The organism is Clostridium paraputrificum AGR2156 (assembly GCF_000424025.1).
GTDB classification, from domain to species: Bacteria; Bacillota; Clostridia; order Clostridiales; family Clostridiaceae; genus Clostridium; species Clostridium paraputrificum.
Map to the genome: position 1 here is coordinate 115,343 of NZ_AUJC01000008.1, position 57,671 is coordinate 173,013.

A 57,671-nucleotide genomic window follows, 5' to 3' on the forward strand; every position below is an offset into this window, starting at 1 on the left:
AGTTATCAGCATATAGCAGATATTATTTCAATTATAGGAGATTTACTCTCATATCTATCTACTATTGAAAGTATAAATTTAATTTATAGTAGATATACTAATGAAACTGAAAATGTTCCTAATCCAGATATACCTGCTGTTCAATCTCTTGAATTATTGGTAATTTCAAGATTTATATATACTCAACTTGGATTTATTCGTTTTGACCATTTAAAAGAAAGAAAGGCGAAAGGAGAAGTGGACTTTTCTCTTGAACCAGATATATATGTTAATATTTCAAATATACTTAGAACATCAGGCACATTATATGCTTTATTAGCTGCATATGGTATTTATGAAAGAGATTTATCCCAACCTATTATAGGTATATAAACTGTTAATTGATAAAGAAGCTGAATTTTTAGCTTCTTTATTTTTTTGTAACTTGGACTTGCGACGGAACGAGAAAAATAAATATCTGCTCCAAATTTTTTACAATTAAAAGATTATGTAACTCTTTTTAGTATTTTGAATAGTATATATTAAGTGCAATAAGTAAATAAATTTAGGGGTGTTAATAATGAAATGCATTAGAGAAAGATCCTACATGGGTCACAATTATTATAGAGGATGGAGTAAATCATCTTCCAAATCAGAAAGAGAATGTAAAAGATCAAGAAGGTCATTTAGTAAATCAAGAAGCAGATCATTTAGTAAATCAAGAAGTAGATCATTTAGTAGATCTTTTAGTAGGTCTAAGAGTAGATCTTTTAGTTGGTCAGCAAGTAGATCATTTAGTAAATCATTTAGTAGATCATTTAGAAAATCAAATTGCAGATCTAGATGGTCATGTAAAAGACCACGCAGAAGAAGCTATTAGAAGTAAATAGTTTTAAATAAGTATATTGCTATGGATAAGTTATATGAATTTGGAGAAAAAGTAAATGGGTACTCTATAATTAAACTATTAGGCGAAGGTAGATATGGAATTGTATATCTAGGAGAAAATGATAATCATGAAAAGGTCGTAATAAAACAATTAAAGTTGGATATGATTAAAAAAACAAAAAGAAAACTTATCTATGAAAAGAAAACATTAAAGATGTTAGATGATCCTAGGTTTCCAAAGTTTATATCTAACTTTAAAGATGAATATAGAGAAGGTTATATCCTTGAATATATTGAAGGAAAGGTAATAGAAGATCTATTACTTGAGGATAACCATAGGTTTTCAAAGGAAGAAATATATGAATATTGCAGTAAAATTATAGATATTATGGAAACTTTGCATAAGAATCATATAGTTCACCGAGATATTAGACTTCCTAATTTAATATTAAAGGATAACAATGAATTAGCTCTAATAGATTTCGGTCTTGCTAGGATAATAGACAATAGAAACTATGAAAGAGAATTAGACTATTGGTATTTAGGTGATTTTCTACTTCATCTTTACTATTCATCATATGAGCCTGAAAGTGAAGAAGAACTCCCATGGTATAAAGAGCTTGATTTAAATAACGAAGAGCGTATATTCTTAAAAAGGCTTATGGGTGTTAAAAAGTGCTATAGTAATATTAGAGAAATTAGAGAGCAACTTGATAAAATTAAAAGCTTAAGTATGTAATAAAAAAGGCCATGTGATTCATATATCACATGGCTGTTTTAATTATAATGAAGGTGAGGCTATGAATAATTCTATAGAAATTTTAGGTGTATATGAAGATAGTTTTAGAATTAATATCTATTCAATTAATTATTTTAGAATGATTGGACTTATAGATATAGATATAAAATATGATTATGGGATTGAGAGAGTAACCTTGGCATTTTATAGGTCATCAGGGACAAATAGTGGAAAGATTAATGGACTATGGTATCCTATAGTAGGTATAAAAATAGAGTCAGGAAGATTTAAAGAGTTTACAGAGTTAATTAATTATGTTTTAACTAAAACTACCAATGTAGATAAAGTTAAGAAAGGATGGTTAGCAAAGTCACCATTCTTTTATAATCAGCAGAAAGAGAATAAAAGAATAAAAGGCTTTTCTAGTGGAAAGCATTATAAAGGTCTTTTAAGGATTGGAGAAAAATTAAGAGATCTTTATGAAGAGTGGGAGTTTGATGATATGGAGTCTTTAACACCAAAGTTCTTAAATGATACAATAACTTCTTTAGAGATTTATCCTAATAATACACATAGTCAGAGAGATAATTTTGAAAGATTTATATGGGATATATGTAATGGGGGATAATTAAGTAATAATAAAAATGAAGAAACACTACTAGGGCTAGTGTTTCTTTTCTTTTATAAATAATTAGGTTTTATAGACAAAAGTACGTAAAATTAATTTTAATCTTATCTTTACATTTTATTACATTTACTTAATATGCATATAATAAAAGTTTTATATTCTTAAGTTGTCCAATTAAATTAAATTATAAGAGGAGAGTTTAAGATGAAAAGTAGGAAGTTGAAAAAGATAATATCAATGACATTGGTTTCTGCACTAGTTGTTGGAGTAGGAATTACTGCAAGAGCTGAAAATGGAGAAGCTGTTGATAATTCTATTGCACAGGTTAAGACAATTGAGAATGATAAGACTGTAATAAATAATGATACAAGTTGGAGATATTTAGATGATGGAACAGATCCAGCAGTAGGAACGTATTTATACGATAATTTTAAAATTAAATCCGCCTGGACCCTTCCTAAAAATATTGAATATGAAGGACAAAACGTTGGATTTGATGATACTTCATGGAAGATAGCAAAGGGGCCTTACGGAGCAAAAAATGGTGGAGGAATAGATGGAGCAAATACAGTATTACAGCATTATAATGGAAAAACTTCTTCTGGCAAGGACAGAGCAATTGAAACATATTTCTTTAGAACTGAATTTAATGTAGACAACTTAGAAGATGTAAAGAAAATAAAAGCTAGTTTTACTTTTGATGATTCAATAGTTGTATACATTAATGGTAGTGAAGTTAAAAGGTATTTAGTGCCAGAAGAAAAGCAAGAAAATAATATGTTTTATTCTGGAAATGGAAATGGAAGTCCAATAACAGAAGAATTTGAGCTAATAGATTTATCAATGCTTAAGGAAGGTAAAAATGTTATAGCTGTTGAGGTTCACCAAGATAGGGAGACAAGCTCTGATATATATTTTGGATGTAATTCACTTATTTTAAGCTCAGAAGAGATTGAAAAGGAAGAACCAAAAGTAAGTGATATTTCACTAACTGTAGGAGCAGATGAGTCAGAAGTAAATTTTACTTGGTATACAAACTTTGATGAAGAAACTGAGCTTCAAGTAGCTAAAAAATCAGATATGAATGGTGATATTTTCCCAGTAGAAAAAGCTAAAAGCTATAAGGGAGAAATTACTAAGATAGATGATATAAATAGAAGTAATAAGGCATCTGCAATAAACTTAGAAGAAAATACAGATTATGTTTATAGAATAGGAAAAGAAGGGGTATGGTCTGAAGTTAATAATTTATCGACTAAAGATAGGAATAAGTTTAATTTCTTATTAGCAGGTGACCCACAAATAGGCTCTGGTAGCATAGAATCTGATATTAATGGATGGACAGATACCTTAAACAAGGCTATCTCAAAGTTCCCTGATGCAAGTTTTCTTATTAGTGCTGGAGATCAAATTAACAAAGCAGGAAATGAAGCTGAATATGATGGATATTTAAGTCCTGAAGTATTAGAGTCATTACCAGTTGCAACTAATGTAGGTAATCATGATGTTGGAATTAACTATACACAACATTTTAATGTGCCGAATTTAAGTACTTTAGGAAGTAATGCAGCTGGAGGAGATTATTCCTTTAGATATGGAAATGCATTATTTATCTCATTAAACTCAAATAATACAAGTTCTGCTGAACATGAACAATTTATTCAAGAGACAATTGAAAAAAATAAGGATGCAAAGTGGAGAATAGTAACCTTCCATCACTCTATTTATAGTGTTGCTAGTCATTCTTTAGAGGACTCAATTTTAAGTAGAAGAGAAACCTTGGTGCCAATCTTTGATAAGAATGATATAGATGTTGTTTTAATGGGACATGATCATGTATATACAAGATCTTATCAAATGGAAGGCTTTAAAGAATTAAAGAATCAAACTTTAGACAATGAAGGTAATGTAGTAGACCCAGAGGGAACACTTTATTTAACAGCCAACTCTGCAAGTGGTAGTAAATATTATAACATTTTAGAAAATGAAGATTTTACTTATGCAGCGGTAAAAGACCAAAGTAAGGTTCCTACAATTTCAAATATTGAAATGACAGACAACTTATTTAAAGTTGTAACCTATAGAACTGATAATATGGAAGTTATTGATGAATACTCAATAGTAAAAGATGTTGAGGAAGATAACGATGGCAATGGAGAAACTCAAAATCCAGGAGATAATGAAACTACTAAACCAGAGTTGGATAAAAATGATGGAGATAAAAATGAAAGTTCTAATCCAGTGAAAACTGGTGATACAGTAGGAAATCCATTTGTATATATACCATTAATTGTGCTAGCTTCAGGTTCAATTCTTTATCTAGTATTAAAGAAAAAGAACTTACAAGAAAGTAAGAATTAGAAGATAAGGTATTAGTTTAGCTTTGTTTAAATGCAGGGCTAAACTTTCTATTTAGGAGAGAAATATGTTAAAAAAGTTAAGCAGAACTGATATTGTAATAACGTGGTTAATAGGTGCATTTATACTTTGTACAACATTATTAAATAATACATTTAAAGATGATTTTAAGAAGTATGATAATAGTACTTTAAGTTATGAAAAGGCAAGGGTAATAAGTGTTATAAAAGAAAATTTAGAGAAAGAGCAAATATCTAATAGGAGATATTCAGGTATTCAAGATTTAGAAGTAGAGCTTTTAACAGGGGAACTCAAAGGAGAAAAAGCAGAGGTAACAAATTATATAACTCAAAAGCATAATGTAGTTGCTAAAGAAGGAAAAGAAATTATGGTATGCGTAGATAGACCAAGTGAAGATTTTTATAAGGTTAGTATATATAATTACAGTAGAAATAATCATATATATATTATAGTTATTGTTTTCTTTGTAATTATGGTTTTAATAGGTAGGGGTAAGGGATTTAGATCTATGATAGGTCTATTATTTACTTTCTATTCAATCATATTCTTTATGATTCCTTTTATATATAGAGGATACTCCCCAATTATTTTATCAATAATAGTATCAATAATTTCTACAATTGTAACATTGTTTTTATTAAATGGATGGAGTAGAAAGACTATAGTAGCTACACTAGCAACCTGTGTAGGGGTAATAATTTCAGGTGTGATATTCTATCTTATATCAAATCTTTTAAACATATCCGGGTTTAATTTAGATGAGGCTGAATCTTTAATTCTTATAGCTCAAAATACAGGACTTAAAATTAGGGATATACTTTTTTCTGGAATATTAATTTCATCATTAGGAGCTGTAATGGATGTAGCAATGTCTATAGCATCTTCAATTTATGAAATAAATGAATTAAATAGCGATTTAGATATGAAAACTATTTTTAATTCTGGTATTAATATAGGAAGAGATATGATTGGGACAATGTCTAATACTCTAATTCTTGCATTTGCAGGCACTTCATTAAGTACTATGCTTGCTCTGTATTCCTATAATACTCAATTTAATCAATTAATGAGTTCTGATTTTATTGCAATAGAGTTTGCACAGAGTATATCAGGAAGTATTGGAATAATATTAGCGGTGCCAATTACATCAGTTATTTCAGCTTATGTTTACAAGAAGAAAATAAGATAATGAAGATAAAATTGATGGAAATGAAAATGTATTAAATTTTTATAGAAGTAAAACAATTTAGAAGAGAAATAATAAATTAGAGATACTGCATTGTTCATATATAGACATGCAGTATTTTTGAGTTAAGATGTAATATGTTATAATATTCCATATAAAAAATGTTTTTATATTGATATTGATTTAAATAAGATTTAGAAGATAGTGAGAGGAAAAATGGAAAGAATACAAACCTTAAAGGAAATCTATAAAATAATTATAATTTATTTTATTACAACCGTCCTTAGTATGATATCAGCAAAATTTATAGTGAAATATGAGTTTGTACAAGAAAATCTGAAAAATTATATATGGATTTTACTTATCTTTACACTAGTGTTTTTAATACTTGTAAAGTTATTTAAAGTAAGGTTTAAGTCCGTAGTAATCTTTCTTAGCATAATTATGGTTTTACTTAGTTATTTTACTTTAAAAGATAAATAGTTTTAATGAGGAGAAGTTATATGGAGATTATTACCGTTAATAAAGAAAATTTAGAGGAAGAGCATATTTGTTGTGCTATCTCTAGCAATAAGGATTGTCAAGTGGCTTCAAAAAAAGCTTGGCTTTTAAAAAGGTTTGATGATGGACTTGTTTTTAAAAAAGGTGATGTTAGAGGAAAGTGTTTTATAGAATATATTCCTGCTGAGAAGGCATGGTGTCCTATTAAGGCCGAAGGATATATGTATATTAATTGTTTTTGGGTATCTGGAAGATATAAGGGGCAAGGAAATTCAAATCTACTATTAGAAGAGTGTATTAAAGATAGTAAGGAAAAAGGTAAGAAAGGACTTGTAGTTTTATCTTCAAAGAAAAAGAAACCATACCTTTCTGATCCGGAATTTTTAAGGTATAAAGGTTTTAAATTGGCAGATACTTTAGAATCATATTTTGAACTTTTGTATCTACCTTTTGATGAAGATTCAATTAAACCTTCTTTTAATGATAATGTAAAGAGATCTACTGTAGAAAATGAAGGATTTGTACTTTATTATTCTCACCAATGCCCATTTACTGCAAAGTATGTACCTATAATTGAAGAGGTAGCTAACAGTAAAGGAATCAAGTTTAAAAGTGTATTGTTTGAAACATATGAAGAGGCTCAAAACTCTCCATGTCCATTTACAACATATGCTTTATTCTATAATGGTGATTTTGTAACCCATGAAATTTTAAATAAAAATAGGTTTGAAAAGATAGTTGATAAGTTAGTCCAACAGAGGAGTGAGGGCAATGTTTACTAGGAAGAGTGGTAAAATGAGAAAAAAGGTTTTTAGTATAGTTTTGATAATATTATCTTTTTGTTTTATGGGTTGCAGTAAATCAAATTCAAATATTGATGAATACCTAAATAGTGGTGAAGTTATTGATAACTTTGCAAAAAGTTTTATGCCAAGCATTGAGAAATTGCCTGAAAGCAAAAGTGTTGAGTACAGATATACTAATAATTCAATTATAATTTCTCAGTCAGATTCAATAGCTTTAGTTGTAAGCTATGATAATTTAACCTATGAAAAAGAAAAAGAAAAATTGAAGGAACAGTATACTTACTTAGATAAGCCTGTCTATGATTATGATATAGATAGTTTTCTTATTCCTGAAAATGAGTTTAAGGTAAATAGTTATACATTTAGAGTAGCTTCAGGAAATGAGAGTTACATAGCTGATTATCCAAAGTCTTTTGGTATGGTTGGGACATCAGATGATAAAAAGAGTATAGCTTATTTATATTTCTATGATTCTGATTTAGATTATATAAGTAAAAAAGATAATAGAACTTCTATGTTAGAATTTATTAAAGAACATTTTGATTATGATTTTTAGTTGGATATTCTAAAAATAATGCAATTTTAAATCATGTGGACCTTATCTAAATATCGTATTCCTAGTGATAGTATGCGATATTTTTTTGTTATATTAAATTAAGAAAAAACATATTCTATGCTTTAAATAGTAGTGGAGAAAATAGCAATGAATTTATAATATATGATATAATTACATATAATGGCAAACAGGGTGTAAAAATGATGAAAAAAGTAATTTTAATAATAAATATAAACTTAACTATATAATTTACTATGAAAGAAAAGTAAAAAAAGGGGATAGGGGATAATGAGTGGCAATGATTTTAAATTAGATAATCTTAATGAGGAAAGTATTATTAATGAACCTACAGATTCATATAGTAAATATGATACTAATATATGTAGTAATGCAATAAAAAAACATAGCATGGGGATTTGCTCTTACTTTAGCTACATTTAGTATATTTAAATTACAGTATATATTACCAACAATAGGTGTAGGACTTTTATATATTGGTTTACGCGATATACATAAGGAAAATAAGGCTCTTAATGTAGCATGGATTTTTTCTATAATAAATATTATAGTTCATATTTTTAATTTAATATGTACCAATACACCCTTAGGTGAAAGATTCAATAATATTACAATTGAAGTATTATTTGAAACTATATTTCAAGTAAGCTTTCTTTTAATATTTTGTAAAGGTTTAAAGCAAGTTTTTGAGAAAGCAGATATTAAACCAAGAAAAGATCCTATTTTAGGAGTAATTATTTGGAGGGTTATTATTGTAATTTGCATAGTATCTGGTTTAGGTAGCCTTTGGTGGATATTTATTATTTTAAATTTAAGTTATTTGTATTATTTCTGTTCTATTTACAAATTAGGTAATTATTTTAATACAATAAACTATAAGCCATCAGGAGTGAATAAAAAGATAAGTAATAGGAAATTTCTTTGTATATATTATATTGGATGTGTAGTTGCAGTGTCTATTTGTTGTTTATTGTCTAACCATATTAAATTAAATTCTATAGAGTTTGTTACTCCTCAAATTTCAGAAACTAGAGAAATACTTATAGATAAGGGATTTCCCAGGGATATTATTAAAGATATATCAGATGAGGAGATAGCTTTGTTAAAGGATGCAATAGTTATAAAATCATCTAATGAAGTGTTAATGTTTGATTATGAAGAGGAAACTATTGAAAATGATTTAGGAGTTCGTACGTATAATAAGATACCAGGTAAATATAATTTAGAGGCAACGACTATTTACGCTGAATTAAAGAATAATGAAATGTATGTAATTGAATATTTTAAGTGGAAAGATGGAAAATCATATTGGCATGATGGATTTTCAATTAGTAATACTCAGAAATTTGAGTTAATAAGTGGCAGATTATTATTTGAAAAAAAGGGTATAAACTATTCTGCTGAAATACCAAGACTAAAGAACAAAAATGTTATAGAAAATGATTGGCTTGGTGATGAATTTGCTTATGATAAAATTAGTGGAGCTGTAAACTATCCTTTTGGATCTGATAAACAAAGAGGATATGTATTTTATAGACTAGATATTGATGAAGGTATGTTTAATGGATCAAATATAGTTAATTATATACACTATAAAGGTCCATTTAGAATTCCTTATGTTGAAACAGAACAACAAAATTTAATGTTCAATGATAGACTAAGACAGCATTGTACAAATTTTAAAACTCACTTTTTTAGATAATTGCTTAATCTTGATTGTAGTTTATAGTTATAAATTGTAAGAATTATTTAATAAACTTATAGGAGAGAAATATGGAATACATGGGAAACGAAAGTTATTGGGATAAAAAGTTTGAAAATAGGGGAGGAAATCCTTTAAAACCAGAAGAAGCTTTAGTTAAGAACATAAGGTATCTTAAAAGTGGAACTGTTCTTGACTTAGCTTGTGGAGATGGTAGGAATAGTTTGTTTTTATTACAGGAAGGATTTAATGTTACTGGAGTAGATTTTAGTATTAAAGCACTTGAAAGACTACATAACTTTGCAGCAAGGAATAATTATAAAGTTAATACTAAGAAAGTAGATTTAAGTAAACCTGATGCTTTAGATAACATAGAGAAATTTGATAATATAATTATAAATCATTATAGATTAAGTAAGAAGCAATTAAGTAGTATACATAAACATCTTAGAATAGAAGGTATTTTATTCATTAATGGTTTTGGACAGAAACATGTACCAGATTCAAAGATAAGAGAAGAAGACTTAATACAGCCATCAGATTTTAATGGGTTAAATGAAAGCTTAGAATTGGTTAAGTATAATGAGACGATGGATGAGAGAGGATCCTTTGTTACATATATTTATAGAAAGCAGGGAGACTTAGATAATTAGAAATTGAATAGGTGATAGAAGTGAAAAAGAAGTTAATTATTGTAAATGGAGTTATGGGAGTTGGAAAAACTTCAGTTTGTAGAATGATTTATAAAGAATTAGATAATTCATTTTGGCTAGATGGAGATGATTGCTGGAGGATGAACCCCTTTACAGTAAATGAAGAAAATAAGACTATGGTTTTAGATAATATAATTCATATTCTAAATAATTATATAAGAAACTCTAGTAGCAAATATATAATATTTAACTGGGTCATTCATACAGATGAGATAATGGAGGAAATATTAAAAGGCCTTAATACTTCTAATGTAGAAATATATAAGATCACTTTAATGTGTCCTGCGGAATCATTAGTGTCAAGAATTAAAGGAGATATTAGTAAAGGTTTAAGAGATGAAGATAATATAAGAAGGAGCCTTGAAAGGTTAGTATTATATGAGAAAATGAATACAATTAAGGTTGATACAACAAATAAAGAATTAAAGGAAGTTGTTAGAGAAATAAATGAGGTTATAAAAAAGCAGTAAATTTAGTTTTACTGCTTTTACTATTATAGTAGTAATATTTTAACCTATAAGAATTTAATGTATAATTGTGATATTGAATAATAAAGGGGGAGATATAGTGGATTATGCTATAATAGGATTTCTTTGTGGTGTAAGTATAGTGTTAATGATGAATGTTAGTAATCAAAAAGATCAAATTAAAATCCTAAATAACAAATTAAATAAGATAATAAATCATTTAGAAATAGAAGATGATGAGCTTAATAAGATAAATGATGAATTAAATAAATTAATAATAGAAGGGAAGAAAGTAAAGGCAGTTAAGCTATATAGAATGACAACAGGAGCTGGTCTTAAAGAGTCAAAGGAATATATTGATGCTTTAGCAGACAAGTTATCTAATTAAAAGTAAATTAGTTCTATAATTGGAGGAGAATAAATGATATTATATTTTACTGGAACAGGAAATAGTCGTCATATTGCAAGGTTAATAAGTAAAGAAATAGATGATGAAATTATGTCAATTAATGAACTTATAAAGAGTGGTAGTAATAATGAAATAAAATCAGATAAACCTTTTGTCTTTATAGCTCCTACTTATGCATGGAGAATTCCTATGGTAGTAGAAAAGTTTATTAAGAATATAAAGCTTTCTGGAAATAGAAAGGTGTATTTTATTCTTACCTGCGGTGCTGATACAGGAGATGCCACTTCATTTTTAAAGTATATTTCTAAGGAAAAAGGACTTGAGTTTATGGGGCTAAGAGCTTTGGTTATGCCGGATAATTATATTGTTATGTATAGTACTCCAAGTGATGAAGAGAATGAAAGAAGAATTAAAAATGTAGAGGAAGAAGTTAATAAAATAGTAAAATATATAGTTAGTGGCAGAAAATTTGAGGAAAATAAAACTACTATTATTGATAGGATGAAAAGTAATTCTATAAATAAAATGTTTTATAAAATATATGTAAGTGCAAAGGGATTTCATACAACAGATAAGTGTATAAGTTGTGGTAAATGTGAAGGGTTATGTCCTTTAAATAATATTATACTAGTAGATGGGAAGCCAAAGTGGGGAGAGAATTGTACTCATTGCATGGCATGTATCTGTGGATGCCCAACATATGCTATTGAATATAAAAATAAAACTAAGAATAGAAGACGATATTATTTAAAATAATTATATTATCAAAAAAAGAATAGTGTTTAGCTATTCTTTTTCCATTTAAATTCTAATTTTGTAATTGGTTTTTGAACTTCATCCTTAAAAACCCTATGAACTGTAATTAATTCATCTTCATTATTTCTTATAATGTCTGTATTAAAGTGTAGAGTTGAACCCTCACTAGCTTCCTTTTTAAACAGAACTTTTATATCGGATATTTTATATTGGTCTAAAAGCTCATTAGGTAAAGTATCAACTGCCATTTCAATATACTTAACATTATTAACGTGATTGTTTGAATCAATATCGCTATGTCTAACAGTATAAGCTCTTGTAATGCTAGGAACTTCAAGTTTTATAAAATCATCTAATGGTATGATTTCATGCAATTCTTTTTGAATTCCGTAAATCTCTAATTGTTCAGGAGAAATCTTTGCTGGGCGTCTCTTTTCAATGTCAATTAGCATTGCAGTAGAAATCCCAGAAAGAATTACTTTACCAACTGAATTTTTTATAGTGCAACGTCTATAACCATATAGCTTTTTAATACCTATGGCTTCAGTTTCAACAGTTATTCTATCTCTAAACTTAGGATATTCTAGGATTTTTAAATCATATTTTAATAAAACCCACACACAATTATGTACAAGTCCATGTTTAGTTTCGCCTAAAGAATCAGTTTGAGATATTACAACATCCCATAAGTAATTCATTAAAGATGAATATTTACAATTCATATTAGAATCTACATCATATATGTTTATAGTATAATCTTTGGTAAATGTATTGCTCAAGTTTAATACTCCTTTCTAATTATAATTAGTATAAGTTAATTATATGTAAAGTTATTCCATAAAGCAAATAGCATTGAAATACTAATTTTCAATGCTATTTTTATAAAATTAATGTTTTTTGTTATCCAATAGTATTTTTAAGAATATATAATAACTCTTTTAAGATAAGTATAGTTCTTACTATATTTGTTATCAATGTAAAAGGTAAATATGATATAATCGAATGAGAAATTAGGTTAAATAGGAGAGAGTAATGTTTAAAGTAGCTATTTTTGATTTAGATGGTACATTGTTAAATACTATAGATGATTTATCAAATGCATGTAATTATGCTCTTAGTAAATTTTCATTTCCAACTCATGAGTCTGAAAAGTATAAAGCTTTTATTGGAAATGGATTATACAAGCTTGTGGAAAGAGCTCTTCCTCTTGAAAATAGGGATAGTGAAACAGTTAATATGGTATTAGATGTGTTTAATAAATACTATAATGATCACATGATGGATATGACTAGGTCTTATAATGGAATAATTGATCTTTTAGACCAACTAATAGATGAAGAAATTGGACTAGCTGTTGTATCTAATAAGAAACATGATTTTACATTGGAGATAATACATAAATATTTTTCTGATAGATTTAAATTAGTTTTAGGGTTAAGAGAAAACTATAAAGCTAAGCCTGATCCAACATCACTATTAGAAGTAATTAATGAATTTGGTATAAGTAAAGAGGAATGCATATATATTGGTGATTCAAATGTTGATATAAGAACTGCAAGAAATGCTGGAGTTAAATCTATAGGTGTTTCATGGGGATTTAGAGGAGGAGAAGAGTTACTTAAAGAAGGTGCAGACTATCTAGTAAATAATGTAGAGGAACTAAAAGAAATAATAATTAGTTAAAAGAAAGTAGGAATAGATATGGCAAAACTAAGGAAGATGTTAGGAAGCTTAGATGATCCCAATATAGTATCATTAATGAGTTTAATAGAAACACAAAGCAAAACAACATTAGCCAATTGGGCAATTACATATGCAGAGGACAATTTTCTTAATATATATGAAAAAAACTATAGTGATGATTTAAGACTTCGTAATATAGTATCAGCTTCAAAGGAATATTTAAATGGAACTAAAAAGTTAAATGAGGTTAAATCTCTTATAAAGGAAGGAAATGTAGTTGCAAGAAGTCTAGAAGAAAACCCTGTTGCTCAGGTAGCTTGTCGTGCTATAGTAACAGCTTGTGGAACAATTAATACACCAACAAATGCTCTTGGTTTTACTTTTTATGGAGCAGCAGCAATTGTTTATGATAAGTGTGGTTTATCAGAAAGTTCAAAAATATATGATGAATTAGCTAGTAAAGAATTAGAAAAAATGTTAGTGTCACTTGAAAAGGTTGCTATCTCTAACGAAGAAAACCCTGCGAAAATTAAGTGGAATTGCTGAATATACTAGTAATCTATAAAAATATTAAAATAGTATTTATATATAGGTAATTTCATAATTCTTTTTAAAAATAATTATAATAAAATTTATATTTTTTCAAATCATAAGTTAAATTATTAATACTTTATAATTAGAAGTTAAAGGTAAGACAAATTATGGTTTGTATTGTCAAAAAAAACATGATAATATTTATCATGTTTTTTTGTTTTATCTGACTAAAGTGATAAAACATGAGATGATTATTATATTAGCAAAAATGGATATACTAAATATAAATTTATAAATAAACAAAAGAAAAGGGGACAAAAGATGAAAAAGAAATTACCTAAAGAGGCCTATGGTGGTGTTCATGGTAAAGATTATGTTCCATACATAACTGACAAGTCTAAAAGTGGAACAAATCTTGCAGTAATCATAATAGGTTCAATTTTAGCTGCTGTGTTTGCAGCATCTACAGCTTATTCTGGAATGAAATCTGGATTAACTGTTGCAGCAGGGATTCCTGGTGCTATTATAGGTTCAATGCTTATTGGAGTTTTTGCTAAAAGTAAAGGTATCCTTGGGAAAAATATAACTCAAGGTATGTCAAGTGGTGGAGAATCTATAGCAAGTGGTATGATTTATGTTTTACCTGCAATTATTCTTATAGGCAGTGATATTACTCTTATAGAGGGAATTACTGTTGGAGTAGGAGGCACACTATTTGGTATAGGATGTCTTTCATTAGTTTATAAATTCTTAATAGTAGAGGAACATGGAACTCTTATGTATCCAGAATCAATGGCTATCTCTGAAACTTTAGTTGCATCTGAAGCAGGTGGAGATGCTATAAAATACATGGGTATTGGATTTGGAATAAGTGGTATTATTAATGTGTTGACAGGATCATTTTTGAATCTAATTAACAATACTATTACTTTTGTAGGCAGTAAGTTTTATAAATGGAAGTTCTCAACTGAAGTAAATCCACTTTTATTAGGTATTGGATTTATAGTTGGTCTTGAAGTATCTTTAATGATGTTTGCAGGTTCAGTTTTAGCTAACTTTGGTATTACTCCATTAATAGGTTACTTTACTGATTTTGCAGAACATGGTGCTCAATCATGGAATGATGCTTCTGTGTTACTTCATCAAATGGATGTAAATACAATAGCAGGAAGCTATGTTAAGTATATTGGTGCTGGAATGATGCTTTGTGGTGGTATTATTGGTGCAATTAAGCTTATACCAACAATTGTTGTTTCTCTTAAGGAAACATTTAAAGCAAAATCAAGCAAAGATGAAAGCAATGAAAAGAATTCAGGTGGAATTCTTATGCTATTTGGTGGAATTATAGTAGCCTTTGTTGCAGCCTTTATAATTTCTCAAAATATAAAGATGGCAATAATAGGTGCAATAGTTTCTATGATATTATCATTATTATTTGTTATAGTAGCAGGACGTTTAACTGGTACAATAGGTACATCAAACCTACCAGTATCAGGTATGACAATTGCATCTTTAGTAATATTAACTTTAGTTTTCGTTATAATGGGATGGACTTCTCCAGCTGATAATAAATCATTACTTTTATTTGCAGCCTTTATGGTAGTTGCAATAGCAGTAGCTGGTGGATATAGCCAATCTCAAAAGGTAAGTTACATAATAGGTGGTAGCAGAAGTGAAATGAGAAATTCATTTGCTATATCAAGTGTTATTGGTGTTATAGTAGTAACAGGAACAATCCTTGTTCTATCAAGCCAGTTAAGAATTACTGGAGCAGAAGCACCATTTGCACTTCCACAAGCTAATTTAATGTCAACCTTAACATCAGGTATAATGTCTGGCGATTTACCATGGCCAATGATTATAGTTGGTATTGTAATGGCACTTTTCTTATTCTTATTAGATTTACCTATAATGACTATTGCTATAGGGTTCTATTTACCTATATCAACAACTTCTATAATATTAGTAGGTGCTTTAATAAGAGTATTTGTAGAAAAAATGAGTAAAGATGAGCAGGAAAAAGAAGTAAAAGTTTCAAATGGAATAAGCCTTTCTTCAGGGCTTGTTGCTGGTGGCTCTATAATTGGACTATTAGGAATAATACTTCAGGTTACAGGAGTAATAACTCCAAAAACTCCTACTGGATTTGCAGCAAGTAATGGTATGGGAATAATACTATTAATAGCCTTAGTAGTAGCAACAACCATTCCTATAATGATGTCTAAAATAAAACTAAAAAATGAGTAGCTTAGGAAGAGGAATCGCAAATTATGGTTCCTCTTCTTTTATTTGTAAGTATTTTGCTTTACAATATATGTATGTAGAAAAGTGTGATTATAGATTTCTTGAAAATTATAATAGTTTACGGGGATATAAAAGGAGGGGGCAATGAAAGAAATAATTACAGATAGACTAATAATAAGACCTTGGAAATTAAGCGATAGCAGTGATTTGTATGAATATGCTCAAAGTGAATTAGTTGGGCCTAATGCAGGGTGGAGGCCACATAAATCAGAAGAAGAAAGCAAAGAAATAATAAATATGCTTATAAAGAGTAATGACTCCTATGCAATTGTTTTAAAGGAAGAAGATAAGGTTATTGGGGGAATAGGATTACATATAAGCAGACCAGATAGTTCATTAAAAGATTTAAAACAAAGGGAGATTGGATATGTGCTAAATCCAAAATATTGGGGAAGAGAATATATTCCTGAAGCTGTAAAAAGTTTAATAAATTATGGATTTAATGAAATGGATTTAGACTTAATCTGGTGTGGACATTTCCATTTTAATAATAGATCTAAAAGGGTAAATGAAAAGTGCGGTTTTAACTATAAGTTTAAAAGAGATGTAAAGTTAAAGTTCTTAGATGATAAAGAGGTTACAATTTTATACTATAATATTTCAAAAAAAGAATATGATGTGCAAGCATTATTAGATTAGGGGGAAGCTTGGGTAATAGCTATGATTATGAATTTGATTCATAGATCAAATATTTAATAGAAAGTTGAGAGCACAAGCTCTCAACTTTATTTCATAGCACTATTATAGTAAGAACATATAGCATCATCAATTATAGTGCTAATATAAATATTAAAGTCAGGATTATTAGCTTTAAGTTTATTAAGTTTTATTAAAGTAGACTTTCTAAAGCAATAGGTTCTAACAAATTCAAATTTTTCTCCGTCTACAGGAGGAGTTATACCATTAGGGTGTCCTTTACCTTTTTTATTTTGATGAGATTGGGGAGTAAACTTTGTTTCAGTGAAAGGTTTAGCTTCTTCTTTTCTATTATCAAAACTTAATTTTTCTTCTGTAGCTTCATCGGTAAAACAAAAACTAGCAACAGCATCTTTTGATGGTGGTACATAATCTGTAAAACATATTTCATCCATTGGTTCTTCGTAACATAAATCATCCTTAGATATTACAAATTCTTTTTTTCTTCTTGCCATAACAAACCTCCAATTTTATTTCTAAAAGTTATATATGCAAAAATAAAAAAATAAATATTGTTTTAAACATATAAATACATAAATATATAAATATGCATAATTATGAGCACCTGTAAATATGTTAAAATAAATTTAAGATTATAATTAAGAATATCAGAGAACAGAATGGAGCGTTATATGATTTATAAGCTAAAGGATACAGAAAAGGCTAAAGATTTATTTGGTAATTGGGAAGAAACAATTATATGGTCATGTCTTCAAAACATAATGGGAAGTATTTATGTAGATGATGAAGAGAATCCCAAATCTGCAATGGCTGTACTTGGAGACTTTTGTTTCTTCGGGGGAGTAGCTAATAAAGAGCTAGTAGAATATAAACCAGATTACTATAAAGAGAATTTTATAATAATGGTACCTCAAAGTAATGAGTGGTCAGTATTAATTAAAGAGTGTTACGGAAATAATGCAAAAAAAATTACTAGATATGCCATAAAAAAAGAAGAGCATATTTTTGGTAAGGATAAATTGATGGCTATTGTAAACTCTTTACCGAAAGAGTATGCACTAAGAATGATAGATGAAGAGATTTTTAATTTCTGTAGGTTAAATGATTGGAGTAAAAGTTTTGTAGCTCAATATTCTGATTATGAAATGTTTAAGAATCTAGGATTAGGCGTTGTTGTTATGAAAGATAATGAACCTATTTCAGGTGCAGCTGCTTATTCAAGGTATAGAGATGGAATTGAAGTAGAAATTGATACTAAAGAGCAATACAGAAGAAAAGGTCTTGCATATTGTTGTGGTGCAAAATTAATTTTAGAATGCCTTAAGAGAGGTTTATATCCAAGTTGGGATGCTCATAATAAAGCCTCTGTTGCATTAGCTGAAAAATTAGGTTATAACTATCATCATGGTTATTTAGCTTTTGAAGTGTGGGATTACTAATATTATAGGGAGTAGAAAGATGAAAAGAAAAAGAATTATATATATGGGGCTTGTGATCATAGTTATGATTTTAGGCATTGCTTCAAGAAGGTATGGAAGCTACTTACCCAATATAATAAGCAAATATGCAGGAGATACCTTGTGGGCTTTAATGGTGTATTTGGGATTTGGTTTTCTATTTAATAAAGCTAAAATAAGAAATGTGGCTTTGGCTTCAATGACATTTTCTTATTTAATAGAAATATCACAACTTTACCAAGGGGAATGGATAAATTCAATAAGAGATACAACCCTAGGAGCATTAATTTTAGGTCATAGATTTTTATTTAGTGACTTAATATGTTATACAATTGGTATTTTAATTGGAGTAGTTATTGAATATTTATATTTTTATAAAAAAGATTGTAGTTTATAGAAAAAAGCAATCTATTTTACTCTATATAGGGCTTAGGTAACTAATAAGCTAATTACATAATAAGGTATAATGAACTCATCAAATGTATTTGCTGCATGGAATGAAAGGGAGCTATTAGGTTTAGCTAGAATATTAGATGATAGTGAAATGGTTGCCTTTATTTATTATGTTTTAGTTAACCTAAAGAGATTCCAAAGCAAATTTGTAATGAAAGAAATAAAAATTATTATGGATGGTTAAAAATTTAATTCTCAATTTTCGTAAAATGAATGAAGCAATAACAATGTTTAAGAGGCTTAAAGAAATTTATTGCTCTAAGCATAATTATGATTTTGAGTTTATATGGATAATTATTTAATATGAAAAAGTTAGAAAATATAAGCATAATAGGTTATATTATATAAAAATGAGTGAGAAAGATAACAGCTTATTTGATTTAATAGTTTAATGAATATATTATAAAAAAGTAATTAAAATAAATATGAGATAAAGGAAAGTGAGGTATACATATGAATAAAATTATGAGTCAAGCAAAGTTAATATATGATGATTTAATTACTATTAGGAGGACTATTCATAGTAACCCTGAAGTTGGTGCAAAGTTACCTAAAACAAAAGCTTATGTAATTGATAAGTTAAAGGAATTTGGGTATGAACCACAAGAAATATGTGAAAGTGGTGTAGTTGCTACAATTAGTGGTAAAAATCCAGGCAAAACGTTTTTGTTAAGAGCTGATATGGATGCATTACCAGTAGTTGAGGCAACTGAATGTGATTTTAAGTCAACTAATGGGAGTATGCATGCATGTGGACATGATATGCACACTGCAATGCTATTAGGTGCAGCAAAACTACTTAGGGAAAATCAAGATGATATAGAAGGAACTGTTAAGTTAGTGTTTCAACCAGACGAAGAAGGCTTTACTGGAGCTAAAAAAATGTTAGCAGCAGGTGTATTAGAAAATCCGCATGTAGATGCTGCAATGGCTATGCATGTTCATTCAGGAACTCCTTCTAATATGGTATTATGCGGCTTAGGTACTAGTATAGCAGGATGTAATAGATTTAGAATAGTCGTAAAAGGAACTGGATGTCATGGAGCTATGCCAGAGCTTGGAGTAGATCCTATTAATATAGCAGCACATATATATATATCTTTACAAGAACTAATTGCTAGAGAAATACCAGCTACTAAAGCTGCAGTTGTAACTATTGGTAAGTTTGTAGGGGGAGAAGCTCCAAATATAATTCCTAGAGAAGTAATTATGGAGGGAACAATAAGAAGTTTAGATAAAGAAATAGGAGAATTCATATTTAATAGAATAAATGATATAACAGTAAATACTGCTAAAATGTTTAGAGGTGAAGCAGAATTAATAGAATTATCATCTGTACCACCATTAACTAATAATACTGATTTAGCTAAAGAAATTACATCATATGTAAAAGATTTGATCGGAGAGAATTTAGTTAATTTATTTGAAGGAGGAGGAATGGGATCGGAAGATTTTGCTTCCTATTCATATGAAGTTCCAAGTGTCTATATGATGTTAGGTGCTGGAACAAAGCAAGAAAATTTACTATATGGTGAACCAATGCATAACGAAAAAGTAGTATTTAATGAAGAAATATTAGCTACAGGTTCTGCTATACATGCATATAGTGCTATAATGTGGTTGAAAAATAACAAGGATAAAAATTAAGAATACTAAATAAAGTATATTAAGAAAGTTTGATTTAAAAATCCCTATATTTATAATTAAATATAGGGATTTTTGTTACTAATATGAATTACAAGTTAATCATATTTAATGTTATTGGTAAAGTATAGTTTGTTACATAGTGAATTTATCTATAAGGTTTCTATATAGAATAAAGTGGTATAATTGACTTGTAATATTGTTTGTACTTAATAATATAAAATCATGATATTTAAGTTATACATATAAACTAGGATAGTCACTTTTAATGGAACAGTTAATATTAGAAGTGGTAATGAAAAATTGGGGGGATTTTTATAGTAAAAGATTTTAATATTGTAATTAAAGCTATTTTAGTTGGCTATGTTGCAATGAATTCATTAAATAATATGGATAAGCCATGGCTAAATGTTTCTATCATTTTATCTATAATTATATTATCAATGTTAAGCTATTTACTTCCAAAAAGATTAAGAAAGAAGATATACTTTATAAATATAATCTTTTCAGCAGTAGTAACAATATATATAAATAAAATTATTATAATTCTATTTGCTTTTACATTAGCAGAGTATTTATCTATAGAAAAAAAGGTTTATTATAATTGCCTATTTATTATTCCAACAAGTATTCTGTTTACATATAAAAATAATCTATGTGTAGAATTAACCTCAATCATTGCACTTTCAGTATATGCATTAATTTACGGAAAAAAACAAGAAGAAAGATTAGAATTCTTAGAAAAAGAGTGGGATCAAAATAGAAGAATTAATTCAGAATTAAGTTTAAAAATGAAATCTAGGGAGAAGTTTATAGAGCAAGAAAAAATATCTGCAAAGTTACAAGAAAGAAATGAAATTTCTGGTGCTATGCATGATAAGATAGGACATACTTTAGCAGGAGCGTTACTTCAACTTGAAGCTTTAGGAATTATTTTGAAAAATGATGGAAATGAAAAAGCAGTAGGTATTATAAAAAATGTAACCAATTTGCTTAGAAATGGAATGGATGATATAAGAGCAACATTAAGAAGTATAAAACCTCCAATAGAAGAACTTGGAGTTAATAAAATTAAGCTGTTACTTCAAAATAAGTTAAAGGACACTTCATTTAAATACATACTAACAAGTGAAGGAAATCTAGATTTAATATCCAGGAGACAGTGGGAAATAATTATTGAAGGAATAAGAGAATTATCAACTAATTCTCTAAAATATTCTAAAGGTAATAAAATTAAGGTTAATATAGAGGTGTTAAATAAATATATAAAAGTGGAAGTTAGTGATGATGGTATTGGTTCTAACAAAATTATAAAAGGAATGGGATTACAATCATTAGAAGAAAGAATGCTAAATTTACAAGGAAATTTAATTCTAGATGGAAGTAGAGGGTTTACGGCAATTATGATATTTAAAGAAGAGGGGGAATTATAATGTGCATTAAAGTTGCTATTGTAGATGATGATGATTTAATTAGGGAGAGTTTAAAAATAATTGTTGGGTCTAATGAGGACATTGATGTTAAGGGAACATTTAAAAATGGACAAGAACTATTAAAATATTTAGAAGGAAACTACTTGGATGTAGTTCTTATGGATATAAGAATGCCAATTTTAAATGGTGTAGAGACATTGGCAGAAATAAGAAGAAGGGATTTGAAGACAAAGGTCATTGTGTTAACAACCTTTGATGAGGATGAATATATAGAAAAATCATTAAACCAAGGAGCAATTGGATATTTGTTAAAGAATACTACGCCAGATAAAATTATAGATACTATAAAAATGGTTTACAATGGTATATCAGTAATTCAGGAAGATATATTAAAGAGATATAAGGAGATTGGACAAAATACTCCTAAGGGGAAAATAGATAAATCACTTTTTACGGATAGAGAATATGAGGTGGTTGTAGGGATTTCCCAAGGGTTAAGTAATAAGGAAATAAGCAAAAAACTATTTATCTCAGAAGGAACAGTTAAAAACTATATTACCTCTATACTAAATAAAACAGGTTTAAAGCATAGAACTCAAATAGCTGTTTATTATTATACAGGAGAGAGGATATGACTTTTGTCATATAGAGAATATGACCTTTTCTACAGTTTGTAGAAGGTCTTTTTTTATATACTAAAATTAGAAAGTAAAGGGGGAAATAATAATGAAAGTAATAGAAATAGATAAGTTAGTTAAAAAATTTGATGATTTTGTTGCCATTGATAATATTTCATTATCCATAGATGAAGGAGAGATATATGGACTTCTTGGCCCAAATGGAGCTGGTAAAAGTACAACTATTAGCACTATATGCGGCTTAGTAAGACCTTATTCAGGTGATATAAAAATAATGGGAACTAGTATTAAGAAAAATGATGTAAATATCAAACGACAAATTGGACTAGTTCCGCAAAAAATAGCTATATATGAGGATTTTACTGCTAAAGAAAATATTAGTTTCTTTGGTGAACTATATGGACTAAGGGGAAAAGAATTGAAAGAGGCAGTAGAGAAGTCATTAGAATTTGTAGGGCTTAAAGAAGTTAAGAATAAAAAGGCCAAAGAGTATTCTGGTGGAATGCTTAGAAGGTTAAATATAGCTTGTGCTATTGTTCATAATCCCAAGATAATTATTATGGATGAACCCACTGTAGGAATAGATGCTCAATCTAGAAATCATATTTTAGATTCCATTAAGAAATTAAATGAAGGGGGTACTACAATAATTTATACTTCACATTATATGGAGGAGGTAGAGTCAATATGCACCAAAATAGCTATTATAGACCATGGTAAAGTTATAGTAGAGGGAACAAAGGATGAACTAAAAAGTATAGTAGATGATAAGAAAACCCTATCTCTTACCCTTAATTCCTATGAAGAAATTAATATTGAAGAAATTAAATCTATCAAAGGAGTTTTATCAGTATATCAAAATGATAATTTAGTAACTATAAACACTTCTAAGAATGTAAATAACCTAGATAAAATAATTAATTATTTTACAAGAAATGAAATTAGTATTGGTGATATTGGATATAGAGAAGTTACCTTAGAAACAGTTTTTCTGACATTAACCGGCAGAAGCTTGAGGGAGTAGGTGAGATTTTATGTTTCATGTTATTGTTGAAGGACTTAAGTTTAATCTTAGGCAAAGAAAATGGGTGATATTTAATGCATTATTTCCAATTTTTCTTATGGTACTCCTTGGAGTAATGTTATCTAATACTAACTCTATAAATAGTGAAAATGAAGTTATTAATATATGTTACTACAATGAATCAGGAAAAGAAGAAATTATAAATGAAATAAAAGATAATGTATTCAATTATGAGGATTTTAGTATAAAAGAAGTATCATCTGTTGAAGAAGGAAAGGCTAAGGTTGAAAATGAAAGAGAAATATTTCTTTTGCTTAAGGATGAATCTATAGAAACTTATTATTCGGAGAAAAAAGTCTCAGAAGGTGCAACTGTCCTATCTTATTTAAAATCATTTAGTGATACCTATGCAAGTATAAATGAATTATATATGGTGGATGTAGATAAGGCATCTGAAATTATTAGTAGTGAAGAATTTATGAATGATAGTATAGATGTAAAGTTTATTAAAGAAGAGGATGCTCCTAATTCTTATCAGTATTATGGAATAGTTGAAGTAACTATGATGATGCTTTATGTAACATTATTTCCAATAGGATTACTTGGATTAGAAAAATCATCTGGAATAAAGGATAGAATAATTTTAACAGGATTATCTGATTTCAAATATTTTGTTGGAAGAATTATTTCAAGTTTAATTCTAAGCATAATTATAATTACACCAGGATTTCTATTTTCACTCTTTAAATTAAAGTCAAATTGGGGAGACAATCCACTCATAACTTTTATGTATTTAATAGCTGCTGCTTTAATGATGGTTACCTTAGGAACTTTTGTTGGTTACGCAGTAAAGCAAAGAGATAGAGCAGCATTGTTCTTACAAGGACTTATTATTCCAGTCTTTTCTTTCCTAGGGGGATCTTATATATCACTGCCTCTTGAAATGGACGGAATATTCAATTTAGTAACAAATATTTCTCCTTTAAGATGGTTAAATAAGGGAATATTTAAAGCTGCCTATGAAGGAAGCTTTTATTGTCTAAATGTAAGCTTAGTAATAAGTATTACAGCAACTATAATTTTATTTTGTTGTCTTTATATATGTATTAGAAGGGAGAAGAGAGAAGTATGAGAAGTGTATATGCCTTAGTAAAGAATAATTTAAAGATAATGATATTAAAGAAACCTGCGTATACAATACTAACAGTAGTTTTTCCTTTGATTATATTTCTATTTGCCCCAAAGATTATAGATCAATCTATTACTGAAATAAATGTGGGAATATGTGATGAAAGTAAATCTTTTTCTTCTAATAAATTAGATGAGTATTTGTCTGATATTGATATGATTAATCTAGTTGAAGTTAATAGCGAAGATGATTTAAAACAAAAATTTAATACTAGAGATATTTATTTAGGTATAATGATTGAGAAAAATATTGAGGAAAAAATATTAAAGGGTGATAATTCAGGTGTGATTTTATATGGGATAGAAGGGGAAAGTCTTCATGAAATCTTAGATAAAGGACTATCTATTGAATTATCCAATATGATAAATTTAGCAAAAGTAAATGATGGTGACCTTGAAAAATATAAGTTGTCAGTTGAAAGAAAAGAAAAGGAAAAGATTGAAGTTTCATATAAAGATTTAAATGATGTAAAAAAGGACCATAGTGTAAGTCAAAGCTTAATAGGATTTATAATCATGTTTGCTTTTTATAGAGCTATGAGTGGATCGGGATTAATTAGCGAAGATAAGGAACAAAATATGTATACACGAATTCTTACGACTAGTGTAAGGCCATGGCAATATTATTTAAGCAATATTATTAGTACAACCATTTTGCTATCTATTTTATTTACAATAAGTGTTATAGAAATAAATTTTGTTTCAACCATAGAAATTGGAGTTAGTAACCTTATGCTTATAGTAATATTACTAATATTAGGAATAGTTTCAGTATCTGTAGGAACATTTTGTATGACCATAACTAATGATAGAGATTTATCAAGCATAATAAGTAACTTTGTTACAATATCATTTCTAGCACTGGGTGGGTGCTTTGTGCCTTTATCCTACTTAAGTGGTACAATAAATAAAATATCATATTTTACGCCTATAAGATGGGCAATGGAAGCTATTAATAATGCACAGCAAGGAGCAGATATAGGTGTAATTGTAATGAATTTATTAGTGTTGAGTTTATTTGGAGTTGTATTCTTTATTATTTCAGTTTATTGTATAAATAAGCGTGATAAGGTGGACAATGTAAGATAGATATTTAGCTGTAATTTTTAGGATTCAAGAATATAAAATAACAGAATTCAATTAGAGCTGTTGAGAAATATTTTTCAACAGCTTTTATTTTATAAACATATAAAATATAAATGTGTAAAAACTAACAATGAATTGTAATAAAACTATAAAAACAAAGGAGAAAAGATGGATAGAATTTTAAAAGATAAGACAATAAAGCTAGAAAATACATATATTAAATTACCAAGTAAATTTTTCACAACTCAATATCCTGAAAAGGTAAGAGAACCAAAGGTTGTTGCGCTAAATAAAACATTAGCCAAAAGCATAGGAATAGATGTAAGCTTCCTGGAAAGTGAAGAGGGAGCAAATTTTTTAAGTGGTAATAAAATTTTAGATGGGTCAACACCAATTGCGCAAGCCTATGCAGGACATCAGTTTGGATACTTTACTATTTTAGGTGATGGAAGAGCAGTACTTCTTGGGGAATACTTAACAAAAGATGGAGAAAGAGTAGATATACAGCTTAAAGGATCAGGTAGAACTCTTTATTCTAGAGGTGGAGATGGAAAGGCATCCTTAGGGCCAATGCTTAGAGAATACATCATAAGTGAAGGAATGTATGCTTTAGGGATACCAACTACCAGAAGTTTGGCTGTATTAACAACAGGAGAAGATATTTTTAGAGAGGATTTCTTACCTGGAGCAATACTGACAAGAATTGCAAAAAGTCATATACGTGTAGGAACATTTGAGTATGCTGCAAGACTTGGAGATAAAAAATATTTGAAGGAATTAGCAGATTATACTTTAAAGAGACATTTTGATGGCAATTATAATGGGAACCCTTATGAATATCTTTTAAATCAAGTTGTAAAAAAGCAAGCTGAATTAATTTCAAAGTGGCAACTTGTGGGGTTTATTCATGGAGTGATGAATACAGACAATATGTCTATAGCAGGAGAAACTATTGATTATGGTCCTTGTGCTTTTATGGATATATATGATCCAAGTACTGTATTTAGTTCAATAGATTTAAATGGTAGATATGCCTATGAAAATCAGCCTAGAATTGGTGGGTGGAATCTAGCAAGGTTTGCAGAAGCTATGTTACCATTATTAGATGATGATAAGGATAAAGCAATTGAGGTAGCAAATGGATCTTTAGATAAATATAACCAATTATATTTAAATAATTGGTATTTAGGCATGAGAAAAAAGCTTGGGCTATTTAATGAAGAGGAAGTAGATAAGGATTTAATAGAAGGGCTTCTAAGTATAATGCTAAAATATAAAGCAGACTATACAAATACTTTCTATAACTTAACTATTGGAAAGTTTACTAGCATGGATATTTTCTATATGGATGAGTTTAAAAGGTGGTATACTTTATGGAGTGAAAGATTAAGTAGACAAGAACAATCCAAAGATGAAGTCAAAAAACTTATGGAAGAAAATAATCCAACTGTAATACCAAGAAATCATAGGGTAGAGGAAGCACTAGAAGCAGCAGTAAATAGAAATGACTATAGTGTAATGGAAAATCTTATAGCAGTTTTAAAAAATCCATATGATTACTTAAGTGTTAATGAAGAATATACAAAGTTGCCTAAAAATATAGATAAAGGATATAAAACCTACTGTGGTACATAAAATAGTATAGAAGATTGATAAATTAAGGATGGAAATAGTTAAGAGACACCTGTTAAATTACAGGTGTCTTATTATTTTGAGCAAAAAATACTTATCTTTTATGTTATTGATAAATTTTATCAATAACATTATTGATTAGAAATTTTTTCTAGTATATACTAATTAATGAAAAGACAATGAGAATCATATTCAACTGAAAGAGGGGGATTAGTTATGTCATTATCAATGATGTCTGTTGGTGAAAGTGGAAGAATTATTGAGTTTAGAGGAAAAGATAGTATGAAGCGTCATCTTCAAGATCTTGGTTTTATAAAAGGAGAAAAAATTGAAGTTGTTGGAGAGAATCAAAGTGGTTTAATTCTTTTAGTTAAAGGCGTAAAAATTGCTTTGAATCGTGGACTTGCTTCACTTATAGTGGTTAATTAAGTTTTGAAAGGAGTTTTTGATTATGACTTTAAAAGAATTAAAACCAGGTGAATCTGGTACAGTCAAGTCAATTGGGGAAAAGGGAGTTATGAGAAGAAGACTTATGGATATGGGAGTAACTCCAGGTGTTAGTATAAAAGTAATTAAGATTGCACCATTAGGTGATCCTATAGAAGTTAATATAAGGGGATATGCGCTTAGTTTAAGAAAAAGTGATGCTGAACAAATTATAGTAATCAAATAAGGGGGAGATTAAATGTCATTAAGAATTGCACTGGCAGGTAATCCTAACTGTGGTAAGACTACTCTTTTTAATGAGTTAACAGGTTCAAAACAACATGTAGGAAACTGGCCAGGAGTTACAGTTGATAAAAAAGAAGGTAAGTATAAAAAGGATAATACTATAGAAATTGTAGATTTACCTGGAACATATTCCTTATCACCATATTCTGCTGAAGAGATAATAGCAAGAGATTATATTGTTGTTAATAAACCAGATGTGGTAATAGATATAGTAGATGGTACTAATATAGAAAGAAATCTTTATCTTTCACTTCAAATTTTAGAAACTAGAGTTCCAACTGTTATAGCTATAAATATGATGGATGAAGTTGAATCAAATGGGGATAAGATAGATACTAATAAGCTATCAAAATATCTAGGGGTGCCTGTAGTTCCAATAATAGCTAGAAGCGGAAAAGGTATTAGTGAATTAATGAATGTAGCTACTAAAGTAGGAAAAGAGAAGAATGTTTTGGAAAGTTTAGCTATTTTTGATAATAATATACTTGAAGCTAGAGATAAAATTAAAGATATAATATTTTGTGAAAATGAACTAGAAAAAGAATGGAGAGCTTTAAAATTAGTTGAAGGGGATGAAATTGTAACAGCTCTTTTAAGTGAAGAAGAAAAATCTAAAGTACTTAAAGTTGTAGAAGTAGCGGAAAATAATGCTGATGGGGATACTGAAGCTAAAATAGCAGACCTAAGGTACCAATATATAGGTAAGATAGTTAGAGTATCTGTTAAGAAGGGAGAAAGAAAAGTTAAAGAAACTAAATCAGATAAAATAGATAGGGTTCTTACTAATAGAGTTTTGGCCTTACCCATATTTGCAGTAGTTATGTACTTGCTATTTGCTTGTACTTTCAGTGAAAATTTTTTATTTATTAAAGGATTTCCAAGCCCAGGTGTATGGTTAGCAGGCTTAGTAGAAAAAGTATGGGAAATCTTTAGTAATTTAATTGAAGGACTTATAGTAAATTCATCTCCATGGGTTCATTCGTTAGTTATGGATGGGATTTTAAATGGTATTGGTGCAGTAATTGGATTTATACCATTAGTATTGGTGTTATATATACTTATTTCATTTCTTGAAGATAGTGGTTATATGGCTAGAGTAGCCTTTGTTATGGATAGAATTTTTCGTAGATTTGGTTTGTCCGGGCGTTCATTTATTCCTTTACTTATGGGATTTGGTTGTGGGGTACCAGCGATAATGGCAACTAGAACTTTAGATTCAGAAAAAGACAGAAAAATTACCACTATTATAACAGGTTTTATGCCATGTGGTGCTAAATTACCTATATTTGCAATGTTTGTTTCAATATTCTTTAAAGATGGAAATAAGACTTTAGTAACCTATTCTATATATATGTTAAGTATTGCTATAGCAATTATTGTTTCTTTATTATTAAATAAGTTCGTTTATAAATCAGAAGTATCTAATTTTGTAATGGAATTACCTCAATATAGAATTCCTACTGCTAAATCTATAGGTATTCACGGATGGGAGAAAGTAAAGGGTTTTGCAGTAAAGGCAGGTACAGTAATTTTTATTTCTACTATTTTAATTTGGGGACTTTCAAACTTTAATATAAATTCATTTAATGGTGTGAATAAAGAAAATAATGAAAATGGAAGTATAATTTGCGATATGGAAGAAAGTTTTCTAGCATCTGCTGGTAATATAATTGCTCCAGTATTTAGACCTTTAGGATTTGGAGAGTGGAAACCAGCAGTAGGTGTAGTTACTGGATGGGTTGCTAAAGAAAATGTTGTTGTTACATTTGCACAATTGTATGATGATGATGTAACTGATGAATACTTAAAAGAGTTTTTTAGTAAGTATACACAGGTGGAACTTGAGGAGTTTGGCTTTGAAGATGGTATATATGATTCTGAAGCAGCAAGAAGTATATATTCTGAAGGAATTTTGTTTGAAGGAGAAGATGAAAATGCACTTTCATCTATGAAAGAAGACATTTCATCTAAAGGAGCAGCTTATGCATATATGGCATTTAATCTATTATGTATGCCATGCTTTGCAGCAGTTGGTGCCATGAAGAGAGAGTTGAAGTCTTGGAAGTTAACAGGTATGGCTATTAGTGTTCAAATGGTGACAGCCTATATTGTAGCATTATTAATAAATATATTTGGAAGCTTAGTAGGTTAGAGAATGAATAGAAAAGAGAGTGATTACTTACTAGTTAAAAAGGTTAACATAGAGAAGGAAGCTATCTTTTTAAAATTAAGAGAAAATGGTTTTAGAATTACTAATCAGAGAAAACTTATAATTGATACTATTTTCAATAAAGAATGTACAAGCTGTAAAGAAATATATTGGGAGGCATCTAAGAAGGATTCATCCATAGGAATAGCAACTGTATATAGAATAATAAAAAGTCTTGAAGAAATAGGAGTTATAAATAGAAAGAATCTTTATAAAATATCAAGTGAAGAAATTGATATTTTAAATGGTGAAGGTATTGTAGTTCTTAAGAATAAAAAAACATTTAAACTTTCTGAGGAAGATTGGAAAAGGATAATTAGAATAGGTCTTTATGAGGCAGAGGGTTTAAATATTAATGATATTGACTCCATAGTTATAAAGAGAGTTAATGATGAAGAGGAGGATATAATGTGATTGATTTTATTGTTGTTGTCAGTGTATTAATTTTAGTTGTGTTATCCATGGTGTATAGGCATAAATCAAAAAAGTCTGGTAAATCTTCCTGTGGTTGTAGTTGTGAAAACTGCAAATCATCTTGTAGTAATTTAAAATATAAATAACTCTAAAAAACCTAGTCGTACTCTGACTAGGTTTTTATTACGAGGTATGTAAAAGATGTTATCATCACTGTTCCACTAATTACAGTAGATAATTAGTGGAACAAAAATAATATTGTTAGATTATAAACTTTGACCTAAACAGTTTGTATCATCAGCTATATCTCTAACATCGTCTTGTAAGTCACAAATATCGCTTTGAATAGATCTTAAGATATTCTTTATTCTATTACTTACGCAGCAACGACTTTCAAATAAAACATCATCTAGATTATTAAAGCATTGATTTAAGCAGTTAATAGCATTATTAGTATTTCTTAATTGATTTTCAAAAGCTCTTAATGCTCTTTCTGTTCTCTCATCCATTGGACTATTATCAAATCTTCTTCCGCAGCAAAGACGTCTGTCATCACGATCTCTATCCCTATCACGATCTCTATTACAATCTCTATCACGATCTCTATTACATTCACATTCGCTACTTAAGAAAGAAGTATTGTTATAAAAATTATCTCTATAGTTACGGTAAGCTTCTGCTATTTCAGAATAATTATTATTATTTTCACACATAGTAAATCCACCTTTTCATCTTTTTGTTATTTATTTTCTATCCATTCGTATAATTTATCTTATGTAGATGATAGGTAAATGGTGATAAAAAAATAAAAAGTATACAATATTATTTTTTTGTAGATGTCTTTTTACTTTAAACCAGTATTTATATGTATTTAAAGTTATAGATATTATATTTATAGACAAATATTATAAAAATTAGGTATACTAAGGAAGAAGCAATAAAGATGAACAGGGGGAGCACTAATGAGTATAGGGAAGGTGCAAGAAAAAATAAGAAGTTTAAATGATATAAGAAATAATCCGAAGGAATATCTTGATAAATGTGATGAAATAATTAGACTATTAATAGATTCTAATGAAATATATACTTTAGTTAGTAAGGATTCTAGTGAAGAGTTCATAGAAAGCGGCAGAGGTGATATAAGATACGGTATCCATGAAAATATACCTACAATGTGGCTTTTTTCTGAAGAGAAGATAGCTAAGGAATATGCTGATTATTATAATTTAAAGCTTAAGGGTGAATATTTAATTAAAAAAATACCATTTGAAGAACTTTCGTTAGAGTCTTATAGAGCTATGTTTTCAGGGATTGGGAAGATTATTGTAGACGAAGGAAGAGAATATTTAGCATGTAGTTTGTATGATTTGGTAAATCAATGTTTAATAAAAAATGGACAAGATCCTATACTAGAAAGAAAAGAGTATCTTGTTATGAATATACTAAATAGCATTAAGTATTGTAATACAAAGTTGTGGGTAGTACCAAAGGAAGGAACAACTTTTAATGATATAATATTTAATAAATTTGTTCCTGCAATAGAAGGAGGCTCTGTAAGATTTTTTATAAACAAGAATGAAAGTAGTACTTATTCAAAGAAATTAGGACATACTAATGGTATTTCTATAGATTTAGATATGAGTAGTTTTAATATTATCATCGAGAGTTTATTAAAAAGTGAAGCTAAGGGAGTAAAATTTATTATAAATAGGATAGAATCAGATATAACTATAGAAAAGTTAAATTCTTTATTAAGCAAGATGAATTAGACAGTATTGACAAAATATTATCAATGGAATATAATACAAAGCAAACAAAATAGTATAGGCTATGATAGGGAAAAGTATTATAGAATGCAATTTTAAGAGAGAAAATGTCATTGGCTGTAAGCATTTTTAAATATGACTATAAGAAAAACTACCCAGGAGCTATGATTCAGTAACTTATTAAAAGCGAAATGTCATCGGTGAAGATCGATAAAACGTAAGAGAAGAATTGAATTTTTTAATTCAATTTGGGTGGAACCACGGATAATTAGCATTCGTCCCAAGTAGGGATGAGTGCTTTTTTTATATTAAATTTAAGAGGAGGTAGAAAAATGAGTATTAAAGTAAAGTTAAATGATGGGTCTATAAGAGAAATAGAAGAAAACTTAACTATTTTAGACCTAGCAAAAAGCATTAATAGGAATCTTGCCAAAAAGGCAATTGTAGGTGAAGTAAATAAGACCTTAGTAGATTTAAATTATATGCTAAAAGACAATGATGAGGTAAATATTTTAACAGCTGATAATGATAAAGCAATTGAGGTTATTAGACATTCTACCTCCCATATAATGGCACAAGCAGTAAAGAGGTTGTATAAGGATGCAAAACTAGCAATAGGTCCATCAATAGAAAATGGTTTTTACTATGATTTTGATATTGATGAGCCTTTAATTATTGAAGATTTACAAAAGATAGAAAATGAAATGAATAATATAATTAATGAAAATTTACAATTTGAAAGGTTTGAGGTTTCAAGAGAAGAAGCTCTTAAGATTATGGAGGCAAACAATGAATCTTATAAAATAGAACTTATTAATGACTTACCTCAAGGAGAAAAAATATCTCTTTATAGACAAGGAGAATATGTAGACCTTTGTAGAGGGCCACACATACCTTCAACTAAATATGTAAAAGCTTATAAGTTAACAAGTGTTAATGGTGCATATTGGAGGGGAAATGAAAAGAATAAAATGCTTCAAAGAATTTATGGAGTAGCATTTAAAAATAAAGAATTATTAGATAAGCATTTAGCTAATATTGAAGAAGCTAAAAAAAGAGATCATAGAAAACTAGGTAAGGAATTGAAGTTGTTTACTTTTGTTCCAGAAGGACCAGGCTTCCCTTTTTTCCTTCCAAAGGGTGTAGTTTTAAAAAATACTCTTATAGAATTTTGGAGAGAGCTTCACAGATTGGCAGGATATGTTGAAGTTGAAACACCTATTATGTTAAATAAGCAGTTATGGGAAACTTCAGGACATTGGTATCATTACAAAGAAAATATGTATACTTCAATGATAGATGAAGAAGAATTTGCACTTAAGCCAATGAATTGTCCAGGTGGAATGTTAATTTACAAATCTGAAGCACATTCTTATAGAGATTTTCCAATTAGGGTTGGTGAGCTTGGAAGAGTTCACAGACATGAACTTTCAGGAGCATTACATGGTCTTATGAGAGTAAGAGCCTTTACACAGGATGACGCTCATATATTTATGTTACCTAATCAAATAAAGTCTGAAATCAAGGGAGTAGTAAAGCTTATAGACCAAGTATACTCTAAATTTGGTTTTAGCTATAAGGTTGAGTTATCTACAAGACCAGAGGATTCTATGGGTAGTGATGAAGAATGGAATTTAGCAGAAAATTCATTAAAGGGAGCATTAGAAGAGCTAAATCTAGACTATATAATAAACGAAGGTGATGGGGCTTTTTATGGTCCTAAAATTGACTTCCATTTAGAAGATAGTCTAGGAAGAACATGGCAATGTGGAACAATACAGCTAGATTTCCAACTTCCACAAAGATTTAGTTTAGATTATATAGGTCAAGATGGAGAAAAGCATAGACCTATTGTAATTCATAGAGTTATTTTTGGAAGTATTGAAAGATTTATAGGAATTTTAATTGAGCATTTTGCAGGAAAGTTCCCAACTTGGCTTGCTCCAGTTCAAGTTAAAGTATTACCTATATCAAATAAGTTTGAAGAATATTCAAATAAAGTAAGGGATGCATTAAATGAAGCTGGAATAAGAGTTGAGTTGGATGGTAGAGATGAAAAGATAGGTTATAAAATAAGGGAAGCAAGAAATGAAAGAGTACCATACATGATTATAATAGGTGAAAAGGAAGAAAGCTTAAATAAGATATCCCTTCGTAGTAGAAAAAATGGTGATGAGGGAATAGTCAATTTAGATGAATTAATTTTAAGGATAAATGAGGAAGTAGAAAATAAATCTTTATAAGTTAAAAATTAAGAAATATTTTTTGTGAAATTGCAAATGCTATTCTTGAGGTGATATATATGGCAAATAGAATAGTTGAAACAGTAAAAAAAAGCGGCGAAATTTCAGATTATGTTTTAAGCAATGGTGAAACTATTTCAAAAGAAGTAGGAGTAGAAAGAGCTAAAAATGGAGAAATTGAAGGAGTTATCATAGCTCATTCAAGAAAAGGTGAAGAATATTTAAGAACTAAGCCTGATGGAGAAGAAGGCAACAATCTTTCTTCAATGAATAAATAATAAAAGAAATACTCTGCAAATAATTGCAGAGTATTTTTAATTATCTTTTTTGTTATTATTGTCCTCTTTTAAGTTGTTTATTGCATTTACTATTGCAGCTGTGCAAGCAAGCCATAGTAGTACAAATACATATTACAACTATTATCAAAATATCTTCATAAAATGAAGGAAAAGAAATTAAGAAGAAAAGAGACAAAAAGAAAGCAATTAAACCATATACTAAAGTTCTCATGAATTTACCCTTTATATATAGTTATATTTTACCATGTAATAATAAAAATGGATAATATTAAATTGTTATAATATGAGTTATGGTGTAAAATTAAATTATAATTTAGTTTTAGAGGAAGATTATGATTAATAGGAAGTATCTTTCAATAAAGAACAATAAGGATATAGAAAAATTAATGGAGAAATATAATTATTTTCATGATAGTTGTATAAATGAGATAAGTTATGAAAGTGGGGCATATGTTAATGAAGATTTAAGTATGAACTCAATTAATAATAAGAGAATTTTAAAGGTAGTTTTTCAAAGGCAAGAAAATCCAAGAAATTTAGAAATTAAGTTTAATAAATTAGTTAAATTAAATCTTACTCCTGAATCAGAAGATTGTGATTCTATAATTTTTGGGGCAACCATGGAAATTAAAGATGGAAACATATATTGGATAAATGAAGAAAATGTTCCTATTGATAGAATAGATAACTATAGGAATTATACTTTTGTTATAGCTAAAGAGGGAGAGTACAGATTTTATTAATATAAAAGAAAAGGTTTAGAGGTGGGGGAAATGGTTAAGAAACCATGGAATATAAATGAGGTAAAGCGGATTTTACACATATTTTATAATATTAAATCACTTGATATTGAAGAGATTATTCCTTTAAAATCAGGTGCTTCTTCTGAGTGTTTTCATGTCATAACAAATAATGGTGAATATATATTAAAAGATATAGAAATGGATTTTATGAATCATCCAGACATAGAACCCCTCGTTAATAATGAATTGTCCTTAATAGGAATACCTGTATCAAAGTTTTATGTAACTTGTGATGGGTTTTATGTAGGAAAATATAATGGACATACCTTTCATCTTCAAAGCTTTATAGAAGGAGATATATTAAAAGTAAATACTGCTCCAAAGTGGTTTATGAAGGAGAGTGCTAAAATACTTGGTGAAATTCATAATGGATTAATGGATTTGCATTCTTTAGATAAAGGCATTTCTAAGGGATTTTTCATGGTGGTGAATCCTAAATCTGCTTTAGAATCCTATAAAAAATCTTTAAAAATAGCCAAGGAAAGAAATGAAGTAGTTGCAATTGAGGATTTATCTTATAGAATAAAGCTTTTGGATAAGTTGAAAAATGTAGATTTAGATATGGATAAGTTTACCTATAAAAATACTCACGGTGATTATTTTATAAGTCAAATCATATGTAAGGATAATAAGATTAATGGAGTAATAGATTTTACTTCTGCTTGTATTCATCCAGCTTGTTATGAGTTAATAAGGTCATATTCTTATGCAGATCCTAAATGCATAAATGGAGAAATAGATATAAAGAATCTTAAAGAATATGTTAACGAATACTTAGAGGTAAGTGATTTAAGTGACTATGATATAAAAATGATGCCTTATCTTTATTTTTACCAACTTGGTGTAAGTGATTATTATAAGAATTATTTCAATTCTAATAATAACAATAAAGATGCACTATTTCACTATGCTCATTGGTCTACAGAATTATGTAGATGGTTTGAAAATAATATAGAGAGTATCTTTTTAGGTTGATATAATATTAAACTTTAGATAAAAGGAGATAAGAACTATGACAGAAAGAGAAAAAATGATTGAAGGGGAAATTTATAATCCTGCTGATGAAGAATTAAAAGACTTAAGATTTAATGCAAGAATACTAACAGAGGAGTATAACAAAACTTCTATTAGAGACAAGGAAAAAAGAAATGAACTATTAAAAAAATTATTTGGATCAACAGGTGAAAATATTTATATTGAACCTAATTTTAATTGCGATTATGGATGTAATATACATGTAGGAGAGAATTTTTATGCAAATTATAATTGTGTATTCTTAGATGTTTGTGAAATAAGAATTGGAGATAATTGCTTTGTAGCTCCACAGGTTGGAATATATACAGCAACTCATCCTCTAAATGCTAAGGAAAGAATTGGTGGAAAAGAGTTTGGGAAGCCTGTAACAATAGGAGACAACTGTTGGATAGGAGGTAGCGCAACGATAGTTCCAGGAGTTACGTTAGGAAATAATGTTGTAGTTGCTGCTGGTGCTGTAGTTACTAAGAGTTTTGGCGACAATGTCGTAATTGGTGGGAATCCAGCTAAAATCATAAAGGAATTATAAAAGCTACGGAAAGTTTAATCTTTCCATAGCTTTTTAATATTTCAAAAATAATTTTAAAATATAGAATATATTAAGGATATAAAAGTAAAATATTTAGGATTTAAATCAATAAAAATACTTTTAAGCAGGTATAAGAAAAAAAATATGGTATAATTATACATGTACATATTTATATATTTATATGTTTATTTCTTTTTTTATGTATTGGTAGGTGAATAATAATGATAGGGGTATATTTTAGTGGAACAGGAAATACAAGATACTGTCTTGAAAAATTTTTAAGTGAGTACCAGGGGGAAGAGAAGAGTTTTTCTATTGAAGATCCGAATGTAATAAAAATTATTAGACAAAATAAAGATATTGCATTTGCGTATCCAATATATTTTAGTAATTTGCCCAAGATAGTTAGAGATTTTATAGAAATAAACCAGAAAGAGTTTAATGGGAAAAATATTTTTATTATATCAACCATGGGATTATTTAGTGGTGATGGAGCAGGATGTTCAGCCCGTTTATTAAAAAAATATGGAGCCAATATACTAGGTGGGATACATTTAAGGATGCCTGATTGTATTGGTGATGAAAAGGTATTGAAAAAGTCCTTAGAAGAAAATAAAGCTATAGTAAAAAAGACTGAAGAAAAGATAAAAGAATGTGCTAATAAATTTAAAACTGGAGAGCCTTTAAGGGAAGGATTAGGTTTTATATATCATATAGTTGGATTATTTGGTCAGAGATTATGGTTTTATAATAAGACTAGGAGTTATACAGATAAGTTTAAAATAAAAAGTGAAAGATGTGTTGGCTGTGGTAAATGTGCTGCAGTATGTCCAATGAACAATATTGAAATAGATAATGATAAAGCTAGGGGGAAAGACAAGTGTACAATGTGTTACCGTTGCTTTAGTAATTGTCCAAAGCAAGCAATTACAATTTTAGGAAAAGAAGTTCAAGAGCAATGTAAGATTGAAAAATATATAAAATAAGAAATTATGTAATCATATTCAATAACCATTAGGATTGGTACAAGATGGATAGTTCTGTTATTTATTAAAAGGGATTTAGCTTACTTTTTTTGCTAAATCCCTTTTTTAATAAGTTTAGTAAAGCCCCATTAGAATTATAAAGCATAGAATACTAAGAATTACTGTTATAGTAATAAAACAATTCTTTATCATATTTATATTATAGGCATTCTTAGATTTTAAATATAAATTAATATCTTCTATATCTAAATTAGTGTCATCTATTTTAATATATGAATTAAATAATTCATCATATAAAACATCATTAGCCTTTAAAGTTTCAGAGTCAGCATCCTTTGGCAGCTTTTCTCCCTTAAGATACTCTAATTTCCATAGGTAAAAAGTAGCTTTTCTCATAAATATCCCCCATATGTTTTTCTTTCATTATAAAATTAATAATATTACTTGTAAATAGCTTATACTAAGCTGATTCTAATAATTTTTAAGCAGAAAAACTGGCATAAGCCAGTTTTTATTCTAATTCAAAAGCTCCAGTATAAAGTTGATAATATTTTCCTTTTTCTTTAATTAAAGATTCATGACTACCACGTTCAATAATTCTACCTTTTTCAAGAACCATAATAACATCTGAATTCTTAACAGTTGAAAGTCTGTGAGCAATAACAAAAACAGTTCTTCCTTCCATAAGTGAATCCATTCCACTTTGAACTATAGACTCTGTATGAGTATCAATAGAAGAAGTAGCTTCATCTAGAATCATAACAGGTGGATCAGCAACAGCAGCACGCGCAATTGAAATAAGTTGTCTTTGGCCTTGAGATAAATCACTTCCATCTCCAGAGATGATAGTATTATATCCATTAGGTAACATTCTTATAAATCCATCTGCATTAGCTAATTTAGCAGCTTGTATACATTCCTCATCAGAAGCATCAAGTCTACCATAACGAATATTTTCCATAACTGTTCCTGTAAATAGGTTAACGTCTTGAAGAACGATACCTAATGATCTTCTTAAGTCATTCTTCTTAATCTTATTTATATTAATGCCATCATATCTAATCTTACCGTCAGCAATATCATAAAATCTATTAATTAGATTAGTTATTGTTGTCTTACCAGCACCTGTTGCACCAACAAAGGCTATTTTTTGCCCAGGTTCTGCATATAGGGATATATTGTGAAGAACTATCTTTTCTTCATTATACCCAAAGTCTACATCAAAGAATCTAACTTCGCCTTTAAGCTCTGTATAAGTAATAGTTCCATCACTATGAGGATGTTTCCAAGCCCAATGATGACTATGCTCCTTAGTTTCTATAATCTCACCATTTATCTTATTTACATTTACTAAAGTAACGTATCCTCTATCTTCTTCATGCTTTTCATCTATTAGGTTGAATATTCTTCCAGCACCTGCAATAGCCATTACTATTGAACTTAATTGCTGAGAAACTTGGCTAAGAGGCATAATAAAGCTTCTTGAAAGTTGTAAGAAGGAAGCAATCATACCTAAGGTTAAAGTTCCAACTCCACTTAGACTTACATTAGTAACACCTAGAATAGCAAGCCCACCTCCAACAATAGCCATAGAAACATAAAGAATATATCCCATATTATTCATTAAAGGTCCAAGCATATTTGCAAATCTGTTAGCTTCAGTAGCATTTTTACATAGCTCTTCATTCTTTTGGTTAAACAGTTCTTTTGCTTTATCTTCATGGCAAAATACCTTGACAACTTTTTGACCATTTATCATTTCTTCAATATAACCATTAACATTACCAAGGGATTTTTGTTGGCTTACAAAGTATTTACTAGATTTACTAGTAATATTTCCAACAACCTTAAGAATAATAAAGGTAAATAGGACAACAAATATAGTTAACCAAAGGCTTAAAGTAAGCATTGAAACAAATACAGCTACAATAGTTACCACAGAGGAGAATAGCTGAGGAATAGATTGTGTAAGCATTTGTCTTAAGGTGTCAGTATCATTTGTGTAGTGACTCATAATATCACCATGAGAGTGAGTATCAAAATACCTTATAGGAAGTTTCTGCATTTTCTCAAACATTTCATCCCTTATTTCTTTAAGTACTCCCTGTGCAATAACAACCATAACTCTGTTATAAAATAGGGTAGCAATAACACCTATTAAATAAATTCCAGCCATTATAAGAATTAATCTAGCTAGCCCAGAAAAGTCAGGGATAGCTTCAAGTAAAAGGGGAGTGATATAGTCATCTATAAGTGTCTTTAGGAATAAAGTAGATACAACACTTGCTACAGCGCTTAGTAATATACTAACTAAAACAAAAATAAATTGTATTCTATATTGACTTATATAGGAGAGAAGTCTTTTCAGTGTTTTTGAGTCTGCTTTTTTAGCTATATCAACAGGATTTCCTTTTTTACTCATTGTCACTTCCTCCCTTCATTTGTGATTCATAAACTTCTTTGTAAATTTCACTTGTTTTTAATAGTTCCTCATGTGTACCAATTGCAGTAACATTACCATCATCCATTACAATAATTTTATCTGCATCTTGTATAGAAGAAACTCTTTGAGCAATTATAACCTTAGTAGTATTTGGTATTTCTTCTTTAAAGGCTTTTCTAATTAAAGCATCTGTCTTAGTATCAACAGCAGAAGTAGAGTCATCTAAAATTAATATTTGAGGTTTCTTTAACAGAGCACGTGCAATACATAGACGTTGTTTTTGCCCACCAGACACATTAGTACCACCTTGTTCAATATAAGTATCATATCCTTTAGGGAATGTTTCAATAAATGAATGAGCTTCTGCTAATTTACAAGCATGAATAAGCTCTTCATCTGTAGCATTTTCATTACCCCAACGTAGATTTTCTTTAATAGTCCCAGAAAACAACACATTTTTTTGAAGTACAACTGCAACTTCATTTCTAAGTGTTTCAATATCATAATCTCTAACATCAATTCCACCAACCTTAACTGAGCCCCCAGTTACATCATAAAGTCTTGGTATAAGTTGAATTAGAGAAGATTTAGAGGAACCTGTCCCACCTAAAATACCAACTGTATCACCAGAATTTATCTTAATGTTTATATTATTTAAGCAAAGCTTGTCTGCATTTTTTGAATAAGAGAAATTAACGTTTTTAAATTCTATATCACCATTATTTACTGTCATAACAGGTGAAGTTGGGTTCTTTAAATCTATCTCTTCATCTAATACTTCTACAATTCTTTCTGCAGATGCCCTTGATATTGTAATCATAACTATAACCATTGAAAGCATCATAAGGCTTGAAAGAATTTGAGCAGCATAGCTTAATAAGCTCATAAGTTCACCAGTACTTAAACCTAAATTAGCATCACCACCTGAAGCTACAATAGCTCTTGCTCCAAACCATGAAATAAATATGGTAGTAGCATACATACAAAGTTGCATAAGTGGAGCATTATAAGATACTGTTTTTTCTGCCTTAGAGAAATCTTTATAAATTTCATTAGATACATCTTTAAATTTATCGATTTCAAAATCTTCACGTACAAAAGATTTGACAACTCTTATTCCATGTAGATTTTCTTGTACAATACTGTTTAACTTATCGTAAGTTTTAAAAACCCTTTTAAAAATAGGATGAACCCTTGTCATAACAAACCATAATCCTACACCTAAAACTGGTACAGTTACTAAGAATATTAGTGACAACTTCACATCGATAGTAAATGCAGCGAAAAGTGAAAAAATGAGCATTATTGGTGCTCTAACTGCCATACGTATTATCATTTGATATGAATTTTGGACATTAGTTACATCTGTTGTAAGTCTTGTTACAATGCTTGCAGTAGAGAATTTATCGATATTTGAGAAGGAATAATCCTGTACTTTATAGTACATATCCTTTCTAAGGTTCTTTGCAAATCCAGCTGAAGCAATGGCAGCCTTTTGACCAGACATTATCCCGAAAAATAATGAAATAGCTGCAGAAATAAGTAATGCTATACCCATCTTTAGAATAAATGGCATATTTCCTTTGTCTATTCCATAATCAATTAGATTAGCCATAAGGATAGGGATTACAACTTCCATAGTTACTTCAAAGCACATAAAAATTGCAGATAAAATAGAATCTTTTTTAAATTCTCTAATGCTTTGTGCTAACTTTTTTATCATATGATTACCTCCTGTATTAATTAGTTGTTGCATATAGTTTCTAATGGAAACAATGTTTGATATCCAACATTATCTACAAATAAAAAAGTCGTAATTATCGACTTTTATTGAAGGTTGTTTTTCATTCTTTCAATATAAGATTGTAGAGTTTCTAGTTCTTCATCTGAAAATCCCTTAGTTAAAAGTTTTTCTATTGTTTCCTTATCTTCATTGATAAGCTCTGATATTTTACTAGCCTTAGGAGTTAATACCAACTTTTTTAATCTAGCATCATAAGGAACAGAATGTCTTTCTACAAGTCCTTTTTGAACCATTAAGTTTATAACCTTAGAAGCAGTAGAACGAGTAACACCAAATTCTTCTTCTAGGTCTTTTTGAAATACATCTCTATCTAAATTGTGAGATAAATAAGTTATAATCCAACCATTAGTACCTGTTATTTGATCCACAACTTTTTTATTTAGATGTTTATCTATATACCTTTTAATCATGTTGTTTAAGCCCCTAAGTTCAATTCCAATCTTGCTATCTTTCACAAAAAAACCTTCTTTCCAAATTATAGCATATACAACTGTTTGATATACAACAATTATAATGAAAAAACTTTTAATAATCAATAGGAATTATATATTATTATATAGAATATTGTTAACATCTTTATGTTATAATTTACCTAAATAGTTAATTAAAGTGAGGAGAAATATGTATTTTAAAAAACTTGGTTTTCCAATTTTATGGCAGATATTATTTATAATAAGCTGCTTAGTTTGTTCTGAAAAATATTTTATTTATACAAATTTTATTTTCTATTTAGGTATAATAATTTATTTTTATAAGTCTGGTGATTTTAGTTTCAGTGAATTAAAGGAGAATCTTAAAAAGGGGAAAACATTTTGGCTTTCAGTAGTAATAACGGCAGTGGGGATGGTTGCAGCTTTTCTTCTTAGTTCTTCATTAAAAGGGATTTTTCCTAATGTTGATGATGGAATGATTGGGCTTACAAGAAACAATCTGTTTCAGTTAATACTCTTTGCTATATCAACAATTATATTTCCTCCTATAGCAGAGGAAGTATTTTATAGAAAAGCAATTATAAAATTTGATACAAAAGGAATTCTGATTTTCACATCATCTGTGGGAATGATTTTGTATGCCTTAGAGCATTCACTATCATGGCTAGGAATTTTAGAAACTATAATTATTGCTGTTCCACTTACTATATCTTATATAAAAACAAAGAATGTATACATTCCAATGACAGCACACTTTTTAGTGAATTTAATTGGAAATGGAACAACTGTAATTCTTGTGACAATTAAATTATTAGGACTTTAATAAATTAAGGGGTAGGGATAATGAATAATGATAATAATTGGCGTACACCTATAAACTGTATATCTATAGGCTTTGCTTTTACAGTAATTAAATTTAATTTCTTTTGGCTGCAGTATATTTTGCCTGTTATTGGTGTGGCTCTTTTATACCTTGGTTTTAGATCTTTGCATAAGGAGAATGAATGGCTTAATGCTGGATGGATTTTTTCTATAATAAATGTATTGCTTCATATAGCAAACCTAATATATATATGTACACCACTAAACACAAAATTTGATAATATGTATATAATTTTATCTGTTTTAACTACTTTTGAATTATGCTTCATTTTTATATTTAGGCATGGTTTGAAGCTTTTAGCGGAAAAAGGGAATATAAAACTTAAAAGAGATCCTCTTTTAGCATTAGGAATTTGGAAAATTTTAATGATTATCAGTGTATTAATAGGGATTGGAAGTCTTTTGTGGGTTTTTGTTCCATTAATGATATTTTATTTTTACACAATCTATTCCTTAGGAAAATTGGCAGAGGAATTTGAGGAATTACCATTTGAACCAATGGAAGAAGCAGAAAAAACAATTAGTAAAAAGATAATCATTGGATATGGATTAGTTTGTGTATTAATAATTTCTATTTGTTGTGCAACCTTTTATCACATTGAACTTGAGGAAACTGAATTAAAAACTTTAACTACTCAAGGAATGAGGGAAGTACTTATTGAAAAGGGATTTCCAAAGGATATTATTAAGGACATATCAGATGATGAAATTATACTACTAAAGAATCCGATATATGTTGATTTTTCAAGTGAGATATTGAATTTTGGTTATAATTTAGAAGCTACTAGTATCTATATTGAATTAGAGGATAGTAGCATGTATTCTGTTCAATATTTTAATTGGAAAGATGGTAAAGCTTATTGGAGAGATAATTTTTCTATAAGCTGTAGCGAAGTATTAAAATTAATAAGTGGAAGGTTGTTATATGAGGAAAAAGGGATAGAAAAAATAGCTTTAATACCTAAACTAAAAAATGAATTATTTACATCAAATGATTGGTTTGGTAACCTACTTGAAAGTTGGACAATTACTGGAAGTGTAAATTATCCTTTTGGTTCAACTAAACAACGTGGATATGTTTTTTATAAATTGGATTTAAAAGAAGATGTTTGTTTTGGTGGAAATATATTTAATTATGAACATTATATTCTACCCTTTAGAGTTCCTTATTCTGAGACAGAGGCGACTAACAATTTATTTAATGAAAACTTAAGACAGCACTACACAAATTTTAAAACTAAAACCTATAGAGAAGCTAATGAGTAAAGGTTAAGTGATAAAATATGAAAATATGCTACTAGTCTATGAACATAAATTAATTTGAATTAAAAATGTTAATAAGGTGTAGGGGGGATTGTAGTGAAAGAGGAAACCTTTAATAGAATACAATCAAAATTTAGTAAATTTAAATTTTCTTCTATGAATTATATAGATTATAAGGATATATGTAATTATGAAGTTAAGGTGGAAAATGACAATATAATTTTAATATATGGATTTAATTATGAAGGTAAAGTAAATGAATATCACTGGGCAACAAATTCAGTAGAGTATCTAATAGATCGTTTAAAACATAAGAAAGAGTTTTTAGTAACTTTTATACCTCATGAATGGGTTTCAAAGCTAGAGGAGGGAGGGCTAATAATTAGAAATGCTTGGCATGACTACTTTAATTATAGTCTTAATGAAATAGAGCCTTCAGATGATTTTGAATTTTTAACCATAGAAGAGTGTGAAGAAGCTTCAAAAGTAACTATGATGTGCAAAAATCAAAGTAGGGGTTTTACTGGTCAAACATCTAAATGGATGAAGGAATGGATTAGTAATACTGAGGACTCTGGGAGTAATTCAGGAACAAGAAACAATGGAATAATAATTGAGAGAGATATTAGTAATGAAATAATAGGTCTTATATGTGTTGCTACATATGGACATGAAAGCAAAAAAGGATCAATACTTTGGATTAGAGAGGTTGCAGTTATTCCTAAGTTTCAAAATATGGGAATAGGTAGAAAGCTTATACTTAAAGCTCTTGCATATGGTAAGAAGTATAATGCTGCTAGAGCCTTCCTTGCTGCTGATGAATGTAATGTTTCTGGAATTCATTTGTATACAAGCATTGGTTTTGTACCTAGTGAAGAAAAAAGCCAAATAGATATGATTAAGAGGGGAAATTAATAAAGCAGATTAGAAAGAGTATAAGTCATATGGATAGATAATCTAAAGTTAGGAGGTGAATATTTATGAGGTTAAAGAAACTATCCTTAATTCTAATACTAGGCTTCACTTTGTTTCTAGGATGTAATACAACCAATAAAATAAAGGGTGAATTTACTAATATTACACCGGCAGAAGTTCAAATAAAGGAAACTACTTATTTACTTACGGATGAAATCATATCAAATGAGGATGTTCAAGAAGAGATTGGTGCGATAGCTCAGGTACATGAAATTGTATCTTATATGGAAAATGATAATCCTTATAAGAATCCAGGGAAAATATTCAAGCTTAAGGATATAGAAATAGAAGAGGGAATTGGAGTGGAAGTAAACGATAAAATATATTTAGCGGAATATAAGAAAGAAATATAGTTATATTATAGGAGATTGGTATGTTTAAATTTGATCACTTTGTAGTTAATGTAGATAGGAAATATCAAAAGGATAAAGCTGTAATAAATAATGTTATTAAATCAGGTTTTCCTTATGAACCTTCATGGGGAAAAGGAACAAGAGGTTTTAAAGCATCTAATTTATGGATTGGTAATGAATATTTTGAAATGATTAATCTCCTAAAGGAAGATGGTGGGGGATGGAAAAAAGATTGGGTAGATTTATATAATGAAGGGCATAGAGGATTGATTTGTATAATGCTAGATGTTGATAATATAAATGAAGTATATGAAAACTTTAAGAGTAAAAACATTTCTATAACAAATCCAGAGTATTTAAAGTTTAAATGGCTATTCAATTTATTAACGAGAACAATGCCTTGGCAAAACAGCTACATTAAATTTTTTGAAGGTATTCCATTACAAATTGGTTTTCAACAGATGAAGGATGATGAAGCTCGTAATTTTATGAAACAGTATATGGTACCAAATAGTTATGAAAATGGAATAAGTGGAATAGATAAAGTAATTGTAAAAGGAGCATTAACATCTAATGACAAGGATTTATTAAAGATTATTTTTGATAGTTATATTATTAAAGATACGCCTTTGACAATATCCCTAAATGAGAAACAAGTATTAATTTTTCAGGAAGATAAAAATTATTTAGTAGAAATATTCTGTAAATGTACTAATAACGACTTTATAAATAAATGTATAGGTATAGAGAATATAACATTGTTAAATTTATAGTATAGGTAAAAATATACCTTAATTTTATTTTGAAAAAGGACCCAATTATTATATTGAGTCCTTTTATTAATATTATCTTTAAATGTATTTATTTAAGAATTCATATATAGCATTCCAATAAAGTTCAGGATTTACTTTACTAGATTTAGCATGTCCAGCCCCCTCAATTACTAGCTTCTCTTTTGGTGAAGAACAAGCATTATACACTTGCTCTAGCATTGAAAAAGGTACAAAGTCATCCTTATCTCCATGAATAAATAGTATAGGAGTTTTAGATTTTTTTACTTGTTCTAATGGGGAAGCATCCTTAAGCCAATAACCAGCCTTAAACTTTCCAATTAAACTAGCTGTATGCATCATTGGAAAAGGTGGTAATCCAAAAAGTTCATCTAATTGATAAGAGAATTGATCCCAAGCTGATGTATATCCACAATCTTCAATTATTGCTTTAACATTAGAAGGTAAATCTTCACCAGAAACATTCATTACTGTTGCAGCCCCCATAGATACTCCAAATAAAACTATTTCTGAATCCTTGTCCACATCTATTATATAATTAATTAGGTCAATTATATCTAACCTTTCATCCCAACCCATTCCAATGTAGTCACCTTCGCTCATTCCATGTCCTCTTAAATCTGGTATAAGAACATTATATCCCATGTCATAAAACTTTTTTCCATAGTTAGACATAAGCTTTCCTTCAGAAGTATAACCATGCACTGTGATAACCCATTTTTTTGAGTTATTCTTTATTAAATAATTATGTAGTTTTAATCCATCCTTAGATGTTCTATAAAGAGATTCATAACCACTGTCATTAAGTAACCAAGCTTCAGCGTCAATGTTAACTTCACCACTTGTTTCATTTTGGGATATTGTTTCTGTACTTTCCTCATCTGATCCAAAAACTATTGATTTATCTGTTGTAGGATCTAAGGCTAAGTTATATAAGTAAGTTCCTCCAAGACCAAGAACTAGTCCAATTGTTACTGTAATTATTATTGCAACACTAATTATTATCTTTTTCATTTTATTCATTACATTTCTCCTTGTTTAAATTTATTAAATTATAGCACATTTATTTTGATAATCAAAGTAAATGTTTGAAAAGAATAGAAGGTAAATTGTAGAATGATAAAAATAATAATTAAGAATAAATTAAGTAATGTCCTGTAATTTTAATGGTAAAATATATATGTAATATATAAAATTTGCGGGGTGTTAAAATTGAAAGATGCTTTAACGATTATAGCAATATTAATAGCTATAGTTGTAATAGTGGAATTTATAAAATTATATTTAATTCATAGGAAAATTAATAAGACTACAATGGGGGAAAGTGGACTTTACAGAAGGTTTATCAAAAATTTCAAACTATTAGTTTTGTTTACTATGGTAGGAGCTGTAGTTCTTGTCATCAATTTAATCTCAGAGGGAATCCTCTGAGATTTTAATCTTTTATAGGAAAATTTTATAAGAGGTGTTGACATATATCCAAATATATTATATATTAGAGTTGTAGAATGAAAATCATTCTCAACAAAGTATAAATTATTTATTAGCTTCATAGTTAAACTAATTACACACATGAATCAACAATATTTATGATTACACCAATAGCATAAATAGAAGCTATAATAAATTTATACATACAAACAAAATTTTTCATCGCGAATCTTTTCTCTACAAAAAAGAGTACCTTTAAATGAAGGTACTCTTTTTCATCATGCCTATACTTAGTATAGCCAATTGTATGAAATATATGATAGCATATTGTTATCATAATAAAAGGGAGAGGGTTATGAATATAAAACTGAGACTTATAGAAAAAAATGATAAAGAAGAGTATTGGAAGGCAGGTTTCGAAAATCCAGATGAAGAAATGCTTCATTATACAGCTACTACAGAAAAAGTTAATTTTGAAATAATTGATAAATTTGTAGATAAGCTTGTTGATGATGAGGAAAGGAGACATTTCTTAATTATAGAAGATGGTAAAATTATTGGAGAAACTTCATTAATGGACATAGATTTTGACAGTAGAATCTGTGGCTTTAGAATAGCTCTATTTAATAAAAAGTATTTTGGTATGGGGATAGGGTATAGGGCAGTATATGAAACTATAAAATATGCCTTTGAAGAATTAAAGCTTCATAGAATTGAATTAGAAGTATTTGATTATAACAAAAGAGCTAAGAGGACTTACGAGAAGGTTGGTTTTAAAGAGGAAGGACATCAAAGGGATGGATTATTCTTTAAAAATGAATACCATGATGTTATTTTAATGTCTATTTTAGAGGGAGAATTCATAGCTTAAGGAATAAGTAAGAATTAGAATATTAAAAAGTAATTTTTGCATCCTAAAATAGTAATAAGTAAATTGGTATAAGGGGTAATAAATTTGAAAATTAAGTTTATTTTACCTGCACTTGAAGAAGCTAAGAGTCCATACTGGAGGCCAATAAAGTATTCTTTATTTCCTCCACTTGGATTAGCTACGCTCGCTTCTTTTTGCGGTGAAGAAGATGAAATAGAAATAGTTGATGAACATATTGAAACTCTAAAGTTAGATGATTTTCCAGATCTAGTTTGCATTGAGACATATATTACAAACTCATATAGAGCATATGAAATAGCAGACAATTATAGAAAGAAAGGGGTAACTGTGGCATTAGGAGGATTACATGCAACTTCAGTGCCGTATGAAGCTAAAAAGCATTGTGATGTGATTTTACTAGGACTTGGGGAAAGCAGTTTTCCAAAGTTTTTAAAGGAATTAAAAGAAGGACGTAATAAAAAGATATATAATCAAGGTGATGTGTGCTTTGATAGTATTCCTTTACCTAGAAGGGACTTATTTAAAAATGATAAGTATCTAGTTCCTAATTCTATGGTGTTTTCAAGAGGATGCCCTAATAAGTGTTCTTTTTGTTATGTAAGCTCCTTTTATAAGGGCGGTAAATCATATTATTCTTATAAAATAGATAGAATCTTAGAAGAGATAGATAGTATGAAAGGTCGTCATCTTTATTTTTTAGATGATAATATTTTTGCAAATAAGAATTTGGTTAGGCAGCTCTTTAAAGAAATGAAGGGTATGAATAGAGTGTTTCAAGGTGCAATAACTGTAGATTCAGTTTTAAATGATGATACTATAGAACTAGCATATGAAGCAGGCTTTAGAAGTGCATTTATTGGCTTTGAAAGCATTAATCAAATAAACTTAAAAAGCGCTAACAAGCTTAGTAATTTAGGACAAGACTATCAAAAAGCTATAAAAAGACTTGATGAAATAGGAATAATGATAAACGGAAGTTTTATATTTGGACTTGATGATGATAAAAAAGACGTTTTTAGTAGAACAACAGAATGGGCAATAGATAATGGAATAACAACAGTAACAAATCATATCTTAACCCCATATCCAGGAACTCCAATATTTGAAGAAATGAAAAAAACTAATAGGATAGTTACAGAAGATTGGAGAAAGTATGATACAAGACATTTAACTTTTAATCATCCAAATATAACAAAAGAGGAAATGGAAAAAGGATATAAGGAATCTTATGAAGAATTCTATAAATGGAGTAACATATTTAAGGACTCAAAAAATCATGAAGAATTAAAAATGAAACTAAAGCATTTTACATATGCAGGAGCATGGAAGAAGTTTGAGCCAGTATGGAATTTTTTAATAAAAACAGAGATGTTACCAAAGGCTAGAAGAGTACTTGTTAACACCTTAAAATAAATTTAAAGATGAAGGATGAAATTTATGAAGAGATACAAATGTGTAATATTTGATTTAGATGGTACAGTGTTAAATACAGAACGAATGAATATGCTACCTTTACAAAGGTTAGTAAAAGAAGAGTTAGATATTCTTATTCCTTATAATGATCTACTTAAATACATGGCTTATCCAGGAAAAAAGACAATTGAAGAGCTAGGGTTTAAGGATATTGAAAAATCCTATGCTAAATGGGTAGAATATGTAAATAGCTTTGAAGAAGGAGCAACTCTTTATGAAGGTTTTAATGAACTTATTCCTAGATTAAATGAATTAGGAATTAAATGTGCAATTGCAAGCTCAAAAATGAAAAAGCAGTATGAAATAGATTTTTATCCAACAGGTCTTGAAAAATATATTTCTTGTACAGTACTTGCAGAAGATACAGAAAGACATAAACCTTATCCAGATCCACTGCTTAAGGTTTGTGATACATTAGATATTAATGGAGAAGAATGTATATATATGGGAGATACATTATCAGATTATAAAGCAACTAAAGCAGCAAATATGGATTTTGCCCTTGCTAAATGGGGAGCAACATCAATTGAAGGAATTCAAGGGGATTACCTTTTAGATAATCCATTAGATTTATTAAATTATATATTAATATAAAAAGATTAAATAATATAGTTGACTATGCCCTTAGGGAGTACTCTATTATGTATCTTAAGAGGTGAGTATATGTTAATTAATGAGGTATGTAAAAGTACTGGCTTAACTAAAAAAGCTATTTTATATTATGAAAAAGAAAATTTTATATCCCCAAAGAAGCTTAGTAATGGATACAGAGATTATAGTAATGAAGACATAAAGATATTACAAGAGATATCATTATATAGAAAGCTAGATATTTCTGTAAAAGATATTATGACTATATTAAAGTCTAAAGACAAAAGAGAAATATTAAATAGAATAGTAATAGAGAAGGAACAAAAAGAGATTAGACTAAAAATAGATAAGATTCATCTAGAAAGATTAATAGAAGGGGATATGTCTATTAATGAAATATCCAGGTTAAATGATGAAATAATTCAAGAGGAAAAGAAGAGTGGGGAATTTATAAAGCGTGAACTAAAAAGAGCTTTTCCAAAAGGATTTGGAGAATATATGGCATATCACTTTTCCCCATACTTAAATGAACCATTAGATACTATGGAAAAAATTAAAGCATGGCATAATATAGTTGAGTTTCTAGATAATATACCACAATTTAAAATACCTAAGTTCATACAAATAGGTCTAGCAAGCTCCAGTGATGAAATTAGAAAGAGAACATACGAAGCTACCAAAAGCAAGATGGAGGCATTATTAGAAGCCCAAGGAGAAGAACTAGAAGAATATAAAAAAGAGCTATTAGGATACGTAGATAAACAAAAAGAGTGGCGGCTTTTACCATATTTAAATCCATTTTTTAATTTCAAGAAAAAACTCATGAACTTCTACAAGGAAAGTGGATATTATGAAGTGTTTATTCCAAATATGAAGGTGCTAAGTAAGGAATATAGAGAGTATAGCGAAAAGCTTAACCTTATAAATGATAAGTTATCTAAAGAACTAGGAATAAAATATGATGAAAATTATAAAATAATTAGAGTTGATGAATAAAAGGAGTAAACACTGATGATAACAGTGTTTACTCCTTCTAAAATTCTCTTTCAAATAATTGGATTTTATCCTTATCTTCAAAGTCTTTTAAAGACTCTATTCCTAATCGGCCTAACACATCATCCAAGGTATCAGAGTGGACAGGCACCTGAATTGCAGATTCCTTAGCAAAATTATCTACAGCTTCCTTTCCTCTAGCAGTAGGAATATTAGCTTTAGGTCCACCAACACATCCGCCAACACATCCCATTCCTTCAAGGAAACTAGCATTTATTTCCCCATTTAAGGCAGAATTTAAAATCTTCTTACATTCAATCACACCATTTGCTTGAACAGCTTTAAAGTTCTTTATTTGGTCAGGATATAGCTCATTCAATACATCATGTACTGCTACTGATACACCACCAGTTCTCGCATATAATCTACCACCCTTAGAGGCATATTCCTTAGTTGGTACTCCTTCTAAATCTCTTGGTCTTATATCCATAGCGTTAAAAATTTCATCAACCTCTTGGAAAGTAAGTACAAAATCTATGGCACCAGCCACATCCTTTTCTTTAGCTTCAGCTTTTTTAGCAATACAAGGACCAACAAAAACAACCTTAGCATCAGGATTTAATTTCTTAATTACTCTACCTGCTGCAACCATTGGAGAAACAGAAGGAGAAAGATCATCAATTAATTCATTATATACTTTCTTAAGCATTCCAACCCACATAGGGCAACAACAGGATGTAATCATTAAATCATTAGGACCCTTTACATGTTTATTAAATTCAACAGCTTCTTTTATACTTAGAATATCTGCTGCAAAAGCAACTTCAATCATATCGGTAAAGCCCATTTGAATAAAAGCAGCTCTTAGTTGATCCATAGTTACATCATCACCAAATTGACCACTTATAGCAGGGGCAACAGCTGCAATAACAGTTTTATTATTTTTTATTAAGTCTATTATTGGGATATATTGAACCTTATCTAAGATTCTTCCAGATTTACATGAATCTATACATATGCCACAACCTAAACACTTATCACCATCTATTTCAGTACTTCCTTTTTCTTCATCAAAATATATTGCATCAAAAGGACAGGCTCTTTGGCAGTTATATTTGTTATCATCACCCTTGCAAGAATCGTCACTACAACATTGAAGTTTTTCTACAACTTTTTTTTGAACTGTATAATGAGTAATAGCTTTCTTTAAGTTATATAAATAATTGTTATCAAATTCTATTTTTACTCCACAAAGAGAAGTTATAATTTCAAATGTTTCCTGTGGAGATGATTCATGACAAGTAATAATTCTGTTTAAAGTTGTGTCGAAATCACCCTCATAATAAGATTTAACTAATGTATCAAATAAATCATTATATTTATTATGCATAATACCCTCCTACTGGAAATTTATAAATTAGTATATGTAAAAATACAATATTTATTCAAAAAAAAGAAAACCCCTATTGGAGTTTCTTTTATAGAATAGTTTAATTATTCAATTACTTCTTCAAAGCTTTCTTTTGTAGCATTACAAATTGGGCATGTCCATTCATAAGGCAAATCTTCAAATGGTGTTCCAGATTCAACTCCATTATCTTCGTCACCTATTTCTGGGTCATAAATATAGCCACAAATGGAACAAACATATTGTTTCATTTCATTTTCTCCTTTTCTGTTATAAACTTAATAAAAGTATATGCATTTATATTGATTGTGTACTATTACTTTAATAAATATATATAAATTATTAAAATATGACTACACTTGAGAAAAATGGTATATTATGATAAAGTTATTTTAGATAATAGAAACACAGGGGTGCTTAAATTGGTAAGCTGAGAGTGAAAGCCTTATACTTTCTAACCCTAGGAACCTGTTTGGTTAATACCAGCGTAGGAAGTTGTTAATGTAATTTGATTTTAAGGTACAAGCATCTTCTGCTTGTACTTTTTTTACTTTAAGGAGGAATTTATGATGAAACATTGTTTAACAATTGCAGGCTCTGATAGCTGTGGAGGAGCTGGAATTCAAGCGGATTTAAAAGCTTTTAGTGCAAATTATGTTTATGGAATGAGCGTAATTACTGCAGTAACTGCTCAAAATACTCAAGGAGTATTTAGTGTACAAGATATTGATGATGAAATAATAAAGAATCAAATTGACGCAATATTTACTGATATTAGGGTAGATGGAGTAAAGATTGGAATGGTTTCTAAGATAGAAACTATAAATGCTATTGCAGAAGAACTTAGACAATATAAACCAACTAATTTGATAATAGATCCAGTTATGATTTCTAAAAGTGGGTTTTCCTTACTAAAACCAGAGTCTAAAAAGACTTTAATTAAAAATCTATTGCCCTTAGCAGATTTAATAACGCCCAATATTCCTGAAGCTGAAGAAATTCTTAAAGAAATAGGGTCATCAATTATAAATATAAAAACAAAAGAAGACATGTGTGATGCTTGTAAAGAACTAATTAAATTGGGATGTAAAAATGTTCTATTAAAAGGTGGACACCTAGATGGTGAAGCTATAGATGTGCTTTTTAACGGAGAAGAATTTCACTATTTTACTTCTGAAAGAATTGACACAAAGAATACACATGGAACAGGTTGTACTTTATCATCAACAATAACTGCAAATCTTGCACGAGGATTATCTATGGAAGAAGCAATAAGTGAAGCAAAGAGATATATTACAGTTGCAATTAAGCATTCTTTAGATATAGGTAAGGGTGTTGGACCTACAAACCATTTTTATGAATTATATAAGAAAAGTGGTGTGATAGAATAATGGATATAAAAACTTATATAGGTAATTTATTAGAAAATGTGAGAGAGAGAGCACCTTTAGTACATCATATTACTAACTATGTAACAGTGAATGACTGTGCTAATATTACTCTAAGCATTGGTGCATCACCTGTTATGGCAGATGATATAAATGAGGTTGAGGCTATGACTTCTATAGCATCTTCTCTTGTAATAAATATAGGTACATTAAATTCTAGAACAGTAGAATGTATGATTAAGGCTGGAAAGAAGGCTAATGAAGTTGGAATTCCTGTCATTTTGGACCCAGTTGGTGCAGGGGCTACACCATACAGGACAAAAGTAGCAAAAACTATAATGGATAATATTGAGTTAGCTGTAATAAGGGGAAATTTATCTGAGATAAAGACTCTATATGGAATTAATACAAAAACTAAAGGAGTAGATTCATTATATGATACTTCTATAAAGGATGAGCTAGAGAAAGGTAAACTTTTAGCAAAGGATTTCTCTAAAAGGGTAGGTTCAATAATAGCTATAACAGGAGCAGTTGATATTGTTACAGATGGAAAGATGATTTATACAGTGGAAAATGGACATAAAATTATGTCTAAGATTACAGGCACAGGATGTATGTGTTCTTCTCTTATTGGATCATATTTAGGGACTAATGAGGACAACCTTCTAGCAGCTTTAAGTGGAGTTGTTTCTATGGGGATATCTGGAGAATTAGCTTATGAAAGTCTAAAAGAAGGTGAAGGAACAGGTACTTTTAAGGTTAAGCTTATGGATAATATTTATAATTTATCAAAGGAAGTAATTGAGAAAAGAGGTAAAATAAATGAAGAATGTTGATTATACACTTTATCTTGTAACAGATAGAGATGTTTTAAGAGGAAGAGATTTAATAAAATGTATAGAGGAGAGCATTTTAGGTGGAGTAACCTTAGTTCAATTAAGAGAAAAGAATGTTACTTCTAGAGAATTCTATGAAATAGCTATTAAGGTTAAAGAAGTAACTTCAAGGTATAATATACCTCTAATAATTAATGATAGATTAGATATTGCACTAGCTATTGATGCTGATGGCCTTCATATAGGTCAAAAGGATTTACCTGCTTCGGTAGCTAGAAAGATTCTAGGTAAAGATAAAATACTAGGAGTATCTGCTGCCACTTTACAAGAATCTCTAAAAGCTGAGAAGGATGGTGCAGATTACTTAGGTGTTGGAGCTGTTTTTAGTACATCAACTAAAAAAGATACAAGAGATGTATCTTATGAAACTTTATCTAGCATTACTTCATCAGTTAATATCCCTGTTGTAGCTATAGGAGGTATTAATGAAAAGAATGTTACTAAACTTAAGGAAAGTAATATTGATGGGATTGCAGTTATATCTTGCATATTAGGAAAAGAAGATGTTAAAGGCGCTGCAGAAAAAATGTTAGATAGATTCAAAGAAGGAATAAGTTTTTAGTTACATATTTTAAGCACTGCATAGCAGTGTTTTTTCTTTATATATTTAAGAAACAATTATATAATATTTTTGTAAAGGTTATCTCTAAAAAAGAGTGTTTTATAGATGAAAAAGTGTGTTATTAAATTCAGAAAACGATACACTATTGTTATTTAACAAATGAAAGAACTATTAAATGTATTAAAAAAACGATACAGATTGTTTTGTGAGTTAAAAGAATACCTTAAAAATTGAATATTGGATGTTGGCATAATTCTTGCTTTATTAAAGGGCATAAGAATTACATTTAAATGTAAAAAGAAAGAGAGGTTATACAAATGAAAAAAATATTTTTATTCTGCGAAGCAGGAATGTCAACTAGTTTAATGGTTTCAAAAATGCAAGAAGTTGCAAATAAGCACAATCTTGATATTCATATTGAAGCTTTTCCAGCTGGAAAGTCACATGTGTTAATCAATGAAAAGAGACCAGATTGTGTTTTACTTGGACCACAAGTTAGATTCTTATTCAATAAAATTGAAGAGGATTGTATACCATTAAATATTCCAATAGCTCCAATTGAACCAGCATCTTATGGCGCAATGGACGGAGAAAAGGTGTTAAAGCAAGCCATAAGATT

63 protein-coding genes, 1 riboswitch and 1 other annotated feature (2 of these 65 running past the window's edge) are annotated in these 57,671 nt (G+C 28.9%); of the genes, 53 read left to right on the forward strand and 10 right to left on the reverse strand.

Going from position 1 to position 57,671, the window contains the following annotated elements; translation table 11 throughout:
- The 14 genes from G594_RS18720 to G594_RS0109710 form a co-directional block, all read left to right on the forward strand.
- Positions 1-372: the 3' portion of a hypothetical protein gene (locus G594_RS18720; RefSeq protein WP_051195969.1), read on the forward strand. The gene continues 96 nt to the left of window position 1, outside the view; the window shows 372 of its 468 coding nt (coding positions 97-468); its start codon lies beyond the left edge, outside the window; its stop codon occupies positions 370-372.
- Positions 373-559: 187 nt separating this feature from the next.
- Positions 560-859, forward strand: a complete 300-nt coding sequence (locus G594_RS0109645; protein ID WP_027098394.1) for a hypothetical protein — start codon at positions 560-562, stop codon at positions 857-859.
- Positions 860-889: 30 nt separating this feature from the next.
- The gene (locus tag G594_RS0109650; protein WP_027098395.1) at positions 890-1,606 is read left to right on the forward strand and encodes a protein kinase family protein; all 717 of its coding nucleotides are present in this window, start codon (positions 890-892) and stop codon (positions 1,604-1,606) included.
- Positions 1,607-1,667: 61 nt separating this feature from the next.
- On the forward strand, positions 1,668-2,234 hold the full coding sequence (locus tag G594_RS0109655) for a hypothetical protein (RefSeq protein ID WP_027098396.1): 567 nt from the start codon (positions 1,668-1,670) through the stop codon (positions 2,232-2,234).
- 204 nt (positions 2,235-2,438) lie between these two features.
- The gene (locus tag G594_RS18725; protein WP_051195970.1) at positions 2,439-4,595 is read left to right on the forward strand and encodes a purple acid phosphatase family protein; all 2,157 of its coding nucleotides are present in this window, start codon (positions 2,439-2,441) and stop codon (positions 4,593-4,595) included.
- 64 nt (positions 4,596-4,659) lie between these two features.
- Positions 4,660-5,802 carry a YibE/F family protein gene (locus G594_RS0109665; RefSeq protein WP_027098397.1) on the forward strand — a complete coding sequence of 381 codons (1,143 nt, stop codon included), beginning with the start codon at positions 4,660-4,662 and terminating at the stop codon, positions 5,800-5,802.
- Between the two features lie 500 nt (positions 5,803-6,302).
- Positions 6,303-7,082, forward strand: coding sequence for a YoaP domain-containing protein (locus G594_RS18735; protein ID WP_034866351.1), 780 nt, complete (start codon positions 6,303-6,305; stop codon positions 7,080-7,082).
- Complete coding sequence (locus G594_RS0109680; protein ID WP_242829714.1) at positions 7,072-7,662, forward strand: hypothetical protein; 591 nt, start codon at positions 7,072-7,074, stop codon at positions 7,660-7,662. Before G594_RS18735 ends, G594_RS0109680 begins: the two co-directional genes overlap by 11 nt.
- A gap of 288 nt (positions 7,663-7,950) precedes the next feature.
- The gene (locus tag G594_RS20120; protein WP_155849303.1) at positions 7,951-8,103 is read left to right on the forward strand and encodes a hypothetical protein; all 153 of its coding nucleotides are present in this window, start codon (positions 7,951-7,953) and stop codon (positions 8,101-8,103) included.
- A gap of 529 nt (positions 8,104-8,632) precedes the next feature.
- Positions 8,633-9,382 (forward strand): hypothetical protein, encoded by a 750-nt coding sequence (locus G594_RS20525; RefSeq protein WP_242829715.1) that lies wholly within the window; start codon positions 8,633-8,635, stop codon positions 9,380-9,382.
- 71 nt (positions 9,383-9,453) lie between these two features.
- Positions 9,454-10,035, forward strand: coding sequence for a class I SAM-dependent methyltransferase (locus G594_RS0109695; protein ID WP_027098400.1), 582 nt, complete (start codon positions 9,454-9,456; stop codon positions 10,033-10,035).
- A gap of 20 nt (positions 10,036-10,055) precedes the next feature.
- Positions 10,056-10,565, forward strand: a complete 510-nt coding sequence (locus G594_RS0109700) for an AAA family ATPase (RefSeq protein WP_027098401.1) — start codon at positions 10,056-10,058, stop codon at positions 10,563-10,565.
- Between the two features lie 97 nt (positions 10,566-10,662).
- The gene (locus G594_RS0109705; RefSeq protein ID WP_027098402.1) at positions 10,663-10,950 is read left to right on the forward strand and encodes a hypothetical protein; all 288 of its coding nucleotides are present in this window, start codon (positions 10,663-10,665) and stop codon (positions 10,948-10,950) included.
- Positions 10,951-10,983: 33 nt separating this feature from the next.
- Complete coding sequence (locus tag G594_RS0109710; RefSeq protein ID WP_027098403.1) at positions 10,984-11,727, forward strand: EFR1 family ferrodoxin; 744 nt, start codon at positions 10,984-10,986, stop codon at positions 11,725-11,727.
- A 26-nt stretch (positions 11,728-11,753) separates the two neighbouring features.
- Here the strand turns inward: G594_RS0109710 and G594_RS0109715 are convergent, their stop codons facing one another.
- Positions 11,754-12,506, reverse strand: coding sequence for an acyl-[acyl-carrier-protein] thioesterase (locus G594_RS0109715; RefSeq protein ID WP_027098404.1), 753 nt, complete (start codon positions 12,504-12,506; stop codon positions 11,754-11,756).
- Between the two features lie 253 nt (positions 12,507-12,759).
- On the opposite strand from G594_RS0109715, the gene G594_RS0109720 reads away from it, so the two are divergent.
- The 4 genes from G594_RS0109720 (at position 12,760) to G594_RS0109735 (ending at position 16,887) form a co-directional block, all read left to right on the forward strand.
- On the forward strand, positions 12,760-13,410 hold the full coding sequence (locus G594_RS0109720; RefSeq protein WP_027098405.1) for an HAD family hydrolase: 651 nt from the start codon (positions 12,760-12,762) through the stop codon (positions 13,408-13,410).
- 18 nt (positions 13,411-13,428) lie between these two features.
- Complete coding sequence (locus tag G594_RS0109725) at positions 13,429-13,956, forward strand: putative immunity protein (protein ID WP_027098406.1); 528 nt, start codon at positions 13,429-13,431, stop codon at positions 13,954-13,956.
- A 309-nt stretch (positions 13,957-14,265) separates the two neighbouring features.
- Positions 14,266-16,191: an OPT family oligopeptide transporter gene (locus G594_RS0109730; RefSeq protein WP_027098407.1), complete on the forward strand. Its 1,926-nt coding sequence runs from the start codon at positions 14,266-14,268 to the stop codon at positions 16,189-16,191.
- A gap of 141 nt (positions 16,192-16,332) precedes the next feature.
- A complete protein-coding gene (locus G594_RS0109735) occupies positions 16,333-16,887 on the forward strand; it encodes a GNAT family N-acetyltransferase (RefSeq protein ID WP_027098408.1) in 555 nt (184 codons plus the stop codon).
- Between the two features lie 86 nt (positions 16,888-16,973).
- Here G594_RS0109735 and G594_RS19640 read toward each other — a convergent pair whose 3' ends face one another.
- A complete protein-coding gene (locus G594_RS19640) occupies positions 16,974-17,399 on the reverse strand; it encodes a hypothetical protein (protein ID WP_027098409.1) in 426 nt (141 codons plus the stop codon).
- A 177-nt stretch (positions 17,400-17,576) separates the two neighbouring features.
- Between G594_RS19640 and G594_RS0109745 the strand changes: the two genes are divergently transcribed.
- From G594_RS0109745 to G594_RS20740, 15 genes are all read left to right on the forward strand, one after another.
- Positions 17,577-18,344 (forward strand): GNAT family N-acetyltransferase, encoded by a 768-nt coding sequence (locus G594_RS0109745; RefSeq protein ID WP_027098410.1) that lies wholly within the window; start codon positions 17,577-17,579, stop codon positions 18,342-18,344.
- A gap of 19 nt (positions 18,345-18,363) precedes the next feature.
- Positions 18,364-18,759 carry a ribosomal maturation YjgA family protein gene (locus G594_RS0109750; RefSeq protein WP_027098411.1) on the forward strand — a complete coding sequence of 132 codons (396 nt, stop codon included), beginning with the start codon at positions 18,364-18,366 and terminating at the stop codon, positions 18,757-18,759.
- 69 nt (positions 18,760-18,828) lie between these two features.
- Complete coding sequence (locus G594_RS20125; protein WP_153246611.1) at positions 18,829-18,999, forward strand: hypothetical protein; 171 nt, start codon at positions 18,829-18,831, stop codon at positions 18,997-18,999.
- A 269-nt stretch (positions 19,000-19,268) separates the two neighbouring features.
- A complete protein-coding gene (locus tag G594_RS0109760; RefSeq protein WP_027098412.1) occupies positions 19,269-20,462 on the forward strand; it encodes a M20 metallopeptidase family protein in 1,194 nt (397 codons plus the stop codon).
- 368 nt (positions 20,463-20,830) lie between these two features.
- The gene (locus G594_RS0109765) at positions 20,831-21,892 is read left to right on the forward strand and encodes a sensor histidine kinase (protein WP_027098413.1); all 1,062 of its coding nucleotides are present in this window, start codon (positions 20,831-20,833) and stop codon (positions 21,890-21,892) included.
- Entirely contained in the window at positions 21,892-22,527 is a 636-nt protein-coding gene (locus tag G594_RS0109770; RefSeq protein ID WP_027098414.1) for a response regulator transcription factor, read from the forward strand. Before G594_RS0109765 ends, G594_RS0109770 begins: the two co-directional genes overlap by 1 nt.
- Positions 22,528-22,618: 91 nt before the next feature.
- The gene (locus G594_RS0109775) at positions 22,619-23,554 is read left to right on the forward strand and encodes an ABC transporter ATP-binding protein (protein WP_027098415.1); all 936 of its coding nucleotides are present in this window, start codon (positions 22,619-22,621) and stop codon (positions 23,552-23,554) included.
- Between the two features lie 10 nt (positions 23,555-23,564).
- Positions 23,565-24,686 carry an ABC transporter permease gene (locus tag G594_RS0109780; RefSeq protein WP_027098416.1) on the forward strand — a complete coding sequence of 374 codons (1,122 nt, stop codon included), beginning with the start codon at positions 23,565-23,567 and terminating at the stop codon, positions 24,684-24,686.
- The gene (locus tag G594_RS0109785; RefSeq protein WP_027098417.1) at positions 24,683-25,831 is read left to right on the forward strand and encodes an ABC transporter permease; all 1,149 of its coding nucleotides are present in this window, start codon (positions 24,683-24,685) and stop codon (positions 25,829-25,831) included. The genes G594_RS0109780 and G594_RS0109785 overlap by 4 nt, the downstream gene beginning before the upstream one ends.
- A gap of 165 nt (positions 25,832-25,996) precedes the next feature.
- Positions 25,997-27,463 (forward strand): protein adenylyltransferase SelO, encoded by a 1,467-nt coding sequence (locus G594_RS0109790; RefSeq protein ID WP_027098418.1) that lies wholly within the window; start codon positions 25,997-25,999, stop codon positions 27,461-27,463.
- Positions 27,464-27,676: 213 nt separating this feature from the next.
- Positions 27,677-27,889, forward strand: a complete 213-nt coding sequence (locus tag G594_RS0109795) for a FeoA family protein (protein ID WP_027098419.1) — start codon at positions 27,677-27,679, stop codon at positions 27,887-27,889.
- 22 nt (positions 27,890-27,911) lie between these two features.
- A complete protein-coding gene (locus tag G594_RS0109800) occupies positions 27,912-28,133 on the forward strand; it encodes a FeoA family protein (RefSeq protein ID WP_027098420.1) in 222 nt (73 codons plus the stop codon).
- 12 nt (positions 28,134-28,145) lie between these two features.
- Positions 28,146-30,344, forward strand: a complete 2,199-nt coding sequence (gene feoB / locus G594_RS0109805; RefSeq protein ID WP_027098421.1) for a ferrous iron transport protein B — start codon at positions 28,146-28,148, stop codon at positions 30,342-30,344.
- A gap of 3 nt (positions 30,345-30,347) precedes the next feature.
- The gene (locus tag G594_RS18745; RefSeq protein ID WP_034866357.1) at positions 30,348-30,815 is read left to right on the forward strand and encodes a transcriptional repressor; all 468 of its coding nucleotides are present in this window, start codon (positions 30,348-30,350) and stop codon (positions 30,813-30,815) included.
- Positions 30,812-30,961 (forward strand): FeoB-associated Cys-rich membrane protein, encoded by a 150-nt coding sequence (locus G594_RS20740; protein ID WP_081663654.1) that lies wholly within the window; start codon positions 30,812-30,814, stop codon positions 30,959-30,961. The genes G594_RS18745 and G594_RS20740 overlap by 4 nt, the downstream gene beginning before the upstream one ends.
- Positions 30,962-31,081: 120 nt before the next feature.
- Here G594_RS20740 and G594_RS0109815 read toward each other — a convergent pair whose 3' ends face one another.
- Entirely contained in the window at positions 31,082-31,528 is a 447-nt protein-coding gene (locus G594_RS0109815) for a hypothetical protein (RefSeq protein WP_027098422.1), read from the reverse strand.
- A 249-nt stretch (positions 31,529-31,777) separates the two neighbouring features.
- On the opposite strand from G594_RS0109815, the gene G594_RS0109820 reads away from it, so the two are divergent.
- The 7 genes from G594_RS0109820 to G594_RS0109850 all read left to right on the forward strand — a co-directional run bounded on the left by G594_RS0109820 (position 31,778) and on the right by G594_RS0109850 (position 38,476).
- Positions 31,778-32,584, forward strand: a complete 807-nt coding sequence (locus G594_RS0109820) for a hypothetical protein (RefSeq protein WP_051195972.1) — start codon at positions 31,778-31,780, stop codon at positions 32,582-32,584.
- 52 nt (positions 32,585-32,636) lie between these two features.
- Positions 32,637-32,867 (forward strand) — a binding site (T-box leader).
- 46 nt (positions 32,868-32,913) lie between these two features.
- Positions 32,914-34,824, forward strand: a complete 1,911-nt coding sequence (thrS, locus tag G594_RS0109825; protein WP_027098424.1) for a threonine--tRNA ligase — start codon at positions 32,914-32,916, stop codon at positions 34,822-34,824.
- 59 nt (positions 34,825-34,883) lie between these two features.
- Positions 34,884-35,102: a DUF3892 domain-containing protein gene (locus G594_RS0109830; RefSeq protein WP_027098425.1), complete on the forward strand. Its 219-nt coding sequence runs from the start codon at positions 34,884-34,886 to the stop codon at positions 35,100-35,102.
- A gap of 353 nt (positions 35,103-35,455) precedes the next feature.
- Positions 35,456-35,866: a hypothetical protein gene (locus G594_RS0109835; protein WP_027098426.1), complete on the forward strand. Its 411-nt coding sequence runs from the start codon at positions 35,456-35,458 to the stop codon at positions 35,864-35,866.
- 30 nt (positions 35,867-35,896) lie between these two features.
- Positions 35,897-36,901, forward strand: a complete 1,005-nt coding sequence (locus tag G594_RS0109840) for a phosphotransferase (RefSeq protein WP_027098427.1) — start codon at positions 35,897-35,899, stop codon at positions 36,899-36,901.
- A 37-nt stretch (positions 36,902-36,938) separates the two neighbouring features.
- Entirely contained in the window at positions 36,939-37,490 is a 552-nt protein-coding gene (locus tag G594_RS0109845; RefSeq protein ID WP_027098428.1) for a sugar O-acetyltransferase, read from the forward strand.
- 221 nt (positions 37,491-37,711) lie between these two features.
- Positions 37,712-38,476 carry an EFR1 family ferrodoxin gene (locus tag G594_RS0109850; RefSeq protein WP_027098429.1) on the forward strand — a complete coding sequence of 255 codons (765 nt, stop codon included), beginning with the start codon at positions 37,712-37,714 and terminating at the stop codon, positions 38,474-38,476.
- 114 nt (positions 38,477-38,590) lie between these two features.
- Here the strand turns inward: G594_RS0109850 and G594_RS0109855 are convergent, their stop codons facing one another.
- From G594_RS0109855 to G594_RS0109870, 4 genes are all read right to left on the reverse strand, one after another.
- Entirely contained in the window at positions 38,591-38,872 is a 282-nt protein-coding gene (locus G594_RS0109855; protein ID WP_027098430.1) for a hypothetical protein, read from the reverse strand.
- Positions 38,873-38,987: 115 nt separating this feature from the next.
- Complete coding sequence (locus G594_RS0109860) at positions 38,988-40,898, reverse strand: ABC transporter ATP-binding protein (RefSeq protein ID WP_027098431.1); 1,911 nt, start codon at positions 40,896-40,898, stop codon at positions 38,988-38,990.
- On the reverse strand, positions 40,891-42,642 hold the full coding sequence (locus G594_RS0109865; protein ID WP_027098432.1) for an ABC transporter ATP-binding protein: 1,752 nt from the start codon (positions 42,640-42,642) through the stop codon (positions 40,891-40,893). The genes G594_RS0109860 and G594_RS0109865 overlap by 8 nt, the downstream gene beginning before the upstream one ends.
- Before the next feature lie 104 nt (positions 42,643-42,746).
- Positions 42,747-43,178 carry a MarR family winged helix-turn-helix transcriptional regulator gene (locus G594_RS0109870; RefSeq protein ID WP_027098433.1) on the reverse strand — a complete coding sequence of 144 codons (432 nt, stop codon included), beginning with the start codon at positions 43,176-43,178 and terminating at the stop codon, positions 42,747-42,749.
- Between the two features lie 166 nt (positions 43,179-43,344).
- Between G594_RS0109870 and G594_RS20130 the strand changes: the two genes are divergently transcribed.
- The 5 genes from G594_RS20130 (at position 43,345) to G594_RS0109895 (ending at position 47,400) form a co-directional block, all read left to right on the forward strand.
- Positions 43,345-43,977, forward strand: coding sequence for a CPBP family intramembrane glutamic endopeptidase (locus tag G594_RS20130; RefSeq protein ID WP_027098434.1), 633 nt, complete (start codon positions 43,345-43,347; stop codon positions 43,975-43,977).
- 20 nt (positions 43,978-43,997) lie between these two features.
- Entirely contained in the window at positions 43,998-45,302 is a 1,305-nt protein-coding gene (locus tag G594_RS20530; RefSeq protein ID WP_242829716.1) for a TgpA N-terminal domain-containing protein, read from the forward strand.
- A gap of 93 nt (positions 45,303-45,395) precedes the next feature.
- Positions 45,396-46,214, forward strand: coding sequence for a GNAT family N-acetyltransferase (locus tag G594_RS0109885; RefSeq protein ID WP_027098436.1), 819 nt, complete (start codon positions 45,396-45,398; stop codon positions 46,212-46,214).
- Positions 46,215-46,279: 65 nt separating this feature from the next.
- A complete protein-coding gene (locus G594_RS0109890; RefSeq protein ID WP_027098437.1) occupies positions 46,280-46,627 on the forward strand; it encodes a hypothetical protein in 348 nt (115 codons plus the stop codon).
- A 20-nt stretch (positions 46,628-46,647) separates the two neighbouring features.
- Entirely contained in the window at positions 46,648-47,400 is a 753-nt protein-coding gene (locus tag G594_RS0109895; RefSeq protein ID WP_027098438.1) for a hypothetical protein, read from the forward strand.
- 78 nt (positions 47,401-47,478) lie between these two features.
- On the opposite strand, the gene G594_RS0109900 is transcribed toward G594_RS0109895, so the two are convergent.
- Entirely contained in the window at positions 47,479-48,441 is a 963-nt protein-coding gene (locus G594_RS0109900; RefSeq protein WP_027098439.1) for an alpha/beta hydrolase, read from the reverse strand.
- 763 nt (positions 48,442-49,204) lie between these two features.
- Here G594_RS0109900 and G594_RS0109910 point away from each other — a divergent pair.
- The 4 genes from G594_RS0109910 to G594_RS0109925 all read left to right on the forward strand — a co-directional run bounded on the left by G594_RS0109910 (position 49,205) and on the right by G594_RS0109925 (position 52,801).
- Positions 49,205-49,720: a GNAT family N-acetyltransferase gene (locus G594_RS0109910; RefSeq protein WP_027098441.1), complete on the forward strand. Its 516-nt coding sequence runs from the start codon at positions 49,205-49,207 to the stop codon at positions 49,718-49,720.
- Positions 49,721-49,804: 84 nt separating this feature from the next.
- A complete protein-coding gene (locus G594_RS0109915) occupies positions 49,805-51,154 on the forward strand; it encodes a B12-binding domain-containing radical SAM protein (RefSeq protein ID WP_027098442.1) in 1,350 nt (449 codons plus the stop codon).
- A gap of 24 nt (positions 51,155-51,178) precedes the next feature.
- Entirely contained in the window at positions 51,179-51,808 is a 630-nt protein-coding gene (locus G594_RS0109920; protein ID WP_027098443.1) for an HAD-IA family hydrolase, read from the forward strand.
- Positions 51,809-51,877: 69 nt separating this feature from the next.
- On the forward strand, positions 51,878-52,801 hold the full coding sequence (locus tag G594_RS0109925; RefSeq protein WP_027098444.1) for a MerR family transcriptional regulator: 924 nt from the start codon (positions 51,878-51,880) through the stop codon (positions 52,799-52,801).
- Positions 52,802-52,838: 37 nt separating this feature from the next.
- Here G594_RS0109925 and G594_RS0109930 read toward each other — a convergent pair whose 3' ends face one another.
- Both G594_RS0109930 and G594_RS19915 read right to left on the reverse strand, forming a co-directional pair.
- Complete coding sequence (locus G594_RS0109930; RefSeq protein ID WP_027098445.1) at positions 52,839-54,188, reverse strand: [Fe-Fe] hydrogenase large subunit C-terminal domain-containing protein; 1,350 nt, start codon at positions 54,186-54,188, stop codon at positions 52,839-52,841.
- A gap of 104 nt (positions 54,189-54,292) precedes the next feature.
- Positions 54,293-54,457, reverse strand: a complete 165-nt coding sequence (locus tag G594_RS19915) for a rubredoxin (protein WP_070101687.1) — start codon at positions 54,455-54,457, stop codon at positions 54,293-54,295.
- A 148-nt stretch (positions 54,458-54,605) separates the two neighbouring features.
- A riboswitch (TPP riboswitch) is annotated at positions 54,606-54,718 on the forward strand.
- Positions 54,719-54,775: 57 nt separating this feature from the next.
- Here G594_RS19915 and thiD point away from each other — a divergent pair.
- From thiD to G594_RS0109955, 4 genes are all read left to right on the forward strand, one after another.
- Complete coding sequence (thiD, locus tag G594_RS0109940; protein ID WP_027098446.1) at positions 54,776-55,597, forward strand: bifunctional hydroxymethylpyrimidine kinase/phosphomethylpyrimidine kinase; 822 nt, start codon at positions 54,776-54,778, stop codon at positions 55,595-55,597.
- Positions 55,597-56,430, forward strand: coding sequence for a hydroxyethylthiazole kinase (gene thiM / locus G594_RS0109945; RefSeq protein ID WP_027098447.1), 834 nt, complete (start codon positions 55,597-55,599; stop codon positions 56,428-56,430). Before thiD ends, thiM begins: the two co-directional genes overlap by 1 nt.
- Positions 56,417-57,052 carry a thiamine phosphate synthase gene (gene thiE, locus G594_RS0109950; RefSeq protein WP_027098448.1) on the forward strand — a complete coding sequence of 212 codons (636 nt, stop codon included), beginning with the start codon at positions 56,417-56,419 and terminating at the stop codon, positions 57,050-57,052. Before thiM ends, thiE begins: the two co-directional genes overlap by 14 nt.
- Positions 57,053-57,369: 317 nt before the next feature.
- Positions 57,370-57,671 carry the 5' portion of a PTS sugar transporter subunit IIB gene (locus tag G594_RS0109955; RefSeq protein ID WP_027098449.1) on the forward strand. The gene runs 22 nt beyond the window's last position, so 302 of the gene's 324 nt are visible here — the first part of the coding sequence; it begins with the start codon at positions 57,370-57,372; the stop codon falls past the right edge of the window.

Coding starts and splice junctions, on each gene's coding strand:
- G594_RS0109645 (WP_027098394.1), top strand. CDS start 560: ATGAAATGCATTAGAGAAAGATCCTACATGGGTCACAATTATTATAGA.
- G594_RS0109650 (WP_027098395.1), top strand. CDS start 890: ATGGATAAGTTATATGAATTTGGAGAAAAAGTAAATGGGTACTCTATA.
- G594_RS0109655 (WP_027098396.1), top strand. CDS start 1,668: ATGAATAATTCTATAGAAATTTTAGGTGTATATGAAGATAGTTTTAGA.
- G594_RS18725 (WP_051195970.1), top strand. CDS start 2,439: ATGAAAAGTAGGAAGTTGAAAAAGATAATATCAATGACATTGGTTTCT.
- G594_RS0109665 (WP_027098397.1), top strand. CDS start 4,660: ATGTTAAAAAAGTTAAGCAGAACTGATATTGTAATAACGTGGTTAATA.
- G594_RS18735 (WP_034866351.1), top strand. CDS start 6,303: ATGGAGATTATTACCGTTAATAAAGAAAATTTAGAGGAAGAGCATATT.
- G594_RS0109680 (WP_242829714.1), top strand. CDS start 7,072: ATGTTTACTAGGAAGAGTGGTAAAATGAGAAAAAAGGTTTTTAGTATA.
- G594_RS20120 (WP_155849303.1), top strand. CDS start 7,951: ATGAGTGGCAATGATTTTAAATTAGATAATCTTAATGAGGAAAGTATT.
- G594_RS0109695 (WP_027098400.1), top strand. CDS start 9,454: ATGGAATACATGGGAAACGAAAGTTATTGGGATAAAAAGTTTGAAAAT.
- G594_RS0109710 (WP_027098403.1), top strand. CDS start 10,984: ATGATATTATATTTTACTGGAACAGGAAATAGTCGTCATATTGCAAGG.
- G594_RS0109720 (WP_027098405.1), top strand. CDS start 12,760: ATGTTTAAAGTAGCTATTTTTGATTTAGATGGTACATTGTTAAATACT.
- G594_RS0109725 (WP_027098406.1), top strand. CDS start 13,429: ATGGCAAAACTAAGGAAGATGTTAGGAAGCTTAGATGATCCCAATATA.
- G594_RS0109730 (WP_027098407.1), top strand. CDS start 14,266: ATGAAAAAGAAATTACCTAAAGAGGCCTATGGTGGTGTTCATGGTAAA.
- G594_RS0109735 (WP_027098408.1), top strand. CDS start 16,333: ATGAAAGAAATAATTACAGATAGACTAATAATAAGACCTTGGAAATTA.
- G594_RS19640 (WP_027098409.1), bottom strand. CDS start 17,399: ATGGCAAGAAGAAAAAAAGAATTTGTAATATCTAAGGATGATTTATGT.
- G594_RS0109745 (WP_027098410.1), top strand. CDS start 17,577: ATGATTTATAAGCTAAAGGATACAGAAAAGGCTAAAGATTTATTTGGT.
- G594_RS0109750 (WP_027098411.1), top strand. CDS start 18,364: ATGAAAAGAAAAAGAATTATATATATGGGGCTTGTGATCATAGTTATG.
- G594_RS20125 (WP_153246611.1), top strand. CDS start 18,829: ATGAACTCATCAAATGTATTTGCTGCATGGAATGAAAGGGAGCTATTA.
- G594_RS0109760 (WP_027098412.1), top strand. CDS start 19,269: ATGAATAAAATTATGAGTCAAGCAAAGTTAATATATGATGATTTAATT.
- G594_RS0109765 (WP_027098413.1), top strand. CDS start 20,831: ATGAATTCATTAAATAATATGGATAAGCCATGGCTAAATGTTTCTATC.
- G594_RS0109770 (WP_027098414.1), top strand. CDS start 21,892: ATGTGCATTAAAGTTGCTATTGTAGATGATGATGATTTAATTAGGGAG.
- G594_RS0109775 (WP_027098415.1), top strand. CDS start 22,619: ATGAAAGTAATAGAAATAGATAAGTTAGTTAAAAAATTTGATGATTTT.
- G594_RS0109780 (WP_027098416.1), top strand. CDS start 23,565: ATGTTTCATGTTATTGTTGAAGGACTTAAGTTTAATCTTAGGCAAAGA.
- G594_RS0109785 (WP_027098417.1), top strand. CDS start 24,683: ATGAGAAGTGTATATGCCTTAGTAAAGAATAATTTAAAGATAATGATA.
- G594_RS0109790 (WP_027098418.1), top strand. CDS start 25,997: ATGGATAGAATTTTAAAAGATAAGACAATAAAGCTAGAAAATACATAT.
- G594_RS0109795 (WP_027098419.1), top strand. CDS start 27,677: ATGTCATTATCAATGATGTCTGTTGGTGAAAGTGGAAGAATTATTGAG.
- G594_RS0109800 (WP_027098420.1), top strand. CDS start 27,912: ATGACTTTAAAAGAATTAAAACCAGGTGAATCTGGTACAGTCAAGTCA.
- feoB (WP_027098421.1), top strand. CDS start 28,146: ATGTCATTAAGAATTGCACTGGCAGGTAATCCTAACTGTGGTAAGACT.
- G594_RS18745 (WP_034866357.1), top strand. CDS start 30,348: ATGAATAGAAAAGAGAGTGATTACTTACTAGTTAAAAAGGTTAACATA.
- G594_RS0109815 (WP_027098422.1), bottom strand. CDS start 31,528: ATGTGTGAAAATAATAATAATTATTCTGAAATAGCAGAAGCTTACCGT.
- G594_RS0109820 (WP_051195972.1), top strand. CDS start 31,778: ATGAGTATAGGGAAGGTGCAAGAAAAAATAAGAAGTTTAAATGATATA.
- thrS (WP_027098424.1), top strand. CDS start 32,914: ATGAGTATTAAAGTAAAGTTAAATGATGGGTCTATAAGAGAAATAGAA.
- G594_RS0109830 (WP_027098425.1), top strand. CDS start 34,884: ATGGCAAATAGAATAGTTGAAACAGTAAAAAAAAGCGGCGAAATTTCA.
- G594_RS0109835 (WP_027098426.1), top strand. CDS start 35,456: ATGATTAATAGGAAGTATCTTTCAATAAAGAACAATAAGGATATAGAA.
- G594_RS0109840 (WP_027098427.1), top strand. CDS start 35,897: ATGGTTAAGAAACCATGGAATATAAATGAGGTAAAGCGGATTTTACAC.
- G594_RS0109845 (WP_027098428.1), top strand. CDS start 36,939: ATGACAGAAAGAGAAAAAATGATTGAAGGGGAAATTTATAATCCTGCT.
- G594_RS0109850 (WP_027098429.1), top strand. CDS start 37,712: ATGATAGGGGTATATTTTAGTGGAACAGGAAATACAAGATACTGTCTT.
- G594_RS0109855 (WP_027098430.1), bottom strand. CDS start 38,872: ATGAGAAAAGCTACTTTTTACCTATGGAAATTAGAGTATCTTAAGGGA.
- G594_RS0109860 (WP_027098431.1), bottom strand. CDS start 40,898: ATGAGTAAAAAAGGAAATCCTGTTGATATAGCTAAAAAAGCAGACTCA.
- G594_RS0109865 (WP_027098432.1), bottom strand. CDS start 42,642: ATGATAAAAAAGTTAGCACAAAGCATTAGAGAATTTAAAAAAGATTCT.
- G594_RS20130 (WP_027098434.1), top strand. CDS start 43,345: ATGTATTTTAAAAAACTTGGTTTTCCAATTTTATGGCAGATATTATTT.
- G594_RS20530 (WP_242829716.1), top strand. CDS start 43,998: ATGAATAATGATAATAATTGGCGTACACCTATAAACTGTATATCTATA.
- G594_RS0109890 (WP_027098437.1), top strand. CDS start 46,280: ATGAGGTTAAAGAAACTATCCTTAATTCTAATACTAGGCTTCACTTTG.
- G594_RS0109895 (WP_027098438.1), top strand. CDS start 46,648: ATGTTTAAATTTGATCACTTTGTAGTTAATGTAGATAGGAAATATCAA.
- G594_RS0109900 (WP_027098439.1), bottom strand. CDS start 48,441: ATGAATAAAATGAAAAAGATAATAATTAGTGTTGCAATAATAATTACA.
- G594_RS0109910 (WP_027098441.1), top strand. CDS start 49,205: ATGAATATAAAACTGAGACTTATAGAAAAAAATGATAAAGAAGAGTAT.
- G594_RS0109920 (WP_027098443.1), top strand. CDS start 51,179: ATGAAGAGATACAAATGTGTAATATTTGATTTAGATGGTACAGTGTTA.
- G594_RS0109925 (WP_027098444.1), top strand. CDS start 51,878: ATGTTAATTAATGAGGTATGTAAAAGTACTGGCTTAACTAAAAAAGCT.
- G594_RS0109930 (WP_027098445.1), bottom strand. CDS start 54,188: ATGCATAATAAATATAATGATTTATTTGATACATTAGTTAAATCTTAT.
- G594_RS19915 (WP_070101687.1), bottom strand. CDS start 54,457: ATGAAACAATATGTTTGTTCCATTTGTGGCTATATTTATGACCCAGAA.
- thiD (WP_027098446.1), top strand. CDS start 54,776: ATGAAACATTGTTTAACAATTGCAGGCTCTGATAGCTGTGGAGGAGCT.
- thiM (WP_027098447.1), top strand. CDS start 55,597: ATGGATATAAAAACTTATATAGGTAATTTATTAGAAAATGTGAGAGAG.
- thiE (WP_027098448.1), top strand. CDS start 56,417: ATGAAGAATGTTGATTATACACTTTATCTTGTAACAGATAGAGATGTT.